Source organism: Mycobacterium sp., assembly GCF_035640695.1.
Taxonomy (GTDB): domain Bacteria; phylum Actinomycetota; class Actinomycetes; order Mycobacteriales; family Mycobacteriaceae; genus Mycobacterium.
In genome coordinates this window covers 1-57,671 of the sequence record NZ_DASQVQ010000059.1, presented here as the reverse complement: position 1 = coordinate 57,671, position 57,671 = coordinate 1, and the positions used below count along the sequence as shown (strand labels likewise).

Annotated in this window: 47 protein-coding genes and 3 pseudogenes (1 of these 50 running past the window's edge); 27 read left to right on the top strand and 23 right to left on the bottom strand. The window is 66.6% G+C overall.

All coding sequences use genetic code 11. The features are described 5' to 3' along the window. From VE759_RS07115 to zwf, 4 genes are all read right to left on the bottom strand, one after another. Positions 1 to 555, bottom strand: the start of a protein-coding gene (locus VE759_RS07115) for an NAD(P)/FAD-dependent oxidoreductase (protein WP_324929596.1). 864 nt of this gene lie to the left of the window's left edge; 555 of the gene's 1,419 nt are visible here — the first part of the coding sequence; its start codon is at positions 553 to 555; its stop codon lies off the left edge, out of view. Next, positions 552 to 2,306, bottom strand: a complete 1,755-nt coding sequence (locus tag VE759_RS07110) for a DUF3556 domain-containing protein (RefSeq protein WP_324929594.1) — start codon at positions 2,304 to 2,306, stop codon at positions 552 to 554. Before VE759_RS07110 ends, VE759_RS07115 begins: the two co-directional genes overlap by 4 nt. A gap of 69 nt (positions 2,307 to 2,375) precedes the next feature. After that, entirely contained in the window at positions 2,376 to 3,608 is a 1,233-nt protein-coding gene (locus VE759_RS07105) for an MFS transporter (protein WP_324929591.1), read from the bottom strand. Between the two features lie 46 nt (positions 3,609 to 3,654). Next, positions 3,655 to 5,127 carry a glucose-6-phosphate dehydrogenase gene (gene zwf, locus VE759_RS07100; protein WP_324929589.1) on the bottom strand — a complete coding sequence of 491 codons (1,473 nt, stop codon included), beginning with the start codon at positions 5,125 to 5,127 and terminating at the stop codon, positions 3,655 to 3,657. A gap of 140 nt (positions 5,128 to 5,267) precedes the next feature. On the opposite strand from zwf, the gene VE759_RS07095 reads away from it, so the two are divergent. Beyond that, complete coding sequence (locus VE759_RS07095; RefSeq protein ID WP_414687850.1) at positions 5,268 to 6,479, top strand: ROK family transcriptional regulator; 1,212 nt, start codon at positions 5,268 to 5,270, stop codon at positions 6,477 to 6,479. Positions 6,480 to 6,552: 73 nt separating this feature from the next. Here VE759_RS07095 and VE759_RS07090 read toward each other — a convergent pair whose 3' ends face one another. Next, positions 6,553 to 6,747, bottom strand: coding sequence for a hypothetical protein (locus tag VE759_RS07090; RefSeq protein WP_324929584.1), 195 nt, complete (start codon positions 6,745 to 6,747; stop codon positions 6,553 to 6,555). Positions 6,748 to 6,837: 90 nt separating this feature from the next. Here VE759_RS07090 and VE759_RS07085 point away from each other — a divergent pair, with 90 nt between their 5' ends. Next, a complete protein-coding gene (locus tag VE759_RS07085) occupies positions 6,838 to 7,221 on the top strand; it encodes a hypothetical protein (RefSeq protein WP_324929582.1) in 384 nt (127 codons plus the stop codon). Between the two features lie 6 nt (positions 7,222 to 7,227). Here the strand turns inward: VE759_RS07085 and VE759_RS07080 are convergent, their stop codons facing one another. From VE759_RS07080 to VE759_RS07070, 3 genes are read right to left on the bottom strand one after another with little or no spacing between them, the layout of a single operon-like run. Then, entirely contained in the window at positions 7,228 to 9,066 is a 1,839-nt protein-coding gene (locus VE759_RS07080; protein WP_324929580.1) for a CheR family methyltransferase, read from the bottom strand. A gap of 49 nt (positions 9,067 to 9,115) precedes the next feature. Beyond that, positions 9,116 to 9,847, bottom strand: coding sequence for an STAS domain-containing protein (locus VE759_RS07075; protein WP_324929578.1), 732 nt, complete (start codon positions 9,845 to 9,847; stop codon positions 9,116 to 9,118). A gap of 19 nt (positions 9,848 to 9,866) precedes the next feature. Next, positions 9,867 to 10,898: a chemotaxis protein CheB gene (locus tag VE759_RS07070; protein WP_324929576.1), complete on the bottom strand. Its 1,032-nt coding sequence runs from the start codon at positions 10,896 to 10,898 to the stop codon at positions 9,867 to 9,869. Between the two features lie 131 nt (positions 10,899 to 11,029). On the opposite strand from VE759_RS07070, the gene VE759_RS07065 reads away from it, so the two are divergent. After that, positions 11,030 to 11,929, top strand: a complete 900-nt coding sequence (locus VE759_RS07065; RefSeq protein ID WP_324929575.1) for a dienelactone hydrolase family protein — start codon at positions 11,030 to 11,032, stop codon at positions 11,927 to 11,929. Here VE759_RS07065 and VE759_RS07060 read toward each other — a convergent pair. Next, positions 11,926 to 13,125, bottom strand: coding sequence for a diiron oxygenase (locus VE759_RS07060; protein ID WP_324929573.1), 1,200 nt, complete (start codon positions 13,123 to 13,125; stop codon positions 11,926 to 11,928). The two genes, VE759_RS07065 and VE759_RS07060, sit on opposite strands and share 4 nt — an antisense overlap. Before the next feature lie 117 nt (positions 13,126 to 13,242). On the opposite strand from VE759_RS07060, the gene cobF reads away from it, so the two are divergent. The 4 genes and pseudogenes from cobF to VE759_RS07040 all read left to right on the top strand — a co-directional run bounded on the left by cobF (position 13,243) and on the right by VE759_RS07040 (position 15,328). After that, positions 13,243 to 13,983: a precorrin-6A synthase (deacetylating) gene (cobF, locus tag VE759_RS07055; RefSeq protein ID WP_324929571.1), complete on the top strand. Its 741-nt coding sequence runs from the start codon at positions 13,243 to 13,245 to the stop codon at positions 13,981 to 13,983. Positions 13,984 to 14,021: 38 nt separating this feature from the next. After that, positions 14,022 to 14,423 (top strand): phage holin family protein, encoded by a 402-nt coding sequence (locus tag VE759_RS07050; protein WP_324929569.1) that lies wholly within the window; start codon positions 14,022 to 14,024, stop codon positions 14,421 to 14,423. Between the two features lie 41 nt (positions 14,424 to 14,464). Further along, positions 14,465 to 14,707, top strand: a pseudogene (locus VE759_RS07045) (DNA-formamidopyrimidine glycosylase family protein); the annotation flags it as partial. A 132-nt stretch (positions 14,708 to 14,839) separates the two neighbouring features. Further along, entirely contained in the window at positions 14,840 to 15,328 is a 489-nt protein-coding gene (locus tag VE759_RS07040) for a zinc finger domain-containing protein (RefSeq protein ID WP_414687851.1), read from the top strand. Between the two features lie 2 nt (positions 15,329 to 15,330). On the opposite strand, the gene VE759_RS07035 is transcribed toward VE759_RS07040, so the two are convergent. Continuing rightward, positions 15,331 to 18,393: an ATP-binding protein gene (locus VE759_RS07035; RefSeq protein ID WP_324929567.1), complete on the bottom strand. Its 3,063-nt coding sequence runs from the start codon at positions 18,391 to 18,393 to the stop codon at positions 15,331 to 15,333. A 175-nt stretch (positions 18,394 to 18,568) separates the two neighbouring features. Between VE759_RS07035 and VE759_RS07030 the strand changes: the two genes are divergently transcribed. Beyond that, entirely contained in the window at positions 18,569 to 19,321 is a 753-nt protein-coding gene (locus tag VE759_RS07030; RefSeq protein WP_324929565.1) for an SDR family oxidoreductase, read from the top strand. A gap of 45 nt (positions 19,322 to 19,366) precedes the next feature. Here the strand turns inward: VE759_RS07030 and pgi are convergent, their stop codons facing one another. Beyond that, a complete protein-coding gene (pgi, locus tag VE759_RS07025) occupies positions 19,367 to 21,034 on the bottom strand; it encodes a glucose-6-phosphate isomerase (protein WP_324929563.1) in 1,668 nt (555 codons plus the stop codon). A 48-nt stretch (positions 21,035 to 21,082) separates the two neighbouring features. Here pgi and VE759_RS07020 point away from each other — a divergent pair, with 48 nt between their 5' ends. Beyond that, positions 21,083 to 22,531 carry an NAD-dependent succinate-semialdehyde dehydrogenase gene (locus tag VE759_RS07020; protein WP_324929562.1) on the top strand — a complete coding sequence of 483 codons (1,449 nt, stop codon included), beginning with the start codon at positions 21,083 to 21,085 and terminating at the stop codon, positions 22,529 to 22,531. 121 nt (positions 22,532 to 22,652) lie between these two features. Then, entirely contained in the window at positions 22,653 to 24,707 is a 2,055-nt protein-coding gene (locus tag VE759_RS07015) for an acyltransferase family protein (RefSeq protein WP_414687849.1), read from the top strand. Between the two features lie 72 nt (positions 24,708 to 24,779). Here VE759_RS07015 and VE759_RS07010 read toward each other — a convergent pair whose 3' ends face one another. Beyond that, positions 24,780 to 25,091, bottom strand: coding sequence for a chorismate mutase (locus VE759_RS07010; RefSeq protein ID WP_324929560.1), 312 nt, complete (start codon positions 25,089 to 25,091; stop codon positions 24,780 to 24,782). A gap of 204 nt (positions 25,092 to 25,295) precedes the next feature. Between VE759_RS07010 and pcrA the strand changes: the two genes are divergently transcribed. Next, positions 25,296 to 27,647, top strand: coding sequence for a DNA helicase PcrA (gene pcrA / locus VE759_RS07005; protein WP_324929558.1), 2,352 nt, complete (start codon positions 25,296 to 25,298; stop codon positions 27,645 to 27,647). A 166-nt stretch (positions 27,648 to 27,813) separates the two neighbouring features. On the opposite strand, the gene VE759_RS07000 is transcribed toward pcrA, so the two are convergent. Beyond that, a complete protein-coding gene (locus VE759_RS07000) occupies positions 27,814 to 28,527 on the bottom strand; it encodes a hypothetical protein (protein WP_324929556.1) in 714 nt (237 codons plus the stop codon). 109 nt (positions 28,528 to 28,636) lie between these two features. Then, a complete protein-coding gene (locus VE759_RS06995) occupies positions 28,637 to 29,710 on the bottom strand; it encodes a M23 family metallopeptidase (protein ID WP_324929554.1) in 1,074 nt (357 codons plus the stop codon). A 247-nt stretch (positions 29,711 to 29,957) separates the two neighbouring features. Here VE759_RS06995 and sucC point away from each other — a divergent pair, with 247 nt between their 5' ends. Continuing rightward, positions 29,958 to 31,133 carry an ADP-forming succinate--CoA ligase subunit beta gene (sucC, locus tag VE759_RS06990; protein WP_324929552.1) on the top strand — a complete coding sequence of 392 codons (1,176 nt, stop codon included), beginning with the start codon at positions 29,958 to 29,960 and terminating at the stop codon, positions 31,131 to 31,133. Positions 31,134 to 31,144: 11 nt separating this feature from the next. Further along, entirely contained in the window at positions 31,145 to 32,047 is a 903-nt protein-coding gene (sucD, locus tag VE759_RS06985) for a succinate--CoA ligase subunit alpha (protein WP_324929550.1), read from the top strand. A 29-nt stretch (positions 32,048 to 32,076) separates the two neighbouring features. On the opposite strand, the gene VE759_RS06980 is transcribed toward sucD, so the two are convergent. Further along, on the bottom strand, positions 32,077 to 32,925 hold the full coding sequence (locus VE759_RS06980; RefSeq protein WP_324929548.1) for an LLM class F420-dependent oxidoreductase: 849 nt from the start codon (positions 32,923 to 32,925) through the stop codon (positions 32,077 to 32,079). 192 nt (positions 32,926 to 33,117) lie between these two features. On the opposite strand from VE759_RS06980, the pseudogene VE759_RS06975 reads away from it, so the two are divergent. The 7 genes and pseudogenes from VE759_RS06975 to VE759_RS06945 all read left to right on the top strand — a co-directional run. Next, positions 33,118 to 33,321 (top strand): annotated as a pseudogene (locus VE759_RS06975) (dimethyl sulfone monooxygenase SfnG); the annotation flags it as partial. Positions 33,322 to 33,452: 131 nt separating this feature from the next. After that, a complete protein-coding gene (locus VE759_RS06970) occupies positions 33,453 to 34,289 on the top strand; it encodes a DUF5336 domain-containing protein (RefSeq protein WP_324929546.1) in 837 nt (278 codons plus the stop codon). Between the two features lie 31 nt (positions 34,290 to 34,320). Then, complete coding sequence (locus VE759_RS06965) at positions 34,321 to 35,673, top strand: DUF6350 family protein (protein WP_414687848.1); 1,353 nt, start codon at positions 34,321 to 34,323, stop codon at positions 35,671 to 35,673. A gap of 9 nt (positions 35,674 to 35,682) precedes the next feature. Continuing rightward, entirely contained in the window at positions 35,683 to 36,312 is a 630-nt protein-coding gene (gene purN, locus VE759_RS06960) for a phosphoribosylglycinamide formyltransferase (protein ID WP_324929542.1), read from the top strand. Further along, entirely contained in the window at positions 36,309 to 37,880 is a 1,572-nt protein-coding gene (purH, locus tag VE759_RS06955; RefSeq protein ID WP_324929541.1) for a bifunctional phosphoribosylaminoimidazolecarboxamide formyltransferase/IMP cyclohydrolase, read from the top strand. Before purN ends, purH begins: the two co-directional genes overlap by 4 nt. A gap of 116 nt (positions 37,881 to 37,996) precedes the next feature. Further along, positions 37,997 to 39,379 (top strand): sigma 54-interacting transcriptional regulator, encoded by a 1,383-nt coding sequence (locus tag VE759_RS06950; RefSeq protein ID WP_324929539.1) that lies wholly within the window; start codon positions 37,997 to 37,999, stop codon positions 39,377 to 39,379. Beyond that, complete coding sequence (locus tag VE759_RS06945; protein ID WP_324929537.1) at positions 39,372 to 41,381, top strand: VWA domain-containing protein; 2,010 nt, start codon at positions 39,372 to 39,374, stop codon at positions 41,379 to 41,381. The genes VE759_RS06950 and VE759_RS06945 overlap by 8 nt, the downstream gene beginning before the upstream one ends. 15 nt (positions 41,382 to 41,396) lie before the next feature. Here VE759_RS06945 and VE759_RS06940 read toward each other — a convergent pair whose 3' ends face one another. After that, entirely contained in the window at positions 41,397 to 41,984 is a 588-nt protein-coding gene (locus VE759_RS06940; protein WP_324929535.1) for a DUF1707 domain-containing protein, read from the bottom strand. A 76-nt stretch (positions 41,985 to 42,060) separates the two neighbouring features. Next, complete coding sequence (locus VE759_RS06935; protein ID WP_324929532.1) at positions 42,061 to 42,831, bottom strand: SDR family oxidoreductase; 771 nt, start codon at positions 42,829 to 42,831, stop codon at positions 42,061 to 42,063. A gap of 32 nt (positions 42,832 to 42,863) precedes the next feature. Here VE759_RS06935 and VE759_RS06930 point away from each other — a divergent pair, with 32 nt between their 5' ends. Then, positions 42,864 to 43,667 (top strand): endonuclease/exonuclease/phosphatase family protein, encoded by an 804-nt coding sequence (locus VE759_RS06930; RefSeq protein WP_324929530.1) that lies wholly within the window; start codon positions 42,864 to 42,866, stop codon positions 43,665 to 43,667. Here VE759_RS06930 and VE759_RS06925 read toward each other — a convergent pair. The 6 genes from VE759_RS06925 to VE759_RS06900 are packed head-to-tail and all read right to left on the bottom strand — an operon-like array spanning position 43,662 to position 52,108. Further along, complete coding sequence (locus VE759_RS06925) at positions 43,662 to 44,441, bottom strand: enoyl-CoA hydratase family protein (RefSeq protein ID WP_324929528.1); 780 nt, start codon at positions 44,439 to 44,441, stop codon at positions 43,662 to 43,664. The genes VE759_RS06930 and VE759_RS06925 overlap by 6 nt on opposite strands. Beyond that, the gene (locus tag VE759_RS06920; RefSeq protein ID WP_324929526.1) at positions 44,441 to 45,607 is read right to left on the bottom strand and encodes an acyl-CoA dehydrogenase; all 1,167 of its coding nucleotides are present in this window, start codon (positions 45,605 to 45,607) and stop codon (positions 44,441 to 44,443) included. Before VE759_RS06920 ends, VE759_RS06925 begins: the two co-directional genes overlap by 1 nt. Before the next feature lie 12 nt (positions 45,608 to 45,619). Further along, positions 45,620 to 47,599, bottom strand: a complete 1,980-nt coding sequence (locus VE759_RS06915; protein ID WP_324929524.1) for an acetyl/propionyl/methylcrotonyl-CoA carboxylase subunit alpha — start codon at positions 47,597 to 47,599, stop codon at positions 45,620 to 45,622. After that, complete coding sequence (locus VE759_RS06910) at positions 47,599 to 49,188, bottom strand: acyl-CoA carboxylase subunit beta (protein ID WP_324929633.1); 1,590 nt, start codon at positions 49,186 to 49,188, stop codon at positions 47,599 to 47,601. The genes VE759_RS06915 and VE759_RS06910 overlap by 1 nt, the downstream gene beginning before the upstream one ends. A gap of 2 nt (positions 49,189 to 49,190) precedes the next feature. Next, the gene (locus tag VE759_RS06905) at positions 49,191 to 50,342 is read right to left on the bottom strand and encodes an acyl-CoA dehydrogenase family protein (RefSeq protein ID WP_324929522.1); all 1,152 of its coding nucleotides are present in this window, start codon (positions 50,340 to 50,342) and stop codon (positions 49,191 to 49,193) included. After that, positions 50,339 to 52,108 carry an acyclic terpene utilization AtuA family protein gene (locus tag VE759_RS06900; protein ID WP_324929520.1) on the bottom strand — a complete coding sequence of 590 codons (1,770 nt, stop codon included), beginning with the start codon at positions 52,106 to 52,108 and terminating at the stop codon, positions 50,339 to 50,341. The genes VE759_RS06905 and VE759_RS06900 overlap by 4 nt, the downstream gene beginning before the upstream one ends. Before the next feature lie 191 nt (positions 52,109 to 52,299). Here VE759_RS06900 and rpmF point away from each other — a divergent pair, with 191 nt between their 5' ends. The 6 genes and pseudogenes from rpmF to VE759_RS06870 form a co-directional block, all read left to right on the top strand. Continuing rightward, positions 52,300 to 52,473 carry a 50S ribosomal protein L32 gene (gene rpmF, locus VE759_RS06895; protein ID WP_324929518.1) on the top strand — a complete coding sequence of 58 codons (174 nt, stop codon included), beginning with the start codon at positions 52,300 to 52,302 and terminating at the stop codon, positions 52,471 to 52,473. A 71-nt stretch (positions 52,474 to 52,544) separates the two neighbouring features. After that, entirely contained in the window at positions 52,545 to 53,231 is a 687-nt protein-coding gene (gene mprA, locus VE759_RS06890) for a two-component system response regulator MprA (protein WP_324929516.1), read from the top strand. Further along, positions 53,231 to 54,757 (top strand): HAMP domain-containing sensor histidine kinase, encoded by a 1,527-nt coding sequence (locus VE759_RS06885; protein ID WP_324929514.1) that lies wholly within the window; start codon positions 53,231 to 53,233, stop codon positions 54,755 to 54,757. The genes mprA and VE759_RS06885 overlap by 1 nt, the downstream gene beginning before the upstream one ends. A 51-nt stretch (positions 54,758 to 54,808) precedes the next feature. After that, complete coding sequence (locus VE759_RS06880; RefSeq protein ID WP_324929512.1) at positions 54,809 to 56,224, top strand: S1C family serine protease; 1,416 nt, start codon at positions 54,809 to 54,811, stop codon at positions 56,222 to 56,224. 65 nt (positions 56,225 to 56,289) lie between these two features. Continuing rightward, positions 56,290 to 56,835, top strand: coding sequence for a MogA/MoaB family molybdenum cofactor biosynthesis protein (locus tag VE759_RS06875; protein WP_324929631.1), 546 nt, complete (start codon positions 56,290 to 56,292; stop codon positions 56,833 to 56,835). Positions 56,836 to 57,495: 660 nt separating this feature from the next. Continuing rightward, positions 57,496 to 57,671: pseudogene (locus VE759_RS06870) on the top strand (porin); the annotation flags it as partial.

Genomic DNA, 57,671 nt, shown 5'->3' with positions numbered 1-57,671 from the left:
GTAGATGTGTGCGGCCACGCCGCCGAACAATGCACGGGCCTGCGCGGTGCGCCATCGGCGGGCCAGCACGGTGGCCGGCAGCATCGACTGGATTCCCAAGCCGGCCAACGCGAAAGGATGTTCGGGAAAATGAACGATCGGGCGGAACACGTCGTCGCGCAGCCGATCGAACCGTTGTGCCAACGGTGCGAATACCTTGCGCCAGGCGCGGGCATCGTGGTCGGGGAACTGGTTGGCGGTGGCGTCGATCGACGTGTGCAGGGTTGCGGCGTTGCCGTCATCGAAAGGATGCGCCATATCGATCTCGGGGTATCGCCAACGCAGCCCGTAGTTTTCGAGACGCTGCGACTGGATGAACGGCGACGCCGCGGTCATCGGATGCACCGCCGAGCAGTCGTCGTGTAGCAGCCCCGGAAGCGTGAGTTCGCTGGTGCGGGTGCCGCCGCCGATGGTGGGCTTGGCTTCCAAAACCGTTACTTCGACGCCGTTTTCGGCCAAGGTAATCGCCGCAGCCAGACCGTTGGGGCCGGATCCGACGATGATCGCGGTGCTCATCGCCGACCGTGCGGCTCGGCGTGATCGCCGGTCAGGTGGACGGGAAAATCGTCATCGGGCTCGGGCCAGGGCGGCCGGGTGAGCAGGTCGGCCACGTCGACGTAGCCCTCCTCGATCAGGCCGGTCTTGGCGTCGACGATGCGGTAGGCCTGCCGCTGGCGATGGATCGGTTGGCTTTCCAGGATGACGACACGGACCTCGCCCTCGTCGAAGTGACAACGGCGCTGCAGCGCGGCCAACAGTTGTTCGTTGTGTAGGTGACCCTCGCCGAAATTCCAGCCCAGGATCGGTCCAGCGATGTATTCGCCGTCGCGGATCACGTAGGCGGATTCGTTGTCGACTGCGCGTCGCACCAGGCCGTTGAGCGCCCGGCCGTGTGAATGGATGGCCCGCCAGCCCATGATCTTTTCGATCATGATCTCCGCGGTCGCTGGACCGTAGAGCCGGGCGAGTTGCCTGTTGGCGAGGGCCGACACCTTGTTGACGTTTGCCTCGATCTTGTCCTCGGCGCCGGGCCGTAAGCACCATGCGCTGGTGGCCCAGTTGCCCGCGTAGTAGCGCATTGCGGGCAGGAAAGAAATCTGTTTGGGAAACAGGTTTCCCGCAATCGGAATTATCGCCAGCCCCACGATCAGGATCGCCAGTAGCAGCGGCGAGTTCAGGTCGTAGACCGTGATCGAGCCGTAGTGCCCGAAGAGGTAGAACAACGAGAAGATGAAGAAGACGTTCCACTCCAGCGGCACTCCCAAGGGGATGGTCGAAATGATGTTGAGGTGGAAGAGCACCATGAACGCGATCGGTATCCATACCCACGGTTGACCGTCGGCGAAGAACACCAGTATCAGTGGCACAAGGAATTCCGCCGTGGTACCGCCGACGTGGGCCATCAGCTGTGGCAGCCGGGAGGGGCGAAGGTCGTTGACCGGGTCGCGGTAGAGCTTGCGCTTCACCCACTTGCTCCGCAATACCGGGCTGTTGCTCATCATCGCGCCGACGACATACGGGAAGTGGTGGTTGAGCTTCGACGTCGCCGCACCCCACCACAGCCCCAGCAAGATGATCTTGTAGGCCGCGATCTGATCGGTGAACGGGAAGAAGAACACGAACAGCGTCAGCCAGTAATGCTCGGCGCGGGCGGCCAGGAAGATCGTCTTGTCGCGCAGACCGAGCACGGCCAGGGCGACGATCAGCGGTATGACGCGCGTCGGGGAGATCAGCCCGACGTCGCCGCTCGTCGTGACCGGGCCACCCGCGCCGGGAGAAAGCAACGCCCAGACGCCGGAGACCAGCACGACTGCATACAGCGCGACATCGAACGCCGTGCGGGTGTCACCGCCGGTGAACGGAATCTTGTCCGGCCATGGCGCGAGGCGCACCGTGCCAGGCCGCAGCCAGTACAGGAAACCGCCGAACGGCGGGACGAACCGCAGTGTCAGGGGACCGGAGCCGCAGCCCAGTCCAAGCACCTCGAACAGAATGGTGAAGAGGACGACCTTCTGATAGACGATCGGCTGCGTCCACCACGACGCGATGTGGGTGAGTCCACCAAGGCCGGGGGTCAACGAGATCACGGCCGCGGCGCTGGCGACGTACACGGCGATCTTGACGACGTAGAGCAGATACACCGCGTACGGCGTGCCGAAGCCGTTTTCCACCCAGTGCCGGGTCATGGTCTGCAGCCGCTGCCAACGGGGAAGCGTGAGGAAGGTGTCGTGATCGACGTCCGGAAGGTCCGGCTTCATGAACCCCATGCCCGCACCCTATGCCCGGCGCGCACGAATGACGGCCGCATTTCGTGAAGCGCGTGGCTTCTATCGGCGTCAGCCGCGTCGGCGGCGTCGGCGGCGACTGCGGCGCTCGGCAAGCACCGAGATCGTCAGCACCGTCAGTCCCGCGACGGCCAGCAGGGCACCGGCGGCCGCTGGTGCGGTGTAGCCGTAGCCGGCGGCGATCACCAGCCCGCCGATCCACGCCCCGGTCGCGTTGGCAATGTTGAGCGCGGAGTGATTCAGTGCGGCCGCCAATGTTTGGGCGCCGTGGGCGACGTCCATCAGTCGTGTCTGCAGTGCCGGCGCGATCGCCGAGCCCGCCGCGCCGACGGCGAACAAGCCCACCAACGCCGTCCACGGATTGTGCGCGAGGATGACGAACATCGCCAGCACGAGGCCTAGCGCGCCGATCGATACATAGAGTCCGCGGATCACCGAGATGTCGGCCATCCGGCCACCGACCAGGTTGCCCATCACCATCCCGATGCCGAAGATCATCAGCGCGACTGGAACTAACGCGCGGTGAAGGCCCGCGACGCCGGTCAGCGTCGTGCTGACATAGGTGTATACCGCGAACATTCCGCCGAAGCCGATCATCCCCACGAACACCGCCAGCCACACTTGCACCCGCTTCAGCGCGCCGAGCTCCGTCAGCGGACTGGTGGCGTGCATCGAGCGAAGTCCGGGCATCCAGCACCAGATCGCGGTCAAGGTGGCCACGCCGATCGCGACCACGAGCCCGAAAGCGCTGCGCCAGCCCATCGTTTGGCCCAACGACGATGCCACAGGCACGCCGGCGACGGTGGCCACCGTCAAGCCGGTCATCACATGCGCGGCGGCCTTGGCCCGGTTGCCTGGGCCCATCAAATGCGCGGCGACCAGGGCGGCGACGCCGAAGAACGCGCCGTGGGGCAGCCCCGCGATGAAGCGTGCCGCCAGCAAGAGCTGATAGGAGGGGGCCAGCGCACTGGCAAGGTTGCCCGCCGTGAAAACAGCCATCAGGCCCAGCAGCAGAGTCCTGCGGGGCACTCGTGCGGTGAGTGCCGCGATCGATGGCGCCCCGACGACGACGCCGAGCGCATACGCCGAAATGACGTGTCCGGCGGTCGGTTCGGTGATGTGCAAGCCGGAGGCGATCTCGGGAAGCAGACCCATCGCGACGAACTCGGTGGTGCCGATGCCGAACCCGCCGATGGCGAGTGCGAACACCGCCAACCAGCGCAGCTCCGGGGCGGGGGCGACGACGGCAACCGGCGCGGATGGACGATCGAGTGAAACGGTCACGGGGATCTAGGCTTTCGCTGCGTTGGGACTGGTGAGTTGTCGCGCGTCATGCGGCCTGCTCGTGCCAGTGCCGACCGTCTCGCTCGATCAGCGTCGCGGCATCGATCGGCCCGTCAGTGCCGGCCGGATATGGCCGCGGCACGCGGCCGGAGGTCTGCCACTCCAGCAGAATCGGCTCGACCCACGCCCACGCCGCTTCCACCTCGTCGCGGCGCATGAAGAGGGTCGGATTTCCGCGAACGACATCCATCAGCAGCCGCTCATAGGCATCGGGAGAGCGTCGCTGAAAGGCCTCGGTGTAGTTGAGCTTCAGCGACACCGGGCGAATCCGAATCCCGCCTGGCCCAGGCTCTTTGGCGATCATTTCCAGCCGCATCTCCTCATCCGGCTGCAGCTTGATGACGAGCCGGTTGGGCTCGGCGGCGTCGTTGCCGGGAAACAGCGGCAGCGGAACGGGTTTGAACTGGACGACGATCTCGGAGTATCGCTGCGGCATCCGCTTCCCGGTACGTAGGTAGAACGGCACACCGGCCCACCGCCAGTTGTTGACCTGGGCCTTCACCGCGACGAACGTTTCTGTTGAACTGTCGGGGTTTTCGGCGTCCTCGCGGTAGCCGGCGACGGCCTCGTCGCCGACGAGGCCGGGCCCGTACTGACCGGTGACGGTGTGCCGCTTGATCTCGTCGACCGAGAGCGGTTTCAAGGCCTGCAGCACCTTGAGTTTCTCGTCGCGCACGGTTTCGCGGTCCACGTAGGTCGGGGGTTCCATCGCGACCAGGCACAGCACCTGCAGCAGATGGTTCTGCAGCATGTCGCGCAGCGCGCCGGACTTGTCGTAGTAGTCGCCTCGAGCTCCGACGCCGAGCGATTCGGCGGCCGTGATCTGGACGTGGTCGATCCAGCTCGAGTTCCACAACGGTTCGAGCAGTGTGTTCGCGAACCTGGTGACGAGCAGGTTCTGCACGCTCTCCTTGCCGAGGTAGTGGTCGATCCGGAAGATCTGCCGCTCGTCGAACACGGCGCCGACGGCGTCGTTGACGGCCTGCGCGGACGCGAGGTCGTGGCCGATCGGCTTCTCCAGCACCACACGCGCCGTCGGCGTCACCAGGCCTCGCCGGCCGAGCGCACTGCATATCGGCCCGAACAGCGCGGGCGCGCAGGCCAGGTAGAACACCCGGATCCCGGCGGCCGGGGCGGCAAGGACATCGTTGAGGGCAACGAAGTCGGCGGGCTCGGCGAAGTCGATGCTGACGAACCGCAGTCGAGCCAGGAAGCGGTCCACGGTGTCGGCCTCGAGCAACTCGGAGGCGACGAATCGGCCGATCTCGGCGCGGACTTTGTCGCGATACCCTGGCTCGTCGAGGCCGGCTCGGGCGACGCCGATGATGCGGGTGTGGTTGCTCAGCTGACCGTCGCGGTCGCGAAGAAACAGTGCCGGCAGCAGCTTTCTTACCGCCAGGTCACCGGTGCCCCCGAAGATCACGAAGTCGCAGTGGTCAACCGCGGCTGTGGTCTCCATCTGGCCTCCTCGATGGTGGTTTCGTCGGACCTTCGCCACCATAGCGAGACTTCTGAAGTCGAACAAACCAACTTGGGTATTTCCAATACAAAAGTGATGGGAGTTACGTTTCTTGCCAGACCGGCTTGCGACTTGCTTGAATGGTTGGCATGGCCTTATCCAGGACATATGCGTCGGCGACGACTGCGGGCGACATCTATGCGCTGATCCGGCACCGGCAGGCCACTACCCGCGCTGAGATCGGTCAACTCACCGGTCTGTCGCGCACGGCGGTGTCGGCGCGTTTGTCGCCGCTCACCGACCGAGGGCTTGTGATCGAGCGTGAGCAAGCACCGTCCACCGGGGGTCGGCCGGCGACGCTGTTGACGTTCAACGCCGACGGGGGCGTGGTGTTGTCCGCCGCGATCGGTCGGAGCCGCACCCGCCTTGCCGTATGCAACCTCGCCGGTGAAGTTTTGGTGCTCGCCGACATCGACCAGGAGCCGGGCATTGGAGCGGACGATTTGATGCCCGACGTGGTCAAGCGGCTCGATGTGTTGTTGGAGGAATCGGGTCACCGCGGCGACCGTATTTATGGCGTCGGTCTGTCGCTGCCCGGCACCGTCGACCGTGAGCGCGCGTGCAGCCTCAGTTCGCCGATCATGAGTGGCTGGGACGGCGTCCCGTTAGCGCCGTACTTCGGCGAGCTGACCGAGGCGCGCGTGATCGCCGACAACGACGCCAATGTCATCGCGTTGGCCGAAAGCCGTGGTGATCGAAGGGCTTTCGAAAACCTGCTGGTACTCAAGGCGTCCACCGGCCTTGGTGCCGGCATCATCTGCGGCGGGGTGCTACAACATGGCGCCGTCGAAGCCGCCGGAGAACTCGGTCACAACAAGATCCCTGCGGCCGCCGGAGTGCCGTGCCGCTGCGGGGATACGGGTTGCCTCGAGGCTGTCGCCGGGGGCTGGGCCCTGGTGCGGGCACTTCAGCGGCAGGGCCGCGCCGTAGGACACATCCGGGATGTCGTGGAACTCGCCAACAGCGGCGACTCAGACGCCCGCCGGATGATCCGGGAGAGCGGTCGCCATGTTGGCGAAGTCGTCGCCGGCGCGGTGAATCTGCTGAACCCCGCGGTCCTGGTGGTCGCCGGTGACATGGCCAAGGCGTACGACGTCTTCGTCGCCGGCCTGAGGGAAACGTTGTATGGCAACGCAACGGCTCTGGCCACCCGGGTACTTCAGGTGGTTCCGTCCACCTACGGCGACCAGTCCGGCGTCGTCGGAAGCGCCACGATGGTTCTGGATCATGTGCTCAGCGCCGCGGTGATCGATGCCACGCTGATCACGACTCCTCGGAAGCGGCGCGGCTGATCGCGGCGATCGAGTCGGGCAGCGTTCACACCGAAATTCCCACAGCGCAACATCTTTGATCAGGAATTCGCCGTTAAACGACAACGCCGGAAAGCCGCAGCGGGCGCTCTGACACCAGCGACTGTTCATACGAGGCGAACTTCAGCGCCCACATCCAGCCGATGACGACGAGGCTGTACCGAGCAAGGGTACGCGGCCGATTTTTTCTCCCGGCGCCGACCAAATGCGCGTACCGTTGTGGCAGGTCATCCATCGAGGTGAGCGCCATGGTAGCTGAACCGCGCGAATCCACACGCCCGCGAGTCGTGGCGCTGACGCATGCCGTCGTGCGAGCCCGCCACGCAAGTGAGCCGCCGCGATGACCACCGCGCCGCCTCAGCGGGGCGAGAGCGCCGAAGGTCCAGCCGACCGGGCAGCCTCGGCGAAGGCCAGGGCCGACGAGTTGCAGCGTCGGCGAGCTGAGCTGGCGCAGGGCATAGCGGCCACCCCGGAGTCGCTGAACTTGGCGCGCCAGCGCCTTGACGAGGCACTCACACGTGCCAAGCGTGCCCATGGAGCGGCCGCGGCAAAGCACAGGGACGCCGGGCGAGCCCACCGATTGGCCGCGGCCGCCCATGAGCAGGCGGCCATCCACGCCGGCGACGGCGAGGGCAACTCCCGTCAAGAAGCAGCCGCCCGCCACCGAGACCTGGCCGAACTTCACGAGGCGGCGGCGCAAGTCGACGAGCGAGAGAGCCGGTAGCGCCCGCTACCGTTGAACTTCCATCAGCAACAACGCGCCGTTGACCGCCTGCTCGTCGGCCCGAAACGCCGCGCAGGTGACGCGGACGCGGATCGGCCGGCCACGCCGATTCACCGCGTCGACCACGGCTTCGCCGGCGTTGTTCGGATCGACGAAGGAATTGCCGATGAGCGGCCGGATTTCACTGACCGGCAGCCCGATGTCCAATCCGGTGAGGTCCGAGCCCGTCGCTTCGTCCGCGCGCAGTCCCCAGAGTTCTTCGGATCGCTGGTTCCACACCACCACTCGCATCTCGCGGTCCACCACGACCATGCCGAGATGGACAGAATCAACCAGTGAACGGAGGAAGTTCCGGGCGTCATCGAGCTCGGAACTGCGTTCCCGCAGCGCGTCGTTGATGGTGTGCAGTTCGTCGTTGGTCGACTGCAGCTCCTCGTTCATCGTCTCGAGCTCTTCGTTGGTCGACTGCAGCTCCTCGTTGGTGGTTTCGAGCTCCTCGACGGTCGACTGCAGCTCCTCGTTCGTGGTTTCGAGCTCTTCGTTGGTGGACTGCAACTCCTCGTAGGCCGCCTCGAGCTGGCGATTGGTCTGGACGACCTTGTCCAGCAGCGCCCTGGTCGCGGTGACGTCGAAAAACACAATCGACACACCCAGCAGCCCGCGCTCGGCGTCGATCAGCGGATTGACGTGGATTTCGAACCATACGGTGTCTGTGCCCGGTCGCTGCCACTTCACGTCCTGGATACGGGGGGACCGTCGCTCCGACTTTGCCTGCTCGATGTAGGCACGCAGTTCGACCGGCCGGTACGACACCTCAAGATCTCGCAGCAGGCGGCCGATGTCACGTGCCGAGAGCCCGAACATGCTTTCGGCGTGCTGGTTGATCATCGCGACGGTGTCATCGGCGGTCACCACGATCTGCGCGACCGGGCTGGCCCGGAACGCCATGTCGCGAAGTGGGTCAAGCCCAACTAGGTCGCCGTGGCGGTCCGCCAATGCCATCGCCGGGTCAAACCACTCGATACGATGAGAGCCCGCGGCCTTGCGGAAAAAGCGATGCTTGAGGTTCAGCGGTATGAACCGATCGGTGTGACTGAGCAACATCTCGGCGTGGCCAAGGAACAGTATCCCACTGGCTGCCAGAGCGAAATGCAAGCGCCCCAAGACAGTTTGCTGCGTCTCGGCGTTCAGGTACATCAAGGTGTTGCGGCAGACCAGCAGATCCACCCGAGAAATCGGCGCGTCCTTCACCAGGTCGTTGCGGCCGAAGATCACTGCTCGGCGAAGGTCGCTGCGAAAGACGTAGCGCCCGCCGCTGTTTTCGAAGTACCGCTCGAGCAGTTCCTCGGGCACCGATTCGACGGCCTTGGCTTCGTAGGACGCGGCCCGCGCCTCGGTGAGCGCCTCCTCGTCAACGTCGGTCGCATAGATCTTGACGCGTTGGCGGAAGGCGTCCGGCTCGAGTGCCTCGGCCAACACCATCGCCAACGTGTAGGCCTCCTGGCCGGACGCGCAGCCCGCGCTCCACACCCGAATCGGGTCGTTGGGGCCGCGTTCGGCGAGCATCGACGGGATGATCTGTTGCCGGAGGTAGTCCCACGCCGGGGGATCGCGGAAGAAGTCCGTGACGTTGATCAAAATCGTGTTGAACAACGCGGCGAACTCGTCCGAGCTGGCCTGGAGCACGTCGAGGTATTGCTCAAATGACTCGTGTCCGCCCTGCTCCATCCGGTGCCGCACCCGACGCATCAGCGAGTTGCGCTTGTAACCGGTGAAGTCGAATCCGCGCGAATCCCTCAGGTAGCGCAAAAGGGCTTCAAATGCCTCGTCGTTTTCGCCGTTCATGCGTCCCGTCCGCCCGACAACACTGCCGCGGACGGAACTTTACTCGCGCTCAGAGGCGATTTTCAGGACCGATCACGGCCCAGACCGTTTTGCCAGTCGGAGTTGGCGCGTTACCCCAGCGCCGGCTCAACGCGGCGACAATGGCGAGGCCCGATACTCGCTCACGGCCGTCCGGCTCCTCCCGGCGGCCGGCCCGGATGGTGCTGCCGTCGTCGACGGCGACAGTCACTGTCGCGCCGTCGGTCTCGAGGCGGATCGCCGGCTCGCTGTCGGTGTGGGCCAGCACATTCTCGACGAAGACGGTCACGATCATCTTGGCCACAGCGATGAACTCGGCCTGCTGCCAATATGTCAGCCACTCGGCCACAAACTCTCGCGAGTGGGCGACGCTGGCGGTGATCGCGGGCAGTTTGGTGCGGGCCCGGCGCCGAAGGAGCCGACGGTCGTCGTGCGACAGCTCGTCGAGGGCGGTCCCGACGGTCGGGTAAACGGGCACATACCGGGTAATGCCATTGCGCCCGATGGCATGTCGGCCCGACCGCGTCGAGCACACCAGCGCGATCGGCACATTCGACCATTGGCCCACATGCCACCGGGCGCTGGTGAACACCGCCAGCGCAGACTCGGCCGGAATCCCCAGCTCGGTCACGTCGATGATCACCGCGCGGGCATCATCGAGCGCCGCCTTGATGATTCGGTCCCGCAGCCCGAGATACGTGGCGCTGTCCAGGACACCCTGCGCGACCAGAACGTGGGTGCCCGCGGTGAGCGTCTCGGACACGACCAGCGAATGTCCTCGATCAACTGGCACTTACGCCCCCCGATTCACCCATGTCTCCGTACGCCTCGGAGAGGCGATCGCTGAGCACCGACACGGCGTGTTCGGCCTCGTCCGCCATCGCACTGTATCTTCGGGATAGCCCGCTGGGACCAATGCTTTCGGCCAGCCGTCGTGACAGTTTGGCCTTTTCCTGCAGGCTGCGCACGGCGATCCAGAGGGCCGACTCTACCTCGGCATCACGTGCGCGCAGCAATGAATTGGCGGTCCACGCATGGCCGACCCAGCATCTGAAGTTGCCGTCGCTGACGACCATGAGGCCGCCGTTGCAGTCCGGGCAGGTGTATCCCGACGGCGGACCCAACGCCCCGGCGTCGAATGAGGTAGAGAATCGCTTTTCCATGGCGATTCGGTTCTCTAGTTCCATGCGCGGGTCGGGTTCCATTTCTCGCTCCTCGAATTCCCGATCGGCCAGCTCTTTGAGAAGACCTCCCATCTCTGCGGCCGGTATCTCGTGATCGATCACGCCGGCCTGGACAGCGTTGAGCGGCAGCCCCGAAAACATGGCGCCGGAAGGCTGCTGCGCGATAGTCGTCCCCCCTCGACTGCGGATTGCCGCCGATCCCAGCACCCCATCATCGAGGACACCTGACAGCAGTATCCCCACCGCGCGCTGGGCGTAGCCGAGGGCGACGGATCGAAACAGCGCGTTGATAGCCGGGCGGTGACCGTTCTCGGTGGGGCCATCCGACAGGACCACCCGGTGGTCGTGGATAAGCAGGTGACGATCGGGTACGGCGACGTGGATTGTGCCGGGCTCAAGCTCGGCGCCGTGCGTGGCGGGTACCGCGGGCAACGGCCCGCTGCGGTCCAGTATCTTTGCCAGCACGCTGGGCGCGTCGGGTGGTATGTGCAAGACGACCAGGACCGCATATGGAAGGTCGCGAGGCAGGCCGGAGGCGAAGTCGGTCAGCGCCTCAACGCCGCCCGCCGACGCGCCGACCGCTACCACGCCTCGTGGTGTGGAAGGTCCTGCGGTCGACGAGCTGGTCATTGTTTTTGGTTACCCACGCGGCGGGTAAGCAACCTTCTTCATGCACTCAGCATGGCACCGGCCGGTGACGGATGAAACCGCCAGATTCAATACACATTGACGCGCGAGGTTGTAGGCGCATACTCGCCAACGTGACACCACTGCAGCGCTATATCGCCGAAGAAATCGCCACCGATCACGTCGACGGGCTGCTTTCGCGCCGTGAGGCTCTGCGTCGACTGGCTCTGCTCGGGGTCGGCACGGCGGCGGCCACGGCTCTGATCGCCGCCTGTGGCGAGGAGAAGAAGACGACGCCGGAGCCCTCAACAACCAGCGGGCCGCCCGCACCGCCGCCAGGTGCGGAGCACACCGTGCCGACGGTGGCGGTGAAATGGCCGGGCCCGAACGGCGAACTGTCCGGTGCCTGGGCCGAGGCTTCGAACGCCCGCGGCGGCGTTCTGGTCATTCACGAGAACAGGGGACTCAACGACTGGGTGCGCTCGGTGGCGGCACGACTAGCCGGCGCAGGCTATTCGGCGTTGGCCATCGACTTGCTCTCCGAAGAGGGCGGCACCGCAACCTTTACCGACCCGGCGCAGGCGACCGCGGCGCTGGGCAATGTCCCGCCCGAGAGGTTCGTCGCCGACCTGAAGTCCGGCGTCGACGAGGTGCAGCGCCGGGTCCCCGACAAGAAACTCGCCGTGGTGGGCTTCTGCTTCGGCGGCGGACTCGTCTGGCGGCTGCTGGCCTCCGGTGAACCGCGGCTGGCCGCAGCCGTTCCGTTTTACGGCCCGCTGCCGGACAATCCGGACTTCTCCGGCTCCAAGCAGGCGGCGGTGCTGGCGTTCTACGGCTCACTGGACACCCGCGTCACATCGAGCGAACAAGCCGCAAAGGCGGCGCTGGACCGGGCCGGCATGATCAGCGATCTGGTCGTGGAGCAGAACGCCGACCACGCGTTCTTCAACGACACGGGGCCGCGGTACAACGCCGCCGCATCGGCCGATGCGTGGAAGCGGCTCAACGACTGGTTGAGCCGCTACGTCGGTTAATGGAGGTCGTACGGCGGCATCCCGACGCCGGCGATCGAATAGCTTCCCCACGGGGTTTCTTCGGTGATGCGCGCGGGGGCACGCCGTTCACCGATGGTCAATGTCACCGGCTGTGCGGCCTTGAGTATCGTCGGTACGTCGAAAACTGTTCCCTGCCAATGGTATCGGCCGTCGATCGGGTCTAAATGGCCGGTCAGCCGCACGCGCACGTCGTGCCCGTCGGCACCGACGGTCAGCACGGCGGATCCGTCGTACACCTCGTCGTGGAGCGGCTCGCCGGGAGCTGAATGCGACTTTGACGGCAGGAACTTGCTGCGCCGCCACAGCCTGCGGGCGATCGGCCCCATCAGGCCGATGTCTTCGAGGAACGCGGCGAGCGGCGCGAAGCCGATTCGTTGGGTGTCGTGGTAGTGCGGGTTGTTACGGGCAGCCCGACGTGCCTGCCGCACATCCAGACCCGCGCGGCGGTACGGAACGGGATTGGTGAACAGGTAGCGGAAGAACGGGCCGCCGGCGCCGTTGAGGTTGGCAACCCAGATCTTGTTGAGGCGCGGCATGTGATCGACGCGCCTGCGCACCCCGTCGCGGGCGAATTGGATGTGGCGAGCCTCCTCGGTGACGTGAATTCGCATGAGCCGCCGCACCATCGGCTGCAGCTCCGGGTCGTCCATCATCTGGCGCTGCAACGCGTCGAAGATCTCCTCGCCGATCAGCGCGGCGACCCACAGCAGCGACCCACGGAACACCAATGGCAGCGCGTTGATGATCATGCGCTGGTACAGCCGGGGCCGCACCGGCTTGGCACCGACGCGTTCGATCGCCATGCCGAACATGACCATGTGCCGGGTTTCGTCGCCGAGTTCGGTGAGCTTGTAGTGCGTTTCCGGGGAGGTGGGATCCCTATGCATCATGTCGCGCAGCAGCGACTGGTTGAGGAGGTTCTCGAACCAGATGCCCGCAGACAACGTGTTGACGAATTCCTGGCGGGACAGCTCGATTCGCTGTGCGCGGGTCATCTTCTGCCACAGCGGCGAGCCATACAGCGAGATGGTTTTCGGCGGCAGGAAGAACTTGTCGGGGTCCAGGGGTGCGTCCCAGTCGATGTCGACGATCGGCGCGTAGGACTTCTTGACCGAGCCCTTGAGCAAGCGCTCGGAGAACTCTTCCCGGGTTAAAGCCTTGACTGAGGGAGTCATCGTTGCCGCCCTTCGAAAGTGCCGTCTATCCGAAGCTAAGTCGGCTCAGGGGTTTAGTCAATACCTCGGGTACCGGGTACTTTGAGTACCGTACACTCGGGCGATTACGCTCCCCGTGTGCGTTACATCCACATCATCGGCATCGGCGCAGGTGACCCGGGCTACTTGACCCAGGCGGCAGTCGGGGCGCTCAACGCCACGCAGGTCTTCTTCGGCAGTGACAAGGGCGAGGCGAAGAGCGATTTGGTGCGGTGGCGGCGGGACATCTGCGCGCGGTTCATCACGACGCCGGGGAGCTATCGCTTCGTCGAGTTACCCGACCCCAAGCGTGCCCCCGACGGCGACTATCGCGCGGGTGTGACCGAGTGGCATGCGGCACGGGCGCGGCTGTGGGCCGGGGCCATCGAACGCGAGCTTGCGCCGGACGGCGTCGGCGCTTTCTTGGCGTGGGGCGACCCGTCGCTGTACGACAGCACGCTGCGGATCCTCGACGCGGTCGCGCGGCGGGTCGACATCGACTACGACGTGATACCCGGCATCACCGCCATCCAGGCACTCACCGCCCGTCATCGCATCCCGCTCAACGACATTGGCGAACCGGTGCTGATCACCACCGGCAGGCGGCTGGCCGGCGACGGGTTGACCGGCACGGCGGTGGTGATGCTCGACGGCGACTGCGCGTTTCGGACCTGCCCACCGGACACCCGGATTTGGTGGGGCGCGTATCTGGGTACGCCGCACGAGCTTTTGGTGTCCGGCACGGTCGGCGAAGTGGGCGAAAAGATCGTGTCGTTGCGTGCCGACGCGCGCGCCCGGCGCGGCTGGATCATGGACACGTACGTCTTGCGACCGGCTTAGTCGGCGCGCCGGCAGAGAACCGTGGGAAGATCGGCGCCATGGGGCCATTTCTGCTCCGCGCCGCGGTGACCGGGGTCGCGCTGTGGATCGTCACGCTGCTGGTGCCGGGGCTGAGCTTCGTCGGCGGCAACACGACGTTGGAGAAGATCGGCATCGTCTTCGTCGTCGCGGTGATCTTCGGTCTCGTGAACGCTTTCATCAAACCGGTCGTGCAGATCGTGTCGATCCCGCTCTACATCGTGACTCTCGGGCTTATTCACATCGTGATCAACGCGTTCATGCTGTGGATCACCGCGTGGATCACGCGGCACACCACCCATTGGGGGCTAGAGATCGACCACTTCTGGTGGACGGCCATTTGGGCCGCGATCGTTTTGTCGGTGGTGAGCTGGCTGCTCTCGCTGGTGACTCGTGATGTCAGGCGCGCCGCGAGCAGGTAGCGCTCACTGCCCACTGTTGGCGGTTCGGGCAGACTGAAGGCATGCCCGAATTGCCCGAGGTAGAGGCGCTCGCCGACTATCTGCGACAGCACGCCGTCGGCCTGCCGGTCGGCCGCGTCGACGTGGCGGCCCTGCAAGTGCTCAAGACCTTCGATCCGCCGCCGACGGCGTTGCGCGGCCGGGCCGTCACCGGCGCCAACCGCTGGGGCAAGTACCTCGGTCTCGAGGCCGGCGACCTGCACCTGATCACCCACCTGTCGCGGGCCGGCTGGCTGCGCTGGTCGGACAGGCTGGCGGCCGCGCCACTGAGGCCGGGCAAGGGGCCGATCGCGCTGCGGGTACACCTGGGAACCCCGGGTGAGGCGCCGGGATTCGACCTCACCGAGGCCGGCACGCAGAAGCGGTTGGCGGTGTGGCTGGTCACCGACCCCTGGACGGTTCCCGGCATCGCGGCGCTCGGTCCCGACGCGCTCGAGCTGACACCGGAGGACCTGGCGGCGGTGCTGGCAGACAACGGCGGACGTATCAAGACGGTGATCACCGATCAGAAGGTGATCGCCGGAATCGGCAACGCGTACAGCGATGAAATCTTGCATGTGGCCAAGATTTCGCCGTTCGCGACGGCGGGCAAGCTCACGCCGGATCAGCTTGGCGCGCTGCACGATGCGATGGTTTCGGTGCTGAACGATGCCGTCACCCGCTCCGTCGGTCAGCAGGCCGCAACGTTGAAGGGCGAGAAGCGATCCGGACTGCGGGTGCACGACCGCACCGGCCTGCCGTGCCCGGTGTGCGGCGACACCGTGCGTGAGGTGTCGTTCGCCGACAAGTCGTTTCAGTACTGCCCGACCTGCCAGACCGGCGGCAAGATCCTGGCCGACCGGCGGCTGTCGCGGTTGCTCAAGTGAGTTCAGGTCGTCGCTACCGGATGCAGCACCAGGAATTTCCCTCGGGCGTCGAGTCGTTGGGCAATGTCCAGATACTGGGCCGTCGATAGCGCCGCGTCCCCGCCTGAGCGGGTGATCACGATTCGACAGAAGGCCGCGGACAACTCGAATGTCGGCAGTGTCAATTGTGAGGCTTGGCCTTCGAGTCGTTGCGCCCATGCCGTGGCCTCGGCGATGTCGTCGGCGCCGCTCCTGTCGACGAGAAGTTGGACGAGCGCGGTGGTCGTGACGCCGAGAAACATGAAGTCGAAATTCTCATATTGGCGGATTAGGGCTGCGCGTACCGAATCAATCGCAACATCTCGATCCCCGGCGCGCGCGGCCGCGATGGCCAAGTCGGCCTCGATCGGTGCCAGCGCAATTGTGACAGTCCGGTGCTTGGTAATGATGCTTCGCGCTCGCTCGAGGTAATCAACCGCGGTGGCTACGGAATGACGCTCCATCCGCAGCAGCAGGGTCCCGCAGGCCCACAGCGCGCACGCGAGCGCGAACCTGTCGCCGAACTCCTCTGCTCGGTTCAGTGCTTCGCGCGCGTCCTGGAGCGTCGTGTCTTCGGGAATTTCGAGTCCAATGGCGGCCAGACCGCACTTCAGCGTCATCACAGCCGCGTGGGTGACAGGATCGAGTTGGCGCGCCTGCTCGATTGCGATCGCCAGCTCTCGCCGACCGCTCCGGACGTCTCCCCTGAGGATCCTGCTCACCCCGCACACCGCATTGGCCCTCGCGATCGAACCGGTCACGGCGCTTCCGGCGATGAGCCGTATCCGGTCGGCGTTCCGCAGCACGGCCTCGAAGTCGCACACCACAAACTGTGCCCACGTGACGGCGAACAGCAGGTCGGCCTTCGACATCGGATCGGCACGGACGTCATCAATCATTCCCGCAAGCTCCGCGGCCAGGGCTGCGGCCGCGACGGGTCGGCTGTAGTTCTCGCACCACGCGGTCACCCGCCCGGCCATACCGATTGCCAGCGAAAGGGTGTCACCGGATTGCTCCGTGAGTGCCCGCAGCTCGTCGTAGCACGTATCGGCGTCGGGGTCGGCGCCGACCAACCAATCCGTCCACACCAACATTGTTCGTGGCGCGGCCCTCAATGCCATGCTTCCCGGCTGTTCGGACGGGAGTCGGTCGGCGATGCGCCGCGCTCGTTCCCAGCTGGTACGCGCGGCAACCATATCGCGCGTCTTCAGCCAATTTGCCGCCCGCATGTGCCAGTCGTAGGCGGGCTTTAGGTCGCCGGCGGCCTCCAGATGGGTGGCGATCAATGCCGCGTTGTCGTCGACCGCCGGCGGGTGCAGTGTTTGAAGAGCGCTTGCGAGCCGGCGGTGTGCGCCGGCACGAGTGGCGGTCAATTGCGATTCGTAAGCCACTTTCCTGATCAGCGGATGCCGAAAGCAGTATCGTGCGCGAGGCAGGAATTCGATTTGATCAATCAGTTCCATGGAGACGAGATCGGCCAGGTCATCCCGATCGGTGTTCGGCAGCAGTGTCTGCACCCTATCGACATCGAACGATGACCCGATCACCGCGGCCGCGTTGAGGATCCACTTGGCTTGCGGCGGAAGCCGATCGATGCGCGCGGCGACGACTGTGTGCACGGTTGCCGGCACCGTGCTCGGATCGACATCGCCCTGGCGCCGGTAGCAGCCCCGACTGCCTGCCAACACGCCGCGGTCGGCCAGATCGCGCACCATCTCCTCGACGAAGAAAGGATTGCCGGCGGCCGATCGCGCGATGAGGTCGGCGATGCCGCCGACCGTCGGGTCGTGACCGATGAGCCCTTCCGCCATTGCGACCGCTGTATCATCGGTCAACGGGCTCAGCGTGATCGTGGTATCGGGCTGGTCGCGTAGGGGGCCCCGGTATTCGGGGCGGTATGTGGTCACGAGCGTCGACTGGAGCGCGGAGAGCGAAGCGGCGAATTCGCTGAGCGTGGCTTCACTGGCTGCGTCGATCCAGTGCGCGTCCTCGAGTATGAACACCGCTCGGCGGGAACGAAATTCGGTCGCCTTGATCATGGCGTCGACGAGTCGGCGGTGCCTAGCGTCGAGGCTCAGCTCGACGGGTGCGCTACCCGGCTCCGTGATGCCGAGTAGATCGAACAGTACGCGGGCCCCGTCGGAATGCGCAGTAATCGGCAGCCGCTCGAGTACTTGGGCGCGAGCCGCCGGGTCATCCAATCGACTGACGCCGAACATCGCGCGCAGCATTCGCGATAAGGCCCACAGCGGAACGTCTGCGGTGTGTGCGTCGCACCGAGCGACGACGACGTCGGCTTCTTTCCGCCTCACACGGGCGGCGAATTCGCGGATGAGTCTGCTCTTACCGATTCCGGGCTCGCCGACGACGCCGATGACTGAGGCATCTCCCGAATCGAAAACCCGCATAATTTCTTGTAATTCGGCGTCGCGGCCAAGCATTGGGCCCGCGTCGCGGCCCACGACCGTCTCTTGAACGGGAACCGACAACAGGCGCCGTGCCGGTATCAGCCGGGTCTCACCCTTGACGGCCACGGAATTGGTCGGGCCAAGTTGTGCGCGACCCTCAACGAGTCGTGCCGTCGATTCCGAGCACAGGACGGTACCGGGTGGCGCGGCTGCCTCCATCCGCTGCGCCATGCCAACGCTGTGGCCCACAGCGGTGTAACGCCCTGGCCCGCGGCCGATTTCGCCAGCGACCACCTCACCGGAATTGAGCCCTACCCGGACCTTCAGCTCGACGTTGTCGCGACGGCGCACTTCGGCGGCGAGTTTCTCTGCCGCCGCCTGGATTTCCAGTGCCGTGATGCATGCACGCATGGCGTGGTCTTCGAGCGCTACCGGCGCGCCGAACAGGGCCATCAGGCCATCACCGGTGAACTTGTCCACCGTGCCCCGATAGCGCTGCACGATCGCCGCCGACTTGTTGAACAGCTCGTACATTATTTCCCGAAGCCGCTCGGGATCTAACGCCGCCGCCAGTCTCATCGAACCGACGACATCACCGAACAACACCGTCACCTGCTTGCGCTCGCCGACGGCGCCCATTGGGTTGACCGGCGAACCGCAGGCATCGCAGAATCGCGCCGCGGGCCGCAAATCATGTCCGCACGCGGTGCAGTTCCGAACGGACTCATGTCCGGAGTCAGGCCAATAGTCGCTGACCACCCATTCACCCTCTCTGGGGAGATTATGCGGTGTTGGCTCCCGTTAGGCTGCATAGGTGACTCGTCAGAAGATACTGATCACCGGCGCGAGCTCGGGCCTCGGCGCGGGCATGGCGCGTCGGTTCGCCGCCAAGGGCCGCGACCTCGCGCTGTGCGCGCGTCGTGCCGACCGGCTCGATGAACTGAAGGTCGAGCTGACGGCGCGGTATCCGGGCATCACCGTCGCCGTCGCCGAGCTCGACGTCAACGACCACGACCAGGTGCCCAAGGTGTTCGCTGCGTTAAGCGAAGAGCTCGGCGGTGTCGACCGCATCATCATCAACGCCGGCATCGGCAAGGGCGCCCCGCTCGGGTCGGGCAAATTGTGGGCCAACAAGGCGACCGTCGAGACCAACCTGGTGGCCGCGCTGGTGCAGATCGAGACTGCGATCGAGATGTTCAAGAAATCCGGCGGCGGACACCTCGTGCTGGTCTCGTCGGTGGCCGGTGTGAAGGGGCCGCCGGGCGTCAAGGCCGCCTACGCGGCGAGCAAGGCGGGACTGACGTCGCTCGGCGAATCGCTGCGGGCCGAATACCACAACGGGCCGATCAAGGTCACGACGCTGCAGCCCGGTTACATCGAGTCGGAGATGACGGCCAAGGCGGAGTCGACGATGCTCATGGTGGACACCGACACCGGCGTGCAGGCCATGGTGGAAGCGATCGAGCGCGAGCCCGGCCGCGCCACGGTGCCGTGGTGGCCGTGGGAACCGCTGATGCTGCTGATCAAGCTGCTGCCGCCGGAAATCGCCGGCCGTTTCAACCGGTAGGCGTTGGGGCCGGCGGGCGTTGGGGCCGGCGGGCGTTGGGGCCGGCTAAGCCGAGCGGCCGCGCTCGGTGCGGTAGCGGCGGACCAACGCGTCGGTGGACGTGTCCGATTGCGGGGCCGGCGGTGCGTCACCGGTAAGCACCGGCAGCAGCGCCTTGGCCTGTGTCTTGCCGAGCTCGACGCCCCACTGATCGAACGAGTCGATGCCCCAGATCACGCCCTCGGTGAACACGATGTGCTCGTAGAGCGCGATCAACTGCCCGACAACCGATGGCGTCAACCTGGTGGCAAGGATCGTGGTGCTCGGGCGATTGCCCGGCATCACCTTGTGCGGCACGACCGCCGCGGGGGTGCCTTCAGCCGCGATCTCGGCGGCGGTCTTGCCGAACGCCAGCACCTGCGTCTGGGCGAACAGATTGCTCACCAACAGGTCGTGCATGCTGCCGGTGCCGTCGGCCGTGGGCAGGTCGTCGGTGGGCTGGCTGAAGCCGATGAAATCGGCCGGGACCAGGCGGGTGCCCTGATGCAGCAGTTGGTAGAACGCGTGCTGGCCGTTGGTTCCGGGCTCACCCCAATAGATTTCGCCGGTATTGACCGTGACCGGCGTGCCGTCGGCCCGCACCGACTTGCCGTTGGATTCCATCGTCAGCTGTTGCAGATACGCGGGAAACCGAGCCATGTCGTTGGAGTACGGCAGCACGGCGCGCGTCTCTGCGCCGAAGAAGTCGTTGTACCAAATGCCCAGCAGCCCAAGCAGTACCGGCGCGTTGGCGGCCAACGGTGCGGACCTGAAATGCTCGTCGACAACATGGAATCCGGCCAGGAACTCGCTGAATCGCTCTCGGCCGATCGCTGCCATCACAGCCAACCCGATCGCCGAGTCCACCGAGTACCGGCCGCCGACCCAGTCCCAGAAACCGAACATGTTATTGGTGTCGATGCCGAAGTCGTCGACCAGCCGCGCGTTCGTCGACACCGCGACGAAATGCTTTGACACCGCGGCATCGCCGAGAGCGTCGGTCAGCCACCGTCGCGCCGCCGTCGCGTTGGTCAGCGTCTCCAGCGTCGAGAACGTCTTCGACGCGACGATGAACAATGTGCTTGCCGGGTCGAGGCCGTCGAGCTTGGCCACCAGATCTGCCGGATCGACATTGGAGACGAACCTGCACGAAATACCGGCGTCGACGTAGTGGCGCAGCGCCTGGTAAACCATCACCGGGCCGAGATCCGATCCGCCGATGCCGATGTTGACCACCGTCGTGATGCGATGGCCGGTGGCTCCGGTCCACTCGCCGCTGCGCAGCCGATCGGTGAACTCGCCCATCCGCCGCAGCACCTCTTGCACGTCGGCACCGACGTCCTGTCCGTCGACGAACAGCTCCGCACCGGGTGGCCGCCGCAGCGCCGTGTGCAGCACGGCCCGGTCCTCCGACGTGTTGATGTGCGCCCCGGTGAACATCTCGTCGCGGTGCCGCTCGAGCTGGGCCGCCATGGCCAGGTCCACCAGGAGCGCCAGCGTCTCCCGAGTCACCCGGTGCTTGCTGTAGTCGATGTAGAGATCGCCCACCGTTACCGTCAACTCGCGACCGCGTTCGGGGTCTTCGGCGAAGAACTCGCGCAGGTGTTTGGTGCCGATCTGGTGGTGATGTCGGTCCAGCGCGTTCCAGGCGGGTGACGTTGAGATATCCCCAACCTGGGAGATGTCGGCGGTCATGCCTTGACACTAGTGCGGGCGGTTGTCCAAAGGTGTAAATGGTGGAGTATGGACACCGCCAAGCTGTTGTCGTCAGTACCAACCGGACTTTGGATCGGGGGCGAGGAGCGCAAGGGCTCCGCCACGTTCGACGTGCGTGACCCGTCCGACGATCACGTGATCACTTCAGTGGCCGACGCCACCGCGGAAGACGCCATCGCCGCATTGGACGCCGCGGCCGCTGTGCAGCACGAGTGGGCGGCCACGCCCGGCCGTGAGCGCGGCGAGATTCTGCGCGCGGTGTTCGACGCGATCACCGCCCGGGCCGACGACGTCGCCACCCTGATGACGCTGGAAATGGGAAAGGTTGTTCCGGAAAGCAAGGGCGAAGTCACATACGGCGCGGAGTTTTTCCGGTGGTTCTCCGAAGAGGCGGCACGCATCCACGGTCGGTTCGCACCCGCTCCGCTTGGCAATGGCCGCATCGTCGTCACCAAGCAGCCGGTCGGCCCCTGCTACGCGATCACGCCGTGGAATTTCCCGCTCGCGATGGGCACCCGCAAGATCGGGCCGGCGATGGCCGCCGGCTGCACGATGATCGTCAAGCCGGCCCAGGAAACGCCGCTGACGATGCTGTTGCTGGCCAAGCTGATGGACGAGGCGGGGCTGCCCAAGGGTGTGCTGTCGGTGCTGCCGACAAGTGATCCGAAGGGTGTGACCGCTGCGCTGATCGACGACGGGCGGCTGCGCAAGCTGACCTTCACCGGGTCCACCACCGTCGGTAAGGCGCTGGCCAAGCAGGGCTCCGACAAGCTGCTGCGGCTGTCGATGGAGCTCGGCGGCAACGCCCCGTTTGTGGTCTTCGACGACGCCGACGTCGACGCGGCGGTGGACGGCGCGATTCTGGCGAAGATGCGGAACGGCGGCGAGGCATGCACGGCGGCGAACCGCTTCCACGTCGCCAACGCCGTGCGCGAGGAGTTCACCGAGAAGCTGGTCAAGCGGATGAGCGAGTTCACACTCGGCAGCGGTCTGGACTCGTCGGCCAGCCTTGGCCCGCTGATCAACCAGGACCAGCTCGACAAGGTCAAGGAGTTGGTGGACGACGCCGTCTCGAAGGGCGCGACGGTCGCGATCGGCGGGGATGCGCCAGACGGGCCGGGTTACTTCTATCCGGCGACCGTGCTGACCGACGTTCCAAGTTCCGCGCGCATTCTTCGCGAAGAGGTGTTCGGCCCGGTGGCGCCGATCGTCGGCTTCGACACCGAGGAGGAGGCGCTGGCGGCGGCCAACGACACCGAGTTCGGTCTGGTCGCCTACGTGTACACCCGCTCGCTGGACCGGGCGCTGCGCGTTTCGGAGGGCATCGAGTCCGGTATGGTCGGCGTCAACCGCGGCGTGATCTCTGATGCCGCCGCGCCTTTCGGCGGTGTCAAGGAATCCGGCTTCGGCCGTGAGGGTGGTTTCGAAGGCATCGAGGAGTATCTCGAAACCAAGTACATCGCGTTGACGAAGTAGCTTTGCGGCTCGCCGGCGTTGCGCCGTCGCGCCTTGTCGGCGTTGCGCCGTCGCGCCTTCCCTTGATCCGGGTGAGTCGCATCTAAACTCACTTGCTCGGATCCCATAGGGAGGCATTGACGTGACTTCAGCGCCGGTGTGCTCCGCTGAACGGCGGCGTTGGGTCGCGGCCGTCCCGCGTGCCGCGCGCACCGGAAGGTCGACGCGGGCCCAGGGTCGGGGTATCCCGGCGCTCGACGGAATCCGCGCGATCGCCGTCGCACTCGTGCTCGTCGACCACGGCGGCATTCCCGGGGTGTCGGGCGGATTCATCGGCGTCGACGTCTTCTTCGTGCTGAGCGGCTTCCTGATCACGTCGCTGTTGCTCGAGGAGCTGGGGCGTACCGGACGAATTGACTTGACCGGCTTCTGGATCCGCCGGGCGCGACGGCTGCTGCCCGCGCTGATGGTGATGGTGCTCGCCGTCGGGTTCGCGCACGAATTCTTCGCGCCGGACGCCGTTGCCGCGCTGCGCGATGACGCCATTGCCGCGTTTTTCTGGGTGGCGAACTGGAGCTTCGTCGCCCGCAAGACCGATTACTTCACGCAGGGCGGCACGTCGTCGCCGCTGCAGCACACGTGGTCGCTCGGCGTGGAAGAGCAGTACTACTTCGGGTGGCCGCTGCTGCTGATCGCCGCCGCCGTGCTGCTCGCCGTCATCGCCAGGCGCCGAGGGGGTTTGGCAAAACCCGGTGCGGTCAGGTTGGCCGTCTTCGTGGTCGCAGCGGCCGGCGCGATGGCCTCCGCGGGCGCGGCGATCGTGCTGGCTTCGGATGCAACGGACGCCTCGCTCAATCGGGTGTACTTCGGCACCGACACCCGCGCCCAGGCCTTGCTGGTCGGCGCCGCCGCGTCGGCGCTGCTGGTGCGGGACTGGTCGGCGCTGATGCTCGGCGGGCCGGTGATTCGGTCGCGATGGGGCAAGTGGGTGGCCCGCATTCTGCCGGTGATCGGTCTGGCGATGTTGGGAGCGGCGGTCCATTACACGACCGGCGATGCGCGCGAGTTTCGTGACGGCCTGCTGATCGCCGTTGCGCTTGCGGCCGTCACGGTGATTGCCGGGGTGGCGCTGGACCAGGCTGGCCCGGTTGCCCGCGTGGTGTCCTGGCGTCCGCTGGTGTGGCTGGGCGCCATCTCCTACGGCGTCTACCTATGGCACTGGCCGGTGTTTCTGGTCATCGACGGAGAACGTACCGGGTGGACCGGATTTCCGCTGTTCATCGTCCGGTGCATCGTCACGCTGGCGGTGGCCACCGCGTCCTGGTGGTTGATCGAGCAGCCGGTCCGGCGATGGCGACCGGTGATCGTTCCGCAACTGAGGCTGGCCGCCGCCACCGTTGCGACGGCCGTCGCCGTCATCGTGCTCGTTGTTCCGGTCGGCGCCAGGCCGGGAACGGCCGACCTGCCGCCTGGTGTTTCTCCGGCCGCTGTTGAGTCGCCGGTTGAAACGCCGCGTCCGGCAGGCGTCGCGCTTCGGAGTCCGAATGGCGTACGCGTCGTCTCGGTGTTCGGTGACTCGATCGCGTGGACGGTGATGCGCTACCTTCCGCCGACACCCGGGTTCGAGTTCAGCGACCACACCGTCATCGGGTGCGGCATTGTCCGCGGCGGCCCGTACCGGTATTTCGGTCAGACCCTGGACCAGAAACCGGAGTGCGACACGTGGCCCAGCCGATGGTCGAACCGCGTCGCGCACGACCGGCCCGACGCGGTACTGCTCGTGATCGGGCGCTGGGAGACGATGGATCGGGTTTATCAGGGCCGGTGGACCCACATCGGCGACCCGGCCTTCGACGCGTACGTGTCCGGTGAGCTCAAACAGGCGCTGGACATCCTCGGGGCCACCGGGGCTCGACTGGTGGTGACCACAGAGCCGTACAACCGGCGTGGTGAACAGCCAGACGGCAGCTGGTATCCCGAGGATCAACCGGACCGAGTCGACCACTGGAATGCTTTGCTGCGCCGCGCCATTGGGCAACGGCCAAACGTCACACTGCTGGACCTGAACGAGAAGCTGGCCCCGGACGGGGCGTACACGGCCAAAATCAACGGCGTGCTGGTGCGCAGCGACGGCGTCCATCCGACGCCGGACGCGGTGAAGTGGCTGACACCGTGGCTGCTGGACGCCTTGCGGTAGTCGTCGGGCGTGGTGGCCGTGGGCGGCGAGGTGCGTGGTGGCCGTGTCCGGGCTTAGTGGCCGTCGTAGGGCTTAGTGGCCGAGGCGGCCGCGGCCCAGGCGCAGTAACAGCATCGCGAGGTCCTTGCCGTCGGGACCCAGCTCGCTGTAGCGCTCGATGACCTTCATCTCGCGGCTGTGCACCAGGCGGGTGCCGCCGTTGGCCATCCTGGCTTTGCCGATGGCCTGGGATACCTCGCTGCGCCGCCGGACGGCGGCGAGGATCTCGGCGTCCAGCCGGTCGATCTCCTGACGAAGGTCGTCGATGTCGGCTGGCTGGTCGGTTTCTACAGGCATTGGTTGCTCCGAATTCTCCGTGTGGGGTTGTTTGCGATTGCGGATCATTCCTTCACCGGCCTCACACAAGAGACGAGCCCCGGATCCGGAAGCGGACCGCGGGGCTCTGAATCAAGCAGCTAAACCACGGGCACCGCGCGCGGGTACCCGTAGAAAAATCGACGCTGCTCGGTCAGCACGTTTAAGAGTGTGCCATCTCCGGCCGTGCCAGCGCAAAAAGTGTCGTCATCCAGCGGTAAATTGGGGCGCGTCATGACCGCGCATCTTTCCGAATCGGTGGCCGCCGACGAACTCCTCGAGGGCCTCAACCCGCAGCAACGCCAGGCCGTGCTGCATGAGGGCACGCCACTGCTGATCGTTGCCGGGGCTGGGTCGGGTAAGACCGCGGTGCTGACGCGCCGAATCGCCTATCTGCTGGCGGCTCGCGACGTCACCCCCGGCCAGGTACTGGCCATCACATTCACCAACAAGGCGGCCGCTGAGATGCGCGAGCGGGTGGTCGCGCTGGTCGGACCCCGGGCACGCTCGATGTGGGTGGCGACGTTTCATTCCAGCTGCGTACGGATCCTGCGCAACCAGGCATCACTGCTGCCGGGGCTGAACTCCAACTTCTCGATCTATGACGCCGACGATTCCCGCCGACTGCTGCTGATGATCGGCAAGGACTTGGGGCTCGACACCCGGCGGTACTCGCCGCGGCTGCTGGCCAACTGCATCTCCAACCTGAAGAACGAGCTGATCGATCCCGAGCAGGCGGCCGCAGACATCTCGGAGAGCACCGACGAGCTCAACCGCATCGTGGCCGATGTTTACAGCGAATACCAGCGCAGGCTGCGCGCCGCCAATGCGTTGGACTTCGACGACCTGATCGGCGAGACAGTCGCTGTGCTGCAACGTTTTCCGCAAATAGCGCAGTACTACCGGCGGCGATTCCGGCACATCCTCGTCGACGAGTATCAGGACACCAACCACGCCCAGTACGTCCTGGTGCGCGAACTCGTCGGCCGCGACAGCGACGACGGGATTCCGCCGGCAGAGCTGTGCGTGGTCGGCGACGCCGACCAATCCATCTATGCGTTCCGCGGCGCGACGATTCGCAATATCGAAGATTTCGAACGAGATTACCCGAACGCCACCACGATTCTGCTCGAGCAAAATTACCGGTCCACGCAGAACATCCTGTCGGCGGCCAACTCGGTGATCTCGCGCAACAGCGGCCGCCGGGAGAAGCGGCTCTGGACCGACGCCGGCGACGGCGAGTTGATCGTCGGTTACGTCGCCGACAACGAGCACGACGAAGCCGCCTTCGTCGCAAGCGAAATCGACCGGCTCGTCGACGCTGGCAGTGGGGGCGGTATTGGGGCCGGCGGTGGGCCCGGCGGCATCACCTACAACGACGTCGCGGTGTTCTACCGGACCAACAACTCGTCGCGATCCCTGGAAGAGGTGTTCATCCGCACCGGCATTCCGTACAAGGTGGTCGGCGGTGTTAGGTTCTACGAGCGCAGGGAGATTCGCGACATCGTTGCCTATCTGCGAGTGCTCGACAACCCCGGTGACTCGGTGAGCATGCGGCGAGTCCTGAACACGCCGCGGCGCGGCATCGGCGACCGGGCGGTGGCCTGCGTCGCGGTATACGCCGAAAACACCGGCGCCAGCTTCGCCGACGCGCTGGAGGCCGCCGCCGAAGGCAAGGTGCCGATGCTGAATACCCGCTCGGAGAAGGCGATTGCCGGATTCGTCGAGTTGCTCGACGATCTGCGGTCGCGGCTGGACGACGATCTCGGCGATCTCGTCGAAGCGGTGCTGGACCGCACCGGGTACCGTGCCGAGCTGGAGTCGTCCAGCGACCCACAAGACCTGGCGCGGTTGGACAATCTGAACGAATTGGTCAGCGTCGCGCATGAATTCAGCACGGACCGGGCCAACGCCGCGGCGCTGGAAACCGACCTGGACCTTCCGGCCGACGAGGACGTGCCCGACACCGGGGTGTTGGCGGAGTTTTTGGAGCGTGTCTCGCTGGTGGCCGACGCCGACGAGTTGCCGGAGCATGATGCCGGGGTCGTCACGCTGATGACGTTGCACACCGCCAAGGGCCTGGAGTTCCCGGTGGTGTTCGTCACCGGGTGGGAGGACGGCATGTTCCCGCACATGCGGGCGCTGGGCGATCCGGCCGAACTGTCCGAGGAGCGGCGGCTGGCCTACGTCGGGCTCACCCGTGCGCGGCAGCGCCTCTACCTCAGCAGGGCGAAGGTCCGTTCATCATGGGGTCAGCCGATGATGAACCCGGAGTCGCGGTTTTTGAAGGAGATCCCCCAGCACCTGATGGACTGGCGGCGCATTGATCCGACGCCAACGCTTAGCGCGCCGGTCAGCGGCGCCGGTCGGTTCGGCCGCCCGCGTCCGTCGCCGTCACGGGCGGCCGCCGGAAAGCGCCCGCTGCTGGTCCTCGAACCGGGCGACCGGGTCACCCACGACAAGTACGGGCTCGGCCGCGTCGAGGAGGTCTCCGGCGTCGGCGAGTCGGCGATGTCGCTGATCGACTTCGGCAGCGCCGGCCGGGTCAAGCTGATGCACAACCACGCGCCGGTGCAGAAGATTTGACCTGGTTGGGAGCGACGCGGAGACCGCGGGCCGAGCCGCGGATGCGGGGATCGCGGAGCGCGCCGGGGACACGGAGCGAGCCGTGGACGGGAGGTGAGCTGGCGCGCGGGGGGGCGAGCTGGCGCGCGGGGAGCGAGGTGGCGGCCGGACCCGCCCGTGGACCAATTCAGTCGCGTCGGGTCCAGCGCCACGTCGGCGGCAGCACGGCGAATAGCGCCGCGGCGGCGGGGATGGCCGGCATCGCGCGAACCAACCCGCCCACGTGGGCCCCGGTGACGAAGATGCCGGCGAAGATCAGCACCGCCAGCACGGAGCCGACGATCGTCAGGTAGATGCCGGCGCGGCGGCGCAACAACAGCTGGATAACACCGGCAATGATGCTGGCGCCGCACACCGCGGCGAGAAAGCCAACGCCGACGCAAAACAGCCGGTCGCTTCGCCACCACCCGGTGATCAGGTCGGTGGCAATGACCGCGGTGGCCCAGCCGTTGAGGATGCTGAGCGTGGTCGCCGCCATCGCGCTTACCGGGCTGGGCGGTCCCGGCGTTCTCGCGATGCGTCGTGGCGCTTGGCGGATGATGCCGGTGGCCAGCTCGTCGGCGGGCGCCTCTTTGACAAGGCTCGTCGGCGCGTCGGTTACCTCGGGAATCGGGCCGGTGGGATGGCGCCGGATGATGCTGGTGCGGGTGTCGTCGGCTGGCGGCGTGGGAATCGGCCCGCTCGGTTCGCGCTGGATGATGTGGGTTCGGGTGTCGTCGGCCGGTGTTTCGATCGGGCCGCTGGAGTCTTGCCTCGCGCGTAACGATTCACCTGTGCTGGTTGCGGGTTCGCTTGGCTGCCGGCCCCCGGACGCCTCGTCGTGCGACTCGTTTTCATTCACTAGTCCGAGTATTCCGCGTCGCGCCGGGTCATTGGGTGTCGCGGTGGGTTAATGGGCGTCGCGGCGGTTACTGCGTGTCGCGGCGGGACCCGGCGCTGGAGTTAAATCGTCAGCCGCTGAACCCGCCGACGTTTAGTCCACGCTTGGCCAGCCACGGCACCGGATCGACCCGGTTGGTGCCGTTGAGCAGCACCTCGAAGTGCAGGTGGGGACCCGTGGAGTTGCCGCGGTTGCCCATCGTCGCGATCTGGTCGCCAGCCATCACGCGCTGGCCCACGTTGACCGTTGCGGTGTTGACGTGCCCATACAGCGTGACCGTGCCGTCGGCGTGCCGCAGCTTGACCCACATCCCGAAACCGGCGGCCGGCCCCGCGTCGATTACGACACCGTCGGCGACGGCGTAGATCGGCGTGCCGATCGAGTTGGCGAGGTCGATGCCGCCGTGCAGCACGCCCCACCGGTAGCCGAATCCCGACGTCGGGATCCCCGACGTCGGCATGACGTACAGCGGCCGCTGTAGCCGCGCCTCGCGCTCGGCGCGCTCGTGCGCGAACGCCGCGCCTTTGGCTAGCTCCTCGGTGTGCACGGACGAATTCACGACCGGCGTGACGGCGACCAGCTGGACGCCCTTGGTCGTCTCGATCGAGCCGCCGTTCATCGCGGACTCGTCGGCCGCCAGCACGGTCGGGGAGGACTTTGCGTCGGCGGTGTGTGCGGCCGCGTGGGCGGCAGCCGCAGCGGCGCCGGTAGCCATCGCCGCGATCAGCAATCGACCCTTGATGGCATCGGCAGCGCCGGTCGCCTTGCGATGGTTGCCGCGGCGAATCGGGACAACGTCGGTGATGTCGTCGTCAGGACCCAGGCGATCTGGGCGACCAGCAGCTTGGTAACGGTGACGCGGGTCGCGCGGCTCGCCGGGATCGGCCCGGAACTCGGCCGGCACAAGCAGCCGCAAGGGTGTCGGCTCGGTGACGTCGTTTAGGTCGTCGAGCTCGGGTGCCAGCAGCACCTGCACTTCGGTGTCGAACGCGGAGTTGTAGCAAAACTCCAGGTCGTCGAGGTTGCCGAACTCGTTGAACGGAATGATGTCGGTGATTTCAGCAGCCGACGGTTCGACCCAGCCGCCGCGAGAGTTCGTCGAGACTCCTGTATCAGGAGAGCGGGACGAACGGTGCTGCGCCAACCTGGAATTTCCTTCTACCGTGACCAGAACGTTATCGAACTCCGGAGCACGGTAACGAACGGCGCAACCGAGTCGCAAGCCGTGGGAGAATTCCGCCGGAGATTGTGATTTGAATCACCTGAACTCCGGCGGTGAGATGTACCACATGTCTGGTATGCGGTGACGGCCTCACCGGCCGCTCTCGATACAGTTCCCACGAGCCATTCGGCCGAAACGTTCGAAGTCAAAGCAGACAGACAGTGAGCTCATGGATCTCTTCGAGTACCAGGCGAAGGAGCTGTTCGCCAAGCACTACGTGCCCTCGACGCCCGGCCGGGTGACCGACAGCCCCGAGGGCGCCCGCGAGATCGCCGCGGAGATCGGCAAGCCGGTGATGGTGAAGGCCCAGGTCAAGACCGGTGGCCGTGGCAAGGCGGGCGGCGTGAAGTACGCGGCGACGCCCGACGATGCGTTCAATCACGCCGGCAACATCCTCGGCCTGGATATCAAGGGCCACATCGTCAAGAAGCTGCTGGTGTCGGAGGCCAGCGACATCGCCGAGGAGTATTACGTTTCGTTCCTGCTCGACCGTGCGAACCGCACCTACCTGGCGATGTGCTCGGTCGAGGGCGGCATGGACATCGAAGAGGTGGCCGCGACCAAGCCCGAGCGGCTGGCCAAGGTGCCCGTCGACGCGGTCAACGGCGTCGACCTTGCCTTCGCCCGATCCATCGCCGAGCAAGGCCATCTGCCCACCGAGGTGCTCGACGCCGCCGCGGTGACGATCCACAAGCTCTGGGAGCTGTTCGTCGCCGAGGATGCGACGCTGGTTGAGGTCAACCCGCTGGTGCGGACGCCGGACGACCAAATCCTCGCCCTCGACGCCAAGATCACGCTCGACGGAAACGCCGACTTCCGCCATCCCGACCACGAGCAGTTCGAGGACCGCGACGCCACCGATCCCCTCGAGCTCAAGGCCAAGGAGCACGACCTCAACTACGTCAAGCTCGACGGCGAGGTCGGCATCATCGGCAACGGAGCGGGCCTGGTGATGTCGACGCTGGACGTGGTGGCCTACGCGGGGGAGAAGCACGGCGGTGTCAAGCCCGCCAACTTCTTGGACATCGGCGGTGGCGCGTCGGCCGAGGTGATGGCCGCCGGACTCGACGTGGTGCTCGGCGATCAGCAGGTCAAAAGCGTGTTCGTCAACGTCTTCGGCGGCATCACGGCGTGCGACGCGGTGGCCAACGGCATCGTCAACGCGCTGAAGATATTGGGCGACACCGCAACCAAGCCGTTGGTGGTGCGACTCGACGGCAACAACGTCGAGGAAGGCCGTCGCATCCTCGCCGACGCCGATCACCCGTTGGTGACGGAGGTGGGCACCATGGATGAAGCGGCCGATGTCGCCGCCGCGAAGGCCGCCCAAGCCGCGAGCGCCTGAAAGGACTCATCATGGCGATCTTTTTGAACAAGGACTCCAAGGTCATCGTTCAGGGCATCACCGGCAACGAGGGCGGCATCCACACCGCGCGGATGCTCAGGGCCGGCACCCAGCTGCTCGGCGGCGTAAATTCCCGCAAGGCCGGCACCACGGTGGCACATAAGGACAAGGACAACAACGACATCGAGCTGCCGGTGTTCGGCACCGTCGTCGAGGCGATGAAGGAGACCGGCGCCGACGTGTCCGTCGTGTTCGTGCCGCCGAGGTTCGCCAAGGACGCCATCATCGAGGCCGTCGATGCCGAGATTCCGCTGCTGGTGGTCATCACCGAGGGAATTCCGGTGCAGGACACCGCGTACGCGTGGGCGTACAACGTGCACAAGGGCAGGAAGACACGCATCATCGGGCCGAACTGCCCGGGGGTCATCACGCCCGGCGAGGCGTTGGCGGGCATCACCCCTGCCAACATCACCGGGCCGGGGCCGATCGGGCTGGTGTCGAAGTCTGGCACTCTGACCTACCAAATGATGTACGAGCTCAGGGATTTAGGCTTCTCGACGGCCATCGGCATCGGCGGTGACCCGGTGATCGGCACGACGCATATCGACGCGATCGAGGCCTTCGAGAAGGATCCCGACACCAAGATCATCGTGTTGATCGGTGAAATCGGCGGCGACGCCGAGGAGCGCGCGGCCGAATACATCAGGGCCAACGTCTCCAAGCCGGTGATCGGCTACGTCGCGGGCTTCACCGCGCCGGAGGGCAAGACGATGGGTCACGCCGGGGCCATCGTGTCGGGGTCGTCCGGCACCGCCGCCGCCAAGAAGCAAGCGCTGGAGGCGGCCGGCGTGAAGGTGGGCAAGACGCCGTCGGAGACAGCGTCGCTGGCCCGTTCGATCCTGCAGAGCATGTAGAAATCTGGTTGCGCTTTCGGCGCCGCGCACTAGACGGTCGCGGCGAGCTTGCCGGCCAGCCGCTCGATGTAGGCGGCGATCTCGTCCTCGCCGCGGTCGGGCAGGCCGAACAGCACTTCCGTCACACCGAGCTCGGCCCAGCGGGCCAGCTTCTCGGCGTCCGGCTTGAAGTCAAGGGCGACGATCTGCGGCGCGCCGTCGCGGCCCGCCGCGGCCCAGGTGTGTTGGAGCAACCGGACCGGTTCGTCGATGTCGAAGTCGCGGGGCGTGGTGATCCAGCCGTCGGCGCTGCGCGCGATCCACTTGAAGTTCTTCTCGTTGCCTGCGGCGCCGACCAGCACCGGGATGTGCGACTGCACGGGCTTCGGCCAGGCCCAGCTCGGTCCGAACTTGACGAACTCGCCGTCGTAGGCGGCTTCCTCCTGCGTCCACAGCGCCCGCATCGCCTCGAGATACTCGCGCAGCACGGTGCGGCGCTTGCCCGCGGGCACGCCGTGATCGGCGAGTTCATCGGTGTTCCAACCGAATCCGACGCCGACGCTGACCCGGCCGCCGGACAGGTGATCCAGCGTCGCAATGGCTTTGGCCAAGGTGATCGGATCATGCTCGACCGGCAGCGCCACCGCGGTGGACAACCGGATGCGTGACGTCACCGCGCAGGCCGTGCCGAGACTGACCCAGGGATCCAGTGTGCGCATGTAGCGGTCGTCGGGCAACGACGCATCACCCGTCGTCGGATGGGCAGCCTCGCGCTTGACCGGGATGTGGGTGTGTTCGGGCACGTAGAAGGTGCGAAAGCCGTGCTCCTCGGCCAGCTTGGCCGCGGCGGCGGGCGTGATGCCGCGGTCGCTGGTGAACAACACCAATCCGTAGTCCATGACCAGAATTAGAACGTGTTTCAGTTGGGCGCCGCAAGGTGGGGTCGGGGTCTGGTGGCTGACGGGTGGGTGGTGGCCGCTCGCGAGTGTGCGAATTTGTACGCCGCCGCGGCGTGTCGCGTACGAAACCGCACACTCGGCGCTGCCGGGTCCGCTACGAGGCCAGCTACGGAGCCGTGCATCCCGGTCGGTGGATTCCGCAAACAGCTAATCGGCGCACCCGAGCAGATTGCCGAGCGGATAGCCGGGTACCGCGCGCGTGGCGTCGACCGCATCCTGGCAGGTTTCGTGCATTTTCAGGATGATATCCCCGGCGGCCAGGTGCTCCGGTTCGTGTGGGAAATTGAAGCGGCGCAACAAGATTCGTTCGACGCGTCGGCGCTTGCCCAGGCCTGAGGCGGTATTGCCAGACAAACCTCATTGTAGACGAGTGCCGGGCCTCAGTCCGGTGCGCTAGCGTGGTGCACGATCACCGATCCGACGCAGTGCTGCCCACCCAAGCGGCACCCAACAGCACGGGAGAGGCAATGACCTACTCACAAGGCGGGCAAAGCTACCCGCCGGCGCAGCAGCATGGCCCGTACGCCCCGACGACGCAATTCGCCAAGCCGGATTTCACCAAGGACGACGGCGAAACCAAGCTGCCCGTGTATCTGCTCGCCGCGGTGGTCGCGTTCGGCCTCGCCTGCTACCTGGTCAGCTTCGGACCGGTGTGGAAGTCCAGTGAGATGGGCTCGGTCGGCGGCACGAGCATCACCGGCGGAAGCCTGGAGATCGTGGCTCCGGTGCTGGCCGCGTTGCTGGCCGGGATCGGGCTGCTGCCCAAGCAGCGGAATTACACCGCGATCGTGGCCGCGGTCGCCTCGGTTGGCTTCTTGCTGGTGCTATCCGAACTGATCAACAAGCCGAGCTTCCTGAACATCGGCTGGGCGCTGATCGCGATCGTCGTGCTCGCCGGTCTGCAGGCCATCGCGGCCGTCGGCGCGCTGCTGCTGGACGCGGACGTCATCACCGCGCCGCAGCCGCGGCCCAAGTATGACCAGTTCCAGGGGTACGGCGGCCAGTACTACGGCCAACCGGGTCAGCCTCAGCAGCACGCCCCGCAGCCGCAGCAGAACTTCCAGCAGCGTGGCGGCTATCCGCAGTACGGCGGCTACCCGTCCGGTCCGCCCGCGGGCGGCTTCCCCGGGCAGCCCGGGCCGCCGACTCCGCCGACCGGCTTCCCGACCTACGGGCCGGCCAGCCCGTCTGCGCCGACGCAGGCCATGCCGCAACAGCAGCCACAGCAGCAACAGCAGCCGCCGCAGCAGCAGCAGCAGCACGAGAATCCCTCGTCGGCGCAGTCTGGGCCCGCGCCGTCGTAAATAACCGGCGGGAACGCCGGTTGCGCCCAGAATGACAAGGGTGGCGGAGGGCAGCCGGCCTAGGGCGCAGCGACCGGGGGACAACCAGCCGACGGTCGGCACGCGCCAGGCACGTGACCTGTTGACGGTCGCGTTCGGCCCTTCGGTGGTGGCGCTGGTCATCATCGCGGCGGTGGTGCTGGTCCAACTGCTCGTCGCCAACAGCGACATGACGGGGGCGCTCGGCGCGATCGCCAGCATGTGGCTCGGCGTGCACCAGGTCCCGGTGTCGATTGGCGGCCGCGAGCTCGGGGTGATGCCGTTGCTTCCGGTGCTGGCGATGGTCTGGGGGACGGCGCGGTCGACGGCGAATGCGATGCCGGCGCGGAGCTCCTGGTTCGTGATCCGCTGGATCGTCGCGTCTGCGCTCGGCGGGCCACTGCTGATCGCGGCGATCGCGCTGGCGGTGATCCACGACGCCGCATCGGTGCTCACCGAATTGCAGACGCCCGACGCGCTGCGGGCCTTCGCCGGGGTGTTCGCCGTGCACGCGATCGGCGCCGCGGTGGGCGTCGGCACGCGCACGGGACGCCGGCTGCTGGCCGCGTCACGGCTGCCGGTCTGGATCGCCGATTCGGTGCGCGCCGCCGCGGTGGGAGTGCTCGCGTTGTTCGGCTTGTCCGGCGCGCTCACGGCCGGGTCGTTGATCGTGCACTGGTCGACGATGCACGAGCTGTACTCGATCACCGATTCGCTGTTCGGACAGCTGAGCCTGACGCTGTTGTCGGTGCTCTACATCCCGAACGTGATCGTCGGCGCGTCGGCGGTGGCGGTCGGATCGAGCGTGCATGTTGGCGTTGCGACGTTCAGTTCGTTCACGGTGTTCGGCGGCGACGTGCCGGCGTTGCCGGTGCTGGCGGCGTCGCCGACGCCCCCGCTGGGGCCGGTGTGGGTGGCGCTGCTGATTGTGGCGGCGGCGGCCGGTGTCGCGCTGGGCCAACAGTGTGCGCGCCGCCCGCTGCCGATCGGGCAGGCGGCGTTGAAGCTGCTGCTGGCGGCATTGGTGTCGGCAGCGGTGATGGCGCTGCTCGGCTACGCCGCCGGCGGTCCGCTCGGCAACTTCGGGGACGTCGGGGTGGACCAGTCGACGTTCGCGCCCGCGGTGTTCCTCTGGTTCCTCGCCGTTGGTGCGGTGACGGTGGGGATGTCGGGCGGAGTGATTTTGCCGACCCGCCGGCGGCCGGCACCGAAGCCCGAGGCGGTGTCGGATGAGGCGGGGTCGGATGAGGCGATGTCGGATGAGGCGGTGTCGGATGAGCGCGATCCGGCGTTGGCGGCCGACGACGAGGAGTCGGCGCCGCTGCCACCGGCGGGGGACAAAGAGCGCAACGAGCCCGCCGATTAGGCTCGTCACGTGCAGCAACCGCTCCGCGTGCCGCCCAGCGCACCGTCGCGGCTGGTGGTGTTGGCCTCGGGGACCGGTTCGCTGCTCGCGTCGTTACTGCAAGCCGCCCGCGGCGAGTATCCGGGCCGGGTGGTGGCCGTCGGCGTCGACCGCGACTGCCCCGCCGCCGACATCGCCGCGGCCGCGGGGGTGCCGACATACACTGTCCGGCTCAGTGATTATCCGGATCGCGCCGCGTGGGATGCTGGTATCACCGAGGCCACCGCGAAGCATGAACCCGACTGGATCGTCTCCGCTGGGTTCATGAAAATACTCGGGCCGCAGTTCCTTTCGCGGTATCCGGGCCGCATCGTCAACACCCACCCGGCGCTGCTGCCTGCTTTCCCGGGGACGCATGCGGTGCGCGAGTCGCTGGCGTACGGGGTGAAGGTCACCGGCTGCACGGTGCACCTGGTCGACGCGGGCACGGACACCGGCCCGGTGCTGGCCCAGGAGGTGGTGCCGGTGCTCGACGGCGACGACGAGGTCACCCTGCATGAGCGCATCAAGGTCGTCGAACGGCGGCTACTTGTGGATGTCCTGGCCGCGCTGGCCACCGGCGGCGTGACCTGGACCGGACGGAAGGCGACCATAGGATGACCGGCAACGATGGACGCAGGCCGATCCGCCGCGCGCTGATCAGTGTCTACGACAAGACCGGCCTGGTGGAGCTGGCCCGCGGTCTGGCCGACGTGGGCGTGGAAATGGTATCGACCGGATCGACGGCGAAAACGATTGCCGCCGCTGGCTTTCCGGTGACGCCCGTCGAAGAGGTCACCGGATTTCCCGAGGTGCTCGAGGGCCGCGTCAAGACTCTGCACCCCGCGGTACACGCGGGGCTGCTCGCCGACCTGCGCAAGCGCCAACATCACAGTGCTCTAGACGAACTCGGCATCGCACCGTTCGAGTTGGTGGTGGTCAACCTCTACCCGTTCACCGAGACTGTCGCGTCCGGGGCATCGGTGGACGAGTGCGTCGAGCAGATCGACATCGGCGGCCCGTCGATGGTGCGCGCCGCGGCCAAGAACTACCCCAGCGTCGCGGTGGTGGTCGAGCCACTCGGCTATGACGGGGTGCTCGCCGCCGTCCGCGCGGGCGGTTTCACGCTGGCCGAGCGGAAGCGGTTGGCATCGTTGGCCTTTCGGCACACCGCCGAATACGACGTAGCGGTGGCGTCCTGGATGGGATCGGTGATGGCGCCGGAGGAACCGGCGCAGCCTCTGCCGGCATGGGTCGGCGCGACGTGGCGGCGCGCTGCGACACTGCGGTACGGCGAGAACCCGCATCAGCACGCGGCGGTGTATCGCAACGACTCCGCATGGCCTGGTCTGGCGCAGGCCGAGCAGCTGCACGGAAAAGAGATGTCCTACAACAACTTCACCGACGCCGACGCGGCATGGCGGGCGGCGTTCGACCACGAGGAGATCTGCGTGGCGATCATCAAACACGCCAACCCGTGTGGCATCGCGATCTCGTCGGTGTCGGTGGCCGACGCCCACCGCAAGGCCCACGAATGCGACCCGATCAGCGCGTTCGGTGGCGTGATCGCGACGAACACCGAAGTCAGCGTCGAGATGGCAGAGACCGTCGCAGGCATCTTCACCGAGGTGATCATCGCGCCGGCCTACGAGCCCGGCGCGGTGGATGTGTTGGCGCGCAAGAAGAACATTCGGGTACTGGTGGCGGTGCAGCCGCCGCAGGGCGGCATCGAGTTCCGGCAGGTGAGCGGTGGGCTGCTGCTCCAGCAGCGGGATGCGCTCGATGCCCGCGGCGACAACCCGGTCGACTGGACGCTGGCGGCGGGCCTATCGGCCGATCCGCAGACCTGGGCGGACTTGCAGTTCGCGTGGCGATCCTGCCGGGCGGTCAAGTCGAATGCAATCGTCATCGCGTCCGGCGGAGCCACCGTCGGCGTCGGAATGGGACAGGTCAACCGCGTCGACGCGGCGAGGCTGGCCGTCGCCCGCGCCGGCGATCGGGTTCGCGGAGCGGTGGCCGCATCCGACGCGTTCTTCCCGTTCCCGGATGGGCTGGAAGTGCTCGCCGACGCCGGCGTGCGGGCGATCGTGCACCCCGGCGGATCGATGCGCGACGACATGGTCACGCAGGCCGCAGCCAAGGCCGGCGTGACGCTTTACCTTACGGGTGCGCGCCACTTCGCGCACTAGCGCGCTTTCCTCGCCGAGCGCGGGCGTTGCTGTGCGCAAACGAATGAGCGCCCCGAGTGAGCTCGGCAACAACCGCACACCCGGCGTTCACTCGACAGCAGTCGTAGCGTGGAGTGGTGACCCAACCTCACGACTTGCCCCGCACGGTGGGGGAGCTACGCGCATCCGGCCACCGCGAGCGGGGCGTCAAACAAGAAATCCGAGAAAACCTACTGACGGCGCTCGCCGAGGACGAGGACACCTGGCCGGGCATCCTGGGTTTCGAGGACACCGTGCTTCCGCAGCTGGAACGCGCGCTGATCGCCGGGCACGACGTGGTGCTGCTCGGCGAGCGCGGACAGGGCAAGACCCGGTTGCTGCGCGCGCTGGTTGGGCTGCTTGACGAGTGGACCCCGGTGATCGCCGGCGCCGAGCTGGGTGAACACCCGTACCGGCCGATCACCCCGGGCTCGATCCGGCGGGCCGCCGAACTCGGCGACGCGCTGCCGGTGACCTGGAAGCACCGCAGCGAGCGGTACACCGAGAAGCTGGCCACCCCCGACACCAGCGTCGCCGACCTAGTCGGCGACATCGACCCGGTCAAGGTGGCCGAGGGCCGCAGCCTCGGCGACCCGGAGACCATCGCCTATGGGCTCATCCCGCGGGCGCACCGCGGCGTCGTCGCGGTCAACGAGCTGCCCGACCTTGCCGAGCGCATCCAGGTGGCGATGCTGAACGTGATGGAGGAGCGCGACATCCAGGTGCGCGGCTACACGCTGCGGCTGCCGCTGGACGTGCTCGTGGTGGCCAGCGCGAATCCCGAGGACTACACCAACCGCGGCCGCATCATCACGCCGCTGAAGGACCGGTTCGGCGCCGAGATCCGGACCCACTACCCGTTGGAGTTGGACGCCGAGGTGGGCGTCATCAGACAGGAAGCGCACCTCGCGGCGCAGGTGCCGGATTACCTGACGCAGATCCTCGCCAGGTTCGCCCGCTATCTGCGCGAGTCGCGGTCGATCGACCAGCGCTCCGGCGTGTCGGCGCGGTTCGCGATCGCGGCGGCCGAGACCGTCGCGGCCTCGGCCAGACACCGCGCCGCGGTGCTCGGCGAACAGGATCCGGTCGCGCGGGTCATCGACCTGAGCACAGTGATCGACGTGCTGCGCGGCAAGCTCGAATTCGAATCCGGCGAGGAGGGCCGCGAACAGGCCGTGCTCGAGCATTTGCTGCGCAGGGCCACCGCCGACACCGCGCAGACGCTGCTCGGCGGCATCGACGTCGGGCCGCTGGTGGTCGCGATCGAGAACGGTTCGGCGGTGACGACCGGCGAGCGGGTGTCGGCGAAGGATGTGCTGGCGGCGGTGCCCGAAGTGCCGGCGATCGCGGTGATCCAGCGGCGCCTGGGCGCGGTGTCCGACGGCGAACGTGCCGCGGCCGTCGAATTGGCTTTGGAGGCCTTGTATCTGGCCAAGCGCATCGACAAGGTCAGCGGCGACGGCGAGACCGTGTATGGCTAACCAGCGGCACGGCCGGTCCTCGCGGTACTCGGCCTACACCGGCGGCCCCGACCCGTTGGCGCCGCCGGTCGACCTGCGCGACGCGCTTGAGCAGATCGGCCGCGACGTGATGGAGGGCAGTTCACCGCGCCGGGCGCTATCGGAGATGCTGCGGCGCGGAACCAAGGGCCTGCGCGGTGCCGACCGACTGGCGGCCGAGGCGAATCGTCGCCGTCGAGAGTTGTTGACCCGCAACAATCTTGACGGCACTTTGCAGGAGATCAAGAAGCTGCTTGACGAGGCGGTGCTGGCCGAGCGCAAGGAACTGGCCCGAGCGCTGGACGACGACGCGCGCTTCGGTGAGCTGCAGCTCGACGCGCTGTCCCCGTCGCCGGCCAAGGCCGTGCAGGAATTGGCCGATTACGACTGGCGGAGCGCCGAAGCCCGCGAAAAGTACGAGCAGATAAAGGATTTGCTCGGCCGCGAAATGCTGGACCAGCGTTTCGCCGGCATGAAGCAGGCGCTGGAGGGCGCGACCGACGAAGATCGCCAGCGCGTCACCGACATGCTCGACGACCTCAACGAGTTGTTGGACAAGCACGCCCACGGTGAGGACACTCAGCAGGACTTCGACGACTTCATGGCCAAGCACGGCGAGTTCTTCCCGGAAAATCCACGCAACGTGGAGGAGCTGATCGACTCGCTGGCCAAGCGGGCGGCCGCCGCGCAGCGGTTCCGCAACAGCCTGAGCCCAGACCAGCGGGCCGAGCTGGATACGTTGGCGCAACAGGCCTTTGGGACGCCCGCATTACAGCAGGCGCTGGGCCGGCTGGACGCGCACCTGCAGGGGGCCCGCCCGGGCGAGGACTGGACCGGTTCGTCGCGGTTTTCCGGCGACGACCCGCTGGGCATGGGCGAGGGCACGCAGGCGCTGTCGGACATCGCCGAGCTCGAACAGCTGGCCGAGGCGCTATCGCAGAGCTACGCCGGCGCGTCGATGGACGACGTCGATCTGGATGCGTTGGCCCGCCAGCTAGGGGAGCAGGCCGCCGTCGACGCGCGCACCCTCGCCGAGCTTGAGCGCGCCCTGCTCAATCAGGGCTTCCTGGATCGCACCCCCGACGGCCAATGGCGGCTGTCGCCGAAGGCGATGCGCCAGTTGGGCCAGACGGCGCTGCGCGATGTCGCCCAGCAGTTGTCCGGCCGACGCGGCGAGCGTGAGACCCAACGCGCGGGCGCGGCCGGGGAGCTGACGGGTGCGACGCGGCCATGGCAGTTCGGGGATACGGAGCCGTGGAACGTCACGCGGACGCTGACGAACGCGGTGCTGCGCCAGGCGGGCAGTGGAAATTTGATGGACGGACCGAGCGCGGCCATCCAAATCACCGTCGACGACGTCGAAGTGTCCGAAACGGAGACACGGTCGCAGGCCGCGGTGGCGTTGCTGGTCGACACGTCGTTCTCGATGGTGATGGAAAACCGTTGGCTGCCAATGAAACGCACGGCCCTCGCACTCAATCACTTGATCAGAACGCGGTTCCGCACCGACGCGCTACAAATCATCGCGTTCGGCCGCTACGCACGCACGGTCACAGCCGAGGAGCTGACCGGGCTGGAGGGCGTCTACGAGCAGGGCACCAACCTGCACCACGCGCTGGCGTTGGCGGGCCGTCATCTGCGCCGGCACCCGACCGCCCAGCCGGTGGTGTTGGTGGTCACCGACGGCGAGCCGACCGCCCACCTCGAAGGCGGCCTGGGATACCGAGATATGGGGTCAGAACCGGCGCAGGTGTTCTTCGACTATCCGCCGCATCCGCGCACAATCGCGCACACCGTGAAGGGCTTCGACGAGGTGGCGCGGCTTGGCGCGCAGGTGACGATCTTCCGGTTGGGCAGCGATCCCGGTCTGGCGCGGTTCATCGACCAGGTGGCGCGGCGCGTGCACGGCCGCGTGGTGGTTCCCGACCTGGACGGACTGGGCGCAGCCGTGGTGGGCGACTATCTGCGCTCGCGCAAGCGGTAGCTGAGTACCGCAGCCTCAGTGGTACGTGCGCTTCTTGCGCTTGACGCCGACATTGCCCCACAGCGAGAAGCCCTTGACCACAACACGGGGTGCGCCGGGCATGCCCTGACCGTTGGCGCTGTGGTCGAAGGCGCCCATGACGCCACGCCCCTGTATTTCGAGGTTCACCTCGGGCGGCACCAGGATGATCTGCCCGCCCATGATCGAATAGGCATGGATCTCCACTTCTGGTGAAGTGAAGTCCGCATACCGCAGGTCGACCACGCCGCCGCCGCACAGCGCAAGAGTGGTCAAGCGGCGCGGCACGTTCCAGCGGCCACGGCGTTCGAAGCCGCTCATGATCGCGAACAACAGTGTCGACGGCGCCGGTCGACACACTCCATCCGGATGGCGGGGCCGGGTCGACGCGCCGGGCAGATCCCGACTCAGCCGGTCTAGCTCGTCATTGGTCTTGGCGGCGTAAACCTTCGTTAGGCGGTCTTCGTATTCGCTCATCTGCAGCCGACCCTGCGCGGCCGCGTCGGTAAGCAACTGGGCCACCTGGATACGGTCGGTATCCGCGGGGCCTATCGGTGCGTTTCGCTGTGGCGAATTGCTCGTCATCAGTTGCGAGCCTACGACGAAGCCGCGATGATGCCCACCGAACCGTCGACTTGCCGCTAGCATCCGCGAACTGCTGCTAGCGCGCATGATGGCCTTCTGCGAGGTAGTCCTCGAAGGTGATGGAACCGACCGGATTGTCCGGTGCCAAATTCGCACCTGAGCGGTAACCGCCGAGAATCCGACCCGGCGCCGTGACGCCGATCACGTGTCGTCGGCCGCCTCGCGACTCGAGGTAAGTGTGCGCCAGCTCCATGTGCTCACGCACCGCCGGCCCGCCGATGTCGGCGACGCGCCCGGCGGGCTCGGCGTCGACGAGCGAGACCAAGTGCGACGCCACGTCGCGCGTGTCGATTGGTTGGAAACGCACACCGCGCAGCGCCCACAACACGGGGGAGAACCGCTGCATCGCGAAGATTACGGCGACCAGGTCGTGAAACTGGGTCGCCCGCACGATGGTGTGGCCAAGGCCCGACCCAGCCAGCGCTTCCTCGACGCACAGCTTCACCCGGTAGTAGGGCAGCGGGATGCGGTCGATACCCACGATCGAAACGTAGATGATGTGCTTCACGCCTGCACGGTGCGCGGCGGCGATGAGGCGTCGGGTGGACACGACATCCTTATCGCGGGCGAACTGGGTCGCGCAGTGCACAACCACGTCGACGCCGTCGACCGCGTCGTCGATGCCCACACCCGCAAACAGATCGCCTCGGCGCCAATCGATCTTGGTTTCTTCGGTGCGATCGTGTCTGCTCAGCGCACGAACGTCATGCCCGGCTGCGACGGCGGCTGCGACCACGCGTCGGCCCAGTGTGCCGGTCCCGCCGGTGACCAACACGCGCCGCATCATGCAGCGAGCGTAGCTTCACACAAAATGGCTACGTGACGACGCGAGACCAGCTCACCGTGATGACGCTAAACATCTGGAACATGCATCGGTGGGAGGAGCGACGCGACGCGATTGTCGACTGGATAAACGCCATCCGGCCCGACCTCCTCGCGCTGCAAGAGGCGGTCCGGTTCAGCGGGCTGTGTCAGGCGACGTGGATCGCGGAGAAGACTGACATGACGGGAATCTTCGCCGCCGCCGGCAGGCATTCCGGTGCCGAGTTCGGCAACGCGGTGCTCAGTCGGCTTTCGGTCGTCGGATCGCGCTCTCGTCGTCTCGCGGACGGGTCGCCCGGCGACGTGGCGCGCGGCGTGCTGACCGTCGACGCCGACCTCCGTGGTCGCCGGGTGTCGTTTTCCTCGACGCACTTGTCGTATCGCTTCGACGACGGCTGGGCGCGAGAACAACAGGTTCGACAGATTGCCGATTTCGTCGGCATGGGTTCAGATGACTTTCCGGCGATACTGTGCGGCGACTTCAACGCCACCGCGGCAGCCACCGAAGTGCGGTTCCTCAAGGGCCTGCACGCACTGGACGGCCGAAGCTTTCACCTCTGGGATGCGTTCGAGGTCGCACACCCCGAGCGGCCCGGCTACACGTGGAGCAATGCCAACCCGTTCGCGGCCGCCGATCAAAACCCGGACCGACGAATCGACTACATCTTCGTCGGAATGCGAACTCCGGACGGAGCGGGCCGTGTGCTGTCCGCGGATGTCGTGTGCAACGAGCCGCGCCGCGGCGCGTGGCCGAGCGACCACTTCGGCGTGGCGGCGGTACTTTCGTGCCCGCGGTTATGAACCGGTGTCGCGCGCCCAGCGGGGCGGCCGCTTCTGCAGGAAAGCAAGCATTCCCTCACGCGCTTCTTCGGAGAGGAACAGCCGGGCCGACTGCACGCTGAGCTCCTCGGCGCGACGGTCGAATCCCTCGAGAATCGCCCTCGTGGTCAGCGCCTTCGACGCCGCGAGCCCCTGCGGTGAGCCGCGCACGAGTTCGGAGGTGATCGCGGCGACCGTCGCCGCGACGTCGTCGGTCGCGACCGTTACCAACCCGATGCGCGCGGCTTCGGCTGGGCCGAATGTCTCGCCGGTGAGGGAATAACGGCTGGCTGCGCGGGCGGTCATCTTCGGCAACAGGGTCAGCGAGATGATGCCCGGCGCGACGCCGATGCGTGCCTCGGTCAACGCGAAGGTGCTCTGTTGGCCCGCGACCGCGATGTCGCAGGCGCCGACGAGCCCGAGCCCGCCGGCGCGGACGTGGCCGTCGATGGCGGCCACCACCGGCAGCGGCAGCTCGAGGATCGCGCGCAGCAGCGCGGTGAGCGCTCTTCCTCGTTCTGCCGCGGCCTCGAACGCGTCCCGGCCGCTGGCCTCGGACAGATCGGCGCCCGCGCAGAACGTGCCACCGGTGTGACCGAGTACCACCGCACGCACATGCGGCTCGGCGGCCGAGTCGCTCAACGCTTGGTGCAGCTGGTCCACCAGCCCCGAAGACAGTGCGTTGCGGTTGTGCGGCGAGTCCAGAGTAATGCGTGCAACCGCGCCTTCGACGGTGTAGTGAACCAGTGTCTTCATCAATACGAGCGTGGCAGGCCCAGCGATGTCTGGGCAACAAAGTTGAGCACCATCTCACGGCTCACCGGCGCGATGCGTGAGAGCCGGGACAGGTTGACGGCCGCGGCAATCCCGTACTCCTTGGTCAACCCGTTGCCACCCAACGACTGCACGGCTTGGTCGACCGCACGAACCGAGGCCTCACCGGCCGCGTACTTGGCGATATTCGCCGCCTCGGCGGCGCCCACGTCGTCACCGGAGTCGTACAACGTTGCCGCCTTCTGCATCATCAGCTTGGCCAACTCGATCTCAATGTAGTTCTGCGCCAACGGATGAGATAGACCCTGGTGCGCGCCGATCGGCGTGGACCACACCTTGCGATTCTTGACGTAGTCGACGGCCTTGTTCAGCGCGAAGCGGCCGCTGCCGACGGCGCTCGCCGCGCCCATGATGCGTTCCGGGTTCAGTCCGGCGAACAGCTGGGCGATCGCGGCGTCCTCGGAGCCGACCAGCGCGTCGGCGGGCAGCCGCACGTCGTCGATGAAGACCTGGAACTGACGCTCCGGGCTGATCAATTCCATCTCGATCGGGGTGTAGGTGAAACCGGGCGTGTCCGTGGGCACGGTAAACAGCGCCGGCCGCAGCTTGCCGGTCTTGGCTTCCTCGGTGCGGCCGACGACGAGCACGGCCTGCGCTTGGTCTACGCCGGAGATGAAGACCTTCTGCCCATTGAGGACCCAGTCGCCGCCGTCGCGGCGGGCGGTGGTGGTGATCTTGTGCGAGTTGGAACCTGCGTCGGGCTCGGTGATCGCAAACGCCATCGTGATCGAGCCGTCGGCGATGCCGGGCAGCCAACGCTGCTTCTGATCGTCGGTGCCGTACTTGCTGATGATGGTCCCGTTGATGGCCGGCGACACCACCATCATCAGAAGCCCGCAGCCGGCGGCCGACATTTCCTCCATCACCAGCGACAGTTCATACATGCCGGCGCCGCCGCCACCATACTGCTCGGGCAGGTTGACGCCGATGAAGCCGAGTTTGCCCGCCTCGCTCCACAATTCGTCAGTATGCTGGTGAGCCCGGGCCTTTTCCAGGTAGTAGTCCTGGCCGTAATTGGCCACCAGCGCGGCGACCGACTTGCGCAGCGCTTGGCGTTCTTCACTTTCGATGAAGCTGTTTTCGGTCACGGTTGGTCCTCTCTAATCCGAAGCTTCCGAAGCTTCCGCCGGTTCCACTCGGGCAAGCACGGCGCCGACGTCGACCTGCCGGCCGACCTGCACATTGAGCTCCGCGAGCACACCGTCACTGGGTGCGGTGATCGTGTGCTCCATCTTCATCGCCTCCACCCACACCACCGGCTGGCCGGCGCTGACAGTGTCACCGACCTGTGCGCCGATCCGGACGACGGACCCCGGCATCGGGGCCAGCAGCGAACCCGGCTCCAGCGCATTGCCGGGCTCGGGGAACCGGGGAATCGCCGCCAGATGCACCGGGCCCAGCGGCGAGTCGACGTAGACCTCGGCGCCGTGGCGCGCCACGCCGAACGGCCGCTCGACACCATCGACCGCCAGCACCACGCGGTCGGTCGTCGCTGAGACGAGCGTCACACCGTCGTCGTCGGGAAGCTCTACGCCGTTGCGGCTGAAGCGGTATCGGATCACGTGCTCATCCGCGCCGGCGCGATGAAAATGCTTGACCTGATAACCCGATGCGAGATTGCGCCATCCGGACGGAACGGCCCTGAACACCATAGCGGTGTTGCGGTTTTCGGCGGCGTCCGCCAAGGCCGCTGCGACGGCCGAAAGTCGGACGGTCGACGGTGTGGCAAGCGCACCGGCGAGCCCCGCCAGCCCGTGGGTGTCGAAGAACGCGGTGTCGGTTTGGCCTGCCAGGAACGCCGGGTGCCGCAGCACGTTGACGAGGAGGTCGCGGTTGGTGCGGACACCGTGCACACGGGCGCGGGCCAGCGCGTCGGCCAGCAACCCCGCGGCCTGGCTGCGGGTGGGTGCGTAGGAAATGACCTTCGCCAACATCGGGTCGTAGTAGATCGACACTTGCGAGCCGTCGACGACGCCGGAGTCCACGCGCACGCCGGTATGGGTCAGCGGCGCGAACGCGGTGGATGCCGTCGACACCTCGAACCGGTGAATGGTCCCGGCCTGTGGTCGCCAATCGCGCGCCGGGTCTTCGGCGTAGAGCCGTGCTTCGATCGAATTCCCTTGCCCGCCAGGTGGTTCGGGCGGGAGGTGAATACCGCTGGCGACCTGCAGCTGCAGCTCGACAAGGTCGAGTCCGGTGACGCATTCGGTGACCGGGTGCTCGACCTGCAGTCGGGTATTCATCTCGAGGAAGTAGAAAGCACCGTCGTCGTCGGCGAGGAACTCCACTGTGCCCGCGCCTGTGTAGCCGATTGCCGCCGCGGCCAGCCGGGCCGCGTCGAACAGCTTGTCGCGCATGCCCGGGGTGCGCTCCACCAACGGCGACGGCGCCTCCTCGATGACCTTCTGATGCCGGCGCTGGATGGAGCATTCGCGCTCGCCGACCGCCCACACGGTGCCGTGCTCATCGGCCAGCACCTGCACCTCGATGTGGTGCCCGGTGGGCAGATAACGCTCGCAAAACACTGTTTCGTCGCCGAACGCCGAGGCCGCTTCCCGCCGAGCGGCCGCGACTTCGCCCGGCAGCGAGGCCAATGCGGTGACCACCCGCATCCCGCGGCCGCCGCCGCCAGCCGACGCCTTGACCAGCACCGGCAGCTGAGATTCGGCAACGGTGGCGGGGTCGAGTTCATCGAGCACGGGCACACCGGCGGCCGACATCATCTTCTTGGCCTCGATCTTGCTGCCCATCGCCGCGACGGCAGCCGCGGGAGGCCCGATCCAGGTCAGGCCCGCATCCGGTACCGCCGAGGCGAATTCCGCGTTCTCCGAGAGGAAGCCATAGCCGGGGTGAATGGCATCGGCGCCGGCCGCCTTCGCCGCGGCGATCAATGCGTCGGCGTCGAGGTACCCGCCGGTGCCCGGCAGCCGCACGCGGGTGTCGGCCTCGGCCACGTGGGGGGATTCGGCGTCGGGTTCGGTGTACACCGCGACGGTGCCGATGCCGAGGCGGCGACACGTCGCGAAGACGCGGCGCGCAATCTCGCCGCGGTTGGCTACCAGCACGGTACGCATGCCCATCACATCCGGAAGACGCCAAAGTTGGAGGTGCCCTTGATCGGCGCGTTCGCGATGGCCGACAGGCACATGCCCAGCACCGTTCGGGTGTCGCGCGGGTCGATGACGCCGTCGTCGTAGAGGCGCCCGGACAGGAACATCGGCAACGACTCGGCCTCGATCTGGGCTTCGATGGCGGCCCGCAGCGCCGCGTCGGCCTGTTCGTCGACCTGCTGGCCGCGCGCCTCGGCGGCGGCACGGCTGACGATCGAGATCACGCCCGCGAGCTGGGTGCCGCCCATGACGGCGGCCTTGGCGCTGGGCCAGGCGAACAGAAACCGCGGATCGTACGCGCGCCCGCACATCCCGTAATGCCCTGCGCCGTAGGAAGCGCCGATCAGCAGGGACAGGTGCGGCACCCGGGAATTGGATACGGCATTGATCATCATCGAGCCGTGCTTGATCATGCCGCGCTCTTCGTACTGCTTTCCGACCATGTAGCCGGTGGTGTTGTGCAGGAACAGCAACGGTGTGTCGGCGCGGTTGGCCAGCTGGATGAACTGCGTGGCCTTCTGCGATTCCTCACTGAAGAGGATGCCGCGGGCATTCGCGAGGATGCCGATCGGATAGCCGTGCAGCGTCGCCCAGCCGGTGACCAGCGACGACCCGTAAAGTGCCTTGAATTCGTCGAATTCGGAGCCGTCGACGATGCGGGCGATGGCCTCCCGCGGGTCGAACGGGATCCGCAGGTCCGGCGGGACGATGCCGAGCAACTCCTCGGGGTCGGCCTGCGGCTCGGTGACCGGTCCCGGTGTGGGGCCCTGTTTCTTCCAGTTCAGCCGGGCCACAATGCGCCGACCGAGGCGCAGCGCATCAAGCTCGTCGACGGCGAAGTAGTCGGCCAGACCCGAAGTGCGGGCGTGCATTTCGGCGCCGCCGAGGGATTCGTCATCGGACTCCTCGCCGGTGGCCATCTTCACCAGGGGCGGCCCGGCGAGGAACACCTTCGATCGCTCCTTGATCATCACCACATGGTCGGACATGCCGGGTATGTACGCGCCGCCCGCGGTGGAGTTGCCGAACACCAACGCGATGGTGGGAATACCGGCGGCCGACAGCCGGGTCAGGTCGCGGAACATCTGGCCACCGGGGATGAATACTTCCTTCTGGGTGGGCAGATCGGCGCCCCCGGATTCCACCAGCGAGATCACCGGTAAGCGGTTCTCGAAGGCGATTTGGTCGGCCCGCAAGGACTTTCGCAGCGTCCACGGGTTGCTGGTGCCGCCCTTGACGGTGGGGTCGTTGGCGACCAGCATGCATTCGACGCCGCTGACCGAGCCGATTCCAACGATTACGCTCGCCCCGACCTGAAATTCGCTGCCCCACGCGGCCAGCGGGCTCAGTTCGAGGAATGGCGAATCCGGGTCGAGCAGCAGTTCGATGCGTTCGCGCGCGGTCAATTTTCCGCGGGCGTGGTGGCGGTCGACGTACTTCGGACCGCCGCCGGCCAGCGCCTTGGCGTGCTCGGCGTCGATCTCGGCGAGCTTGGCCGTCATCGCCTCGGCCGCCTCCAGGTAAGCCGGCGAGGCGGCGTCCAGCGTGGACCGCAGCACGGTCATGACTGGTATCCGAGCGTCTTGGCGGCGAGGGCGGTGAGGATTTCAGTGGTTCCGCCGCCGATGCCGAGGATCCGCATGTCGCGGTATTGCCTCTCGATTTCGCTTTCTGCCATGTAGCCGAGGCCACCGAACAGTTGTACGGCCTGGTTGGCCACCCACTCGCCGGCCTCGACCGCGGTGTTCTTGGCGAAGCACACGTGCGGAATCAGGTTGGTGGTGTCGCCGGCGAGTTGGCGCTCGACGACATGGTGGGTATACACCCGCGCGACGTCGATGCGACGCGCCATCTCGGCCAGCGTGTTCTGCACGGCCTGCCGCGAGATGAGCGGTCGCCCGAACGTTTCCCGGTCGCGACACCACTGGACGGTGATGTCGAGGCAGCGCTGCGCGCTCGAATACGCCTGCGCGGCAAGGCCGACGCGTTCGGACACAAACGCGGCGGCGATCTGGGAAAAGCCGGTGTTCTCGCCGCCGATCAGGTTGGCGGACGGAACCCGCACGTCGGTGTATGACAGTTCGGCGGTGTCCGAGGACCGCCAACCCATCTTGTCGAGTTTGCGGGTCACCTCAAATCCCGGGGTGCCCTTTGCGACAACGATCAGCGATACCCCGGCGGCGCCCTGCCCGCCGGTGCGCGCGGCGGTGACGATGTAGTCGGCGCGCACTCCCGAGGTGATGTAGGTTTTGGCGCCGTTGATGATGTAGTCGTCGCCGTCGCGTCGGGCGCTGGTGCGCAGGTGCCCGACGTCCGACCCGCCGCCGGGTTCGGTGATCGCCAGCGCGCCGATCTTGTCGCCGCGCAGCGTGGGCCGAACGAATTCGTCGATGAACCGTTGATCGCCCGAGGCGATCATGTGGGGCACCGCGATGCCGCAGGTGAACAACGAAGCAAAGACACCGCCCGGCGTACCGGCATAGTGCATTTCCTCGCAGATGATCACCGAGTCGGCGCCATCCCCGCCTCCGCCACCCACCGATTCGGGCAGGTCCGCGCCGAGCAGACCCGCGTCGCCGGCGCGCCGGTGCAGATCGCGTGGCAGTTCGCCGACGCGTTCCCACTCGTCGATGTGCGGCAGCACTTCGCGTTCGGCGAAGGCGCGCACCGTCTTTCGCAGCTGCTCGCGTTCCGGCGTCGACCAAATGCTCATGGCAGCAGGGTTTCCGGTATGTCGACGTGTCGGCTGCGCAGCCATTCACCGAGGCCCTTGGCCTGGGGGTCGAACCGAGCCTGATAAGCCACGCCCGCACCAAGAATGCCCTCGATGACGAAGTTGACTGCCCGCAGGTTCGGCAACACGTGGCGGGTGATCGGCAGGTGCGCCGCCTCGGGCAACAGCTCGCGCAGCTTCTCCACCGTCAAAGCGTAGGCCAGCCAACGCCATTGGTCGCCGGTGCGCACCCACAGTCCGACATTGGCGCTGCCGCCCTTGTCGCCGCTGCGGGCGCCGGCGATCACGCCGAGCGGTAGCCGTCGAGTCTCCCCGAAGGGAAGCGGTTCGGGCAGCGCGAAGGGCGGGACGGGCAGCAGCTCTCGGGTCTCCGCGGCCGCAGGGATCTCGGTGCGGCTACCGTCGGCATGAACGGCAATATGTGGCACCGCGTCGGCGGGCACCCAGCCGGCGTTGAAGACGCCATACACCTGGCCGTCGCCTGGTGGTGCGGTCGTGTGGAAGCCCGGATAGCTCGCTAAAGCCAGTTCGACAGCGGCGCTGGAGAATTGGCGGCCGACGTTAGCGGGATCCGGGTCGCGCGCTACGCACCGCAGCAGCGCGCTGGCAGCCTCTTCGGTGTCGGCGTCGGGGTGGTCGGTGCGCGCCAGCGTCCACTCAAGCTCCGCTGGTTTGACGGTCAGCCCGGTTTCGAGCTGGCGCCGCACCAGTTCGGCCTTGGCATCGATGTCCAAACCGGTCAGCACGAACGTCATCTCGTTGCGGAATCCGCCGATGGTGTTCAGCGACACTTTCAGCGTGGGCGGCGGCGGTTCACCCTTGACTCCGCGCACCCACACGCGGTCGGGTCCGTCGTCGCTCAGCTCGATCGTGTCGATCCGCAGCGTCACATCGGGGTTGGCGTAACGGGCGCCGGTGACCTCGTAGAGCAGTTGCGCGGTCACGGTGCCGACGCTGACTTGCCCGCCGGTGCCGGGATGTTTGGTGATCACCGACGAGCCGTCGGCATGTACCTCGGCGATCGGGAATCCGCCATGGGTCAGATCCGAGATTTCGGTGAAGAACGCGTAATTGCCGCCGGTGGTCTGCACCCCGCATTCGATGATGTGGCCCGCGGCCACCGCGCCGGCGAGTTGGTCGTAATCGGTGCGCCCCCAGCCGAAGTGCGCGGCGGCGGGCCCGACGATCACCGAGGCGTCCGTGACGCGTCCGGTCACTACGACGTCGGCACCGCTGTTGAGACAGTCGACGATGCCCCACGCGCCGAGGTAGGCGTTGGCCGCCAGCGGTGTGCCGACGCCAGATGTCGCCGGCCCCCCGGCTGCGAGCCCTAATTCGGCCGCCCTGGGCAGCAGGTCGTCGCCCTCGACGTGGGCCACGCGGGCCGGCACGCCGAGCCTGTCCGCCAGATTGCGCACCGCGTCGGCCAGCCCCGCCGGGTTCAGCCCGCCGGCATTGGCGACGATGCGCACCCCAAGATCATGGGCAAGACCGAGGCAGTCCTCGAGCTGGGTCAGGAAGGTCTTGGCGTAGCCGCGGTCCGGCGCCTTGGCGCGGTCGCGGGCCAGGATCAACATCGTCAGCTCGGCGAGATAATCGCCGGTGAGGTAGTCCAGGTCGCCGCCGGTCAGCATTTCGCGCATCGCGGCGAGCCGGTCGCCGTAGAAACCAGAGCAGTTGCCGATACGGACCGCACTCGATCCCCGAGTCGCTTCGCGCCTGCCCGCCGAAGCCTCCTGGTTCACCCGGACCTCCCTCCGACGGCATCGTCGTCCCGACCAACCGGTAGGTTACCGCTCGGCGTGCCGGGGACCACAGCGCCCTCCTCCCGGCCGGGCCGCACTTTGGAATCCGACCTGGTTGCCAGCTATCCTTGCTGGTAATTGTCGCCGCAGTCGTGTCCCCGCGGCAGCATCCGAGAAGGAGAAGCTCGATCATGGCCGTGCCCAAGCGCAGGATGTCGCGTGCGAATACTCGTAGTCGGCGCGCGCAGTGGAAGGCGAAGCGCCCGGAGCTGGTCAATGTCACCGTTGCGGGTCAGCAACATAAGGTGCCGCGCCGTCTCCTGAAGGCTGCCCGGCTGGGTCTGCTGGATCTCGACCGACGCTGACGCGGTCTGTCACCCCGCTACCCGGCGCGCCTCTCAGGTGCCTCTCAGGGGATGCGTAGACACTAGTGGCCGTGCGGATATTAGTCGTTGACGACGATCGCGCCGTACGGGAGTCGCTGCGTCGCTCGCTGTCCTTCAACGGGTACTCGGTGGCGCTGGCGCAAGACGGTGTCGAGGCCCTCGATGCGATCGCCAGCGACCGTCCCGATGCCCTCGTCCTCGATGTGATGATGCCGCGGCTCGACGGCTTGGAGGTCTGCCGCCAGCTGCGCAGCACCGGCGATGACCTGCCCATCTTGGTGCTCACCGCGCGTGACTCCGTCTCAGAGCGGGTGGCGGGTCTCGACGCCGGTGCCGACGACTACCTGCCCAAGCCGTTCGCGTTGGAGGAGCTGCTGGCGCGCATGCGTGCGCTGCTGCGGCGCACCACGCCCGACGACACCGCGGAATCGGTCGCGATGACCTTCTCGGACCTCAGCCTCGATCCGGTAACCCGCGAAGTCACCCGCGGCCAGCGGCGCATCAGCCTGACCCGCACCGAATTCGCGCTGCTGGAGATGCTGATCGCCAACCCGCGGCGAGTGCTGACGCGAAGCCGCATCCTCGAGGAGGTGTGGGGATTCGACTTCCCGACCTCCGGGAACGCCCTCGAGGTCTACGTCGGGTACCTGCGGCGCAAGACCGAAGCCGAAGGCGAACCGCGGCTGATCCACACCGTGCGCGGGGTCGGCTACGTGCTGCGTGAAACCCCTCCCTGATGTCGCTTTTCCGGCCACGACGGCACGCACCATTGTCGGCGACCAGCTCCCTGTCGCTGCGCTGGCGAGTGATGCTGCTCGCCATGTCGCTGGTCGTGATGGTGGTCGTGCTGGTCGCGGTTGCCGCGTTCATCGTGGTTTCGGCGTCGCTGTACAGGAATGTCGACGACCAACTGCAAAGCCGCGCCCGGCTGCTGATCGAGAGCGGCTCGCTCGACGTGGACCCCGGGAAGGCCATCGAGGGCACCGCGTACTCGGATGTCAACGCGGTGCTGTTCATTCCCGGGCGAGCGATCTACACCGCCAACCAGCAGGGCCAAAGCCTGCCGGTCGGTCAGCCGGAAAAGGACGTCGTCAGCGGCGATCTGTTGCTATCGCTGCGAACGGCCAACCATCAGCGCGTGCTGGCCCAGCGGCTCAACAACGGCAGCACGTTGATGCTGTCCAAGAGCCTGACGCCCACCGATATGGTGCTGCGTCAACTCGGCACGGTGCTGCTGATCATCGGCGGCATGGGGGTGGCGATCGCGGCCGTGGCCGGCGGGATGGTGGCCCGCGCCGGGCTGCGGCCGGTGGTTCGACTCACCGACGCGGCGGAACGCGTCGCGCGCACGGACGATCTGCGTCCGATTCCGGTGTCAGGTAGTGACGAATTGGCTCGTCTGACGCAGAGCTTCAACATGATGTTGCGCGCTCTCGCCGAATCGCGTGAGCAGCAGGCACGGCTGGTCACTGATGCCGGACACGAGCTGCGCACGCCGTTGACGTCGTTGCGGACCAACGTCGAGCTGCTAATGGCATCGATGGCTCCGGGAGCCCCGCGCCTTCCGGAGAGCGAGATGGCCGATCTGCGAGCAGACGTCATCGCGCAGATCGAGGAATTATCCACGCTTGTAGGTGATTTGGTAGATCTGACTCGTGACGAAGCCGGCGATGTGGTACACGAACCAGTCGACATGGCCGATCTGATAGACCGGAGCCTGGAACGAGTTCGGCGGCGCCGAAACGATGTTGATTTCGACGTCGACATCGTCGGTTGGCAGGTCTACGGTGATGCGGCCGGGTTGTCGCGTGCAGTGCTCAACTTGCTGGACAACGCGGCGAAATGGAGCCCATCGGGAGAACGGGTCCGGGTGTCCCTACGCCAAGTCGATCCGTCACACGCTGAATTGCTCGTGGCCGACAAGGGCCCGGGCATTCCCCCGCAGGAGCGGCGTCTGGTGTTCGAACGGTTCTACCGGTCGGCCTCGGCGCGGGCTTTGCCGGGTTCGGGCCTTGGTTTGGCGATCGTTAAGCAGGTCGTGCTGAAACACGGTGGCGTGCTTCGCCTAGAGGACACCGTTCCCGGTGGGCAGCCGCCGGGTACCTCTATATATGTGTTGCTGCCGGGCGTGCCCATGCCGACAGCCTCGGTGCCGACCGTGCCGCTCGAGAAATTCGCTGGCCCTGCCGGGGAGAATGGAGAAAAGTCTCGGAATGTATCGAGCGACATCTCAGTTGATTCTCAGTCGACGGGCGCAAAGTAGTGGCACCCACTGTGCAGTTCCGAGGCAAACTCGAGAAAGAGCGACAATAAGATGACGAACCACCCGAGGTATTCGCCACCGCCGCAGCAGCCGGGTCAGCCGTATGGTGCGAATCCGCCTGTCGGCCAGCCGTATTCGGGTCAGCCTCGGCCAGCCGCCCCGCAGCAACCCTATGACTGGCGATACGCGCAGCAGCCGTACCGGCAGCCCTACGACCCGTATCGTGATTTGCGTCACACTCAGCCCGCCGGGCCCCCGCCGGGGCCGCCGCCGCAGAAGCGGTCTCGTGGCGGTGCCCTGGTGGCCGGAGCCGTCGCGGTGGCGGTGGTTTCCGCGGCGATCGGTGGCGGCGTCGCGTTGGCAGTTCACCCGAATCGCCCCGCGACGAGCGCACTCGGCGCCGCGCCCGGTGCGGCGCCCAGCCAGCCCGCCGCCAGCCTGCCCGCCGGCTCGGTGGAGCAGGTCGCGGCCAAGGTCGTGCCAAGTGTGGTGAAACTCGAGACGAATCTGGGTCGTCACAACGAGGAGGGCTCGGGCATCGTCCTGACCGCCGACGGGCTGATCCTGACGAATAGCCATGTGGTCGCCGGCGCCAAGGGTGGTCCAGGAGTGCCGGCTGGACCGGTTGGCCCGGGCGGACCGGTTGGCCCGAGCGGCCCCGGTGGTCCTGGTGGTCCTGGTGGTCCTGGTGGGCCAGGTGCCGCGCAGACGACGGTGACTTTCGCCGACGGCCGCACAGGGTCATTCACCGTGGTTGGCACCGATCCAGCGAGTGACATAGCCGTCGTTCGGGCGCAAAATGCCTCCGGCCTGACGCCGATCACGTTGGGTTCATCGTCGAATCTGCGTGTCGGACAAAACGTCGTTGCCGTCGGCTCGCCGCTGGGCCTGGAGGGCACGGTGACATCGGGCATCATCAGCTCGCTGAACCGGCCGGTGTCCACCGCGGGCGACACCGCCAACCAGAACACGGTGCTGGACGCGATCCAGACCGACGCCGCGATCAACCCCGGCAACTCCGGTGGGGCGCTCGTCAACATGAATGGCGAACTCATCGGCATCAACTCGGCGATTGCGACCATGGGCGGTAGCGACTCCCCGGACTCGCAAAGCGGTTCGATCGGGCTGGGCTTCGCTATACCCGTCGATCAGGCCAAGCGCATCGCCGACGAACTGATTGCGTCTGGTACTGCATCGCACGCGTCACTGGGCGTGCAGGTGAGCAACGACGCGAGCGCCCACGGCGCCAAAATCGTCGAGGTGACGAATGGCGGCGCGGCGGCCGCGGCCGGCTTGCCCAGCGGCGTGGTGATCACCAAGGTCGATGACCGGGTTGTCAATAGCGCCGACGCGTTGGTCGCAGCGGTTCGGTCGAAGGCGCCCGGCGACAAGGTGACGCTGACGTACCTCGACCCGTCCGGCAACCCGAAGACGGTGCAGGTCACGCTCGGTAAGGCGCAGCAGTGATGAGCCTCACGGGTGAAGAACGCGCGAGGCTCAGGGTCGTCCCGGGTGAAGGATTAACGACGGTGATGAGAGTGGCCGCGCCGCTGTCTGCGCTCGGATATACGGTTGCAGGCATGGGACAGCCAGGGGAGCTGGTGGGCCGGGCGCTGGTCGTCGTCGTTGACGACCGCACTGCTCACGGCGACGAGGAGGATCACAGCGGACCGCTGGTCACCGAGCTGCTCGGCGAGGCGGGATTCGTGGTGGACGGCGTCGTCGCGGTGGCCGCTGACGAGGTCGAGATCCGCAACGCGTTGAACACCGCCGTCATCGGGGGAGTGGACTTGGTGGTGTCGGTCGGCGGCACCGGGGTGACGCCACGCGATGTGACACCCGAGGCGACCCGCGACATCCTCGACCGCGAGCTGCTCGGCATCTCGGAGGCGCTGCGCGCCTCTGGTCTGGCCGCCGGCATCATCGACGCCGGCTTGTCCCGTGGACTGGCCGGCATCTCCGGCAGCACGTTGGTCGTCAACCTTGCCGGGTCGCGGTACGCGGTGCGGGACGGCATGGCGACGCTGAATCCGTTGGCGATCCAGATCATCGGTCAGCTGTCGAGCCTGGAAATCTGAGCGCCTGCGCGAGCATTAGGCCGTCTAGGTAGCTAACTTGCGTAGTTCGGTCGAATATCAGTCGACCGGTTGGATATGTAGCAAAGTCGCAACCTCTGCATATGCCCTGGCCGAGAATTATCGCCGAGGCACGAAGTGTAGGAAGCAGTGAATGCTCTGTGAATGTGACCTTCGTCACACCCACCGCTGCTGGGTGGCGATGATCGCGCTTTGGGCGCCTGCCAGCTAAGGTGGACGTGCCGCGTAGGCGAATCGTTAGCAACTCGTATTAGTGATTGTGTCGGGCGCATTTGCAGGCGTTGCCGATCGTCTGTCGCGTCGACACTACGCAGCAAGCTGCGAGAATGCTGCTTGACGCTTAGAGTGGTTGGCTCGTCAAATTCGGGTGGTCGTCGTTCGCCTGGTGCGCTGAACGCGATCCTCCCCACTTGTAGCAAACAAGATCGTGCCATAAGGGCGGATGGGCCGTTGGAGCGTATGCGTTGCCGACGCGATGGGGCCCCGTTATGTTCCTCGTGTCAAACAATGAGGTTGGCCTAAGAGCACTCTGTGAGGATGTTCATTTGGTGCTCTTGTGGCATGTGATGGCAGACATTTGACCCAGCACGAACAACAGATGGGGCGGCTGTGACAAGGTCGCCGTCGACACCAGGGGAGAAGATGAAGGTTATCGCTCGGGTGCTGGTCGCTCTGACTGCCGCGTTGGCGGCGTTGTTCGTGAGTACGGGCACCTCTCACGCGGGTTTGGACAACGAGCTGAGCCTGGTGGATGGCAAGGGCCGCACAATGGTGATCCAGCAGTGGGACACCTTCCTCAATGGTGTGTATCCGTTGGA

What these genes read in the sequence shown, in the direction of transcription:
- VE759_RS07110 (WP_324929594.1), bottom strand. Translation starts at nt 2,306, where the DNA reads ATGGGGTTCATGAAGCCGGACCTTCCGGACGTCGATCACGACACCTTC.
- zwf (WP_324929589.1), bottom strand. Translation starts at nt 5,127, where the DNA reads ATGGAGACCACAGCCGCGGTTGACCACTGCGACTTCGTGATCTTCGGG.
- VE759_RS07095 (WP_414687850.1), top strand. Translation starts at nt 5,268, where the DNA reads ATGGTTGGCATGGCCTTATCCAGGACATATGCGTCGGCGACGACTGCG.
- VE759_RS07090 (WP_324929584.1), bottom strand. Translation starts at nt 6,747, where the DNA reads ATGGCGCTCACCTCGATGGATGACCTGCCACAACGGTACGCGCATTTG.
- VE759_RS07085 (WP_324929582.1), top strand. Translation starts at nt 6,838, where the DNA reads ATGACCACCGCGCCGCCTCAGCGGGGCGAGAGCGCCGAAGGTCCAGCC.
- VE759_RS07080 (WP_324929580.1), bottom strand. Translation starts at nt 9,066, where the DNA reads ATGAACGGCGAAAACGACGAGGCATTTGAAGCCCTTTTGCGCTACCTG.
- VE759_RS07070 (WP_324929576.1), bottom strand. Translation starts at nt 10,898, where the DNA reads ATGACCAGCTCGTCGACCGCAGGACCTTCCACACCACGAGGCGTGGTA.
- VE759_RS07060 (WP_324929573.1), bottom strand. Translation starts at nt 13,125, where the DNA reads ATGACTCCCTCAGTCAAGGCTTTAACCCGGGAAGAGTTCTCCGAGCGC.
- VE759_RS07050 (WP_324929569.1), top strand. Translation starts at nt 14,022, where the DNA reads ATGGGGCCATTTCTGCTCCGCGCCGCGGTGACCGGGGTCGCGCTGTGG.
- VE759_RS07035 (WP_324929567.1), bottom strand. Translation starts at nt 18,393, where the DNA reads ATGGGCGCCGTCGGCGAGCGCAAGCAGGTGACGGTGTTGTTCGGTGAT.
- pgi (WP_324929563.1), bottom strand. Translation starts at nt 21,034, where the DNA reads ATGACCGCCGACATCTCCCAGGTTGGGGATATCTCAACGTCACCCGCC.
- VE759_RS07020 (WP_324929562.1), top strand. Translation starts at nt 21,083, where the DNA reads ATGGACACCGCCAAGCTGTTGTCGTCAGTACCAACCGGACTTTGGATC.
- VE759_RS07010 (WP_324929560.1), bottom strand. Translation starts at nt 25,091, where the DNA reads ATGATCCGCAATCGCAAACAACCCCACACGGAGAATTCGGAGCAACCA.
- pcrA (WP_324929558.1), top strand. Translation starts at nt 25,296, where the DNA reads ATGACCGCGCATCTTTCCGAATCGGTGGCCGCCGACGAACTCCTCGAG.
- sucC (WP_324929552.1), top strand. Translation starts at nt 29,958, where the DNA reads ATGGATCTCTTCGAGTACCAGGCGAAGGAGCTGTTCGCCAAGCACTAC.
- sucD (WP_324929550.1), top strand. Translation starts at nt 31,145, where the DNA reads ATGGCGATCTTTTTGAACAAGGACTCCAAGGTCATCGTTCAGGGCATC.
- VE759_RS06980 (WP_324929548.1), bottom strand. Translation starts at nt 32,925, where the DNA reads ATGGACTACGGATTGGTGTTGTTCACCAGCGACCGCGGCATCACGCCC.
- VE759_RS06970 (WP_324929546.1), top strand. Translation starts at nt 33,453, where the DNA reads ATGACCTACTCACAAGGCGGGCAAAGCTACCCGCCGGCGCAGCAGCAT.
- VE759_RS06965 (WP_414687848.1), top strand. Translation starts at nt 34,321, where the DNA reads ATGACAAGGGTGGCGGAGGGCAGCCGGCCTAGGGCGCAGCGACCGGGG.
- purH (WP_324929541.1), top strand. Translation starts at nt 36,309, where the DNA reads ATGACCGGCAACGATGGACGCAGGCCGATCCGCCGCGCGCTGATCAGT.
- VE759_RS06945 (WP_324929537.1), top strand. Translation starts at nt 39,372, where the DNA reads ATGGCTAACCAGCGGCACGGCCGGTCCTCGCGGTACTCGGCCTACACC.
- VE759_RS06940 (WP_324929535.1), bottom strand. Translation starts at nt 41,984, where the DNA reads ATGACGAGCAATTCGCCACAGCGAAACGCACCGATAGGCCCCGCGGAT.
- VE759_RS06935 (WP_324929532.1), bottom strand. Translation starts at nt 42,831, where the DNA reads ATGATGCGGCGCGTGTTGGTCACCGGCGGGACCGGCACACTGGGCCGA.
- VE759_RS06925 (WP_324929528.1), bottom strand. Translation starts at nt 44,441, where the DNA reads ATGAAGACACTGGTTCACTACACCGTCGAAGGCGCGGTTGCACGCATT.
- VE759_RS06915 (WP_324929524.1), bottom strand. Translation starts at nt 47,599, where the DNA reads ATGGGCATGCGTACCGTGCTGGTAGCCAACCGCGGCGAGATTGCGCGC.
- VE759_RS06905 (WP_324929522.1), bottom strand. Translation starts at nt 50,342, where the DNA reads ATGAGCATTTGGTCGACGCCGGAACGCGAGCAGCTGCGAAAGACGGTG.
- rpmF (WP_324929518.1), top strand. Translation starts at nt 52,300, where the DNA reads ATGGCCGTGCCCAAGCGCAGGATGTCGCGTGCGAATACTCGTAGTCGG.
- VE759_RS06885 (WP_324929514.1), top strand. Translation starts at nt 53,231, where the DNA reads ATGTCGCTTTTCCGGCCACGACGGCACGCACCATTGTCGGCGACCAGC.
- VE759_RS06880 (WP_324929512.1), top strand. Translation starts at nt 54,809, where the DNA reads ATGACGAACCACCCGAGGTATTCGCCACCGCCGCAGCAGCCGGGTCAG.
- VE759_RS06875 (WP_324929631.1), top strand. Translation starts at nt 56,290, where the DNA reads ATGAGAGTGGCCGCGCCGCTGTCTGCGCTCGGATATACGGTTGCAGGC.